This is a genomic window from Mesorhizobium sp. FG116 (assembly GCF_057809835.1).
Map to the genome: position 1 here is coordinate 1 of NZ_JBMDKS010000008.1, position 57,542 is coordinate 57,542.

The window sequence follows — 57,542 nt, forward strand, 5'->3', positions numbered from 1 at the left end:
CCCCGTAGCCCGTGTCCGCCACCGCCGTCGGCACATCGTCCACAATCTCGATGGTAATGGTGGCCGGCGCCGAACTGGTCGTGCCGTCGGACACCGTCAGCGTGAACGCATCCGTCTCCGCAACACTGGCAACGTCCGTCGTCGCAGACGTCAGCTCGTAGCTGTAGCTCGCAACGCCCGTCGTCGTATTGTAGGCCGTGATCGTCAGCGTGCCGTGCGCACCCACAACGGACTTAGCCACCGAGTTGTCAGCGAGTTCGCCAACGGTGAAAGTCTGACCATTTATGGTGATGCTGGCGATGTCGCTCAATCCGTCCGGATCAGAAAGTTGCAGGATTCCATGCACAACGGAGCTGCCGTTGCCTGCCGCCGATCCGGCCGGCAGACCGGCTTCGTTGACGATCCGATCGCTGACACCAATGCCGCCGGGATTGTTGGGGTCGTTCGGATTGCTGGGATCCGGATCGATCGACGGGCCACGATTGGTGCGGCCCGGGAAAAGTTCACGCCGTTCGAGTTCCGGAAATTGCAGCGCGGTCGGGGGGAGGAGGTCGATGATTGGGCCGGCATCGCCAATTCCGGGGAACGGCAGATCGAAGTTGCCACCGGCGCTTTCGGAACCAGATGCCGATGCGGTGAGCGTACCGTCGGGACCCGCTGCCACGTTGATGTCATTGGCCTGGAGCGCAGCGACGAGAGCTTCCTGGGGGATCTCGACATCATCGATGACGAAAGTAGGCACATGCAGCGCCGCATGCTCGATGACAATACGGGTTCCATCTGGCTGAACCAGTACAAGGTTGTCGCCATCGATCTCGATCCGCTCGATGGAGGTGCCGGCCGGCAGCTTGACAGTGTTGTTTTCCGCCACCGCAACGACCGTCTCTCCAGGCGCTCCACTCGGAGCCGCCGTTTCGACAGCGGCCGCTGGCGCGGTTTCAGCCTGTGCAACCTGGATTTGCTGTTCGCCCTGGAACGCCACCGGGCGCTCAACTTGCTCGTGTGCCGTATCGGAAGACAGATTCTCAGTGAAGCTTTCGGTAGCCATCGCCAAACCCCTTGTTACTTAACGCACGGAATCCACGAAATCCTCGGGCGATCAATGGGGAGGAGTGCTAGGCGATATAAGGGGTTATGCCGAAATGCGGAATATTTGGAGCTGGTTAATACTTAAGATAATACTAAAATTGTTACAATTGGAGCTGATCAATAGTGGTCGGCCAAGTCGATGGCAGCGGACACGCCCAGTGAATCGGTCCGTCGATGTGGCGATACCTTACAGCTTTTACGGGTAGTCGGCTCGCCGGAAAATCCAACGTTTTCCGGCCAAAGAAGCCTCGTCAGGCACCTGATTGGGGCATGAGCGCGTGGTTCACATATTTGGTGACCAGATACGAACCCAGACCCTCATAGCCACCTTCCGAGCCATAGCCGCTCGACTTGACGCCCCCGAACGGTGCTTCGGGTAACGACACGCCGAAACTGTTGATACCAATCGCGCCTGCTTCGATGTTACGAACAAGCCTGGCCAGAAGAGGGTCGGAGTTGCTGAAAACATAGGCCGCCAGACCATAGGGCAGCCCGTTTGCCTCTCTTATGACGCTGTCCAGATCGTCATAGGAGTTGATGATCGCGACTGGACCGAACGGCTCCTCGCTCATGATGCGCGCGTCACCCGGCACATCGACCAATACAGTCGGCTCGTAGAAATAACCTCGATTGCCGGCACGCTTGGCGCCGTGTGCGACCTTCGCACCTTTTTGCACCGCATCATCGACGAGTTCACTGATCGTTTCGACCCTTCGTGCGTTGGCAAGGGGGCCCATCGTGACGTCGTCCTCACGACCGTCGCCAAGCTTGATGGTCTTGACCTGCTCGACAAAGCCTTCGACGAACTTCGCTGCAATCGACTTGTGCGCGTAGAAGCGCGTTGGCGCGATGCAGGTCTGTCCCGCATTCCTGAACCGGGCCATTGCCGACAAACGTGCGGCCACGCCAGCATCGACATCCCCTGCTACTATGACAGGGGCATGGCCACCCAATTCCATCGTAGCAGGTTTTGGGCCTTCGGCCGCAAGGCGCGCTAGCTCCCGGCCAACCCTTGTCGAACCGGTCAAGCTTACCTTTCGAACCAGCGGGGAACGCACGAGCGTCGTCGAGACCTTTTCCGGCACGCCAAAAACGATGTTGAGCACGCCGGAAGGAAGACCAACCTCTTCGAGGATGGAAGCCACGGCCAGCACCGATGACGGCGTTTCCTCGGAAGGCTTGAGGATGCATGTGCACCCCGCCGCGAGACTGGCGGCAATCTTTCTTGCCGAGGTAATGACCGGGAAATTCCATGGCGAAAACGCCGCGACCGGACCAATAGGCTCCTGGAGCACAATCTGACGCAGGCCCACCGCGCGGCCTGGGATCACGCGACCATATGCACGCCGGCCTTCTTCCTCGTACCATTCGAATATTTCCGCCGCGCCGATATACTCGGCTGCTGCATCGCGCAGCGGCTTGCCCTGTTCCAGCGTCAGGCGCAAGGCAAGCTCACCGGCCCTTGCGCGCAGCAAGCCGGCGGCATTGCGCAAAATGCGGCAGCGTTCCGCCGCAGGTACAAGACGCCATGTTTTGAATGCACGGTCGGCCGCCTCCAGCGTCATTTGCAGGTCAGCTTCGCCGGCAAGCGGCAGCATGCCGATCGTCTCGCCGGTGGCCGGATTGATGACCGCTTCGTGCGCACGGCCTTCAACGCCGTGCCGGGCACCGTCGATGAAAAGGAAGAGTTCTGGATACATGCCTTTCGTCCTGAATATCTGCGGTTAAGTTGCCGGCGCTGGAACGCGCTTCTTCCGGAGAAACCAGTCGTGACCCGGAATGGCGTCCATCAGTTCGCGTGTATAGGCGTGCTGAGGATTGGCGAAAACGTCGGCGGCTGGCCCATGCTCGACGATCTTGCCGGACTTCATCACCGCGATTTCATCGCAAAGTTGCGCGGCAATGCGCAGGTCGTGCGTGATGAAGACCATGGTCAGGCCAAGCCGCTCGCGCAGGGAGACGAGCAGGTCGAGAACCTGTGCCTGGACCGACACGTCGAGCGCCGAGACCGGCTCGTCCGCAACAAGAAGTTCCGGCCCCAGCGTCAAGGCACGGGCAAGGCCGATACGCTGGCGCTGACCGCCCGAGAATTCATGCGGGTACCTGTCCATCGATGCGGGGTCCAGCCCCACCATCGTGAACATCTCTTCCGCGCGGCGGCGCGCTTCAGGTCTCGGCGTGCCGTGGACGAGCAGGCCCTGCATGACCAATTCGCCTGCCTTGCGGCGCGGGTTCAGGGAAGCGAAGGGATCCTGGAACACCATTTGCACGCGACGGGCATTTTCCCGCGCCTGCCGTCGGTTCATGCCGAGCAGCGACTGGCCGTCAAGCTGCATCTGGCCCAATTCGGGCTTGAGAAGACCGACAATGCATCGCGCAAGCGTGGATTTGCCCGAGCCGCTTTCGCCCACGATTCCGAGTGTCGAGTTCTTCGCCAGGGAAAAGCTTACATCCGACACGGCATAGGTCGTGCGCGTCGGACGTCCGAACCAACCCCTGCTGCTGTAGGTCTTCGATACCGCCTTGACCGACAGGACCTCTGCTTCATTTCGTTGTCTTTTCGGCGGTGGCTCGATTGAAGGGACCGCAGCCAGAAGGCGCTTCGTATAATCCTGGCTCGGATTGTCCAGCACGTCCTGGACCGTTCCCGTTTCAACCAGGGCGCCACCCTGCATCACGGCGACACGATGGGCGATATCGGCGACAACGCCGAGATCGTGCGTGATGAAGAGGATGGACATCCCCTTGCGACGCTGAATCTCCTGCATCAGGTTGATGATCTGCTTCTGCGTCGTCACGTCGAGAGCGGTAGTGGGTTCGTCTGCGATCAAAAGGTCAGGCTCAAGCGCAAGCGCCATGGCGATCATGGCTCTCTGCCGCTGGCCGCCGGACATCTGGTGCGGATAGGCGTTGATGACCCGCTGCGGATCGGGGATGCGCACCTCTTCCAGAAGCGCCAGGCATCTTTGCCGGATCTCTCGTCTCGAAAGCTTCACGTGGGAACGGAACATCTCGCCGATCTGATCGCCGATCGTCCGGACAGGATTGAGAGCCGTCATCGGCTCCTGGAAGACCATGGCGATGCGCGAACCGCGAAGCCGGCGGATGGTTTCCGGCGTCTGCTTCAGCAAGTCCATTCCGTCAAAGACGGCACGGCCGGATTCCACCTTGATGCTGGGCGGCAACAGGCCCATGACCGCGGTTCCAGTGAGGGACTTTCCGGAACCGCTTTCGCCAACAAGGCACACGATCTCGTTGCGGTTGATCGTCAGGGACAGGTCCTTGATCGCAAAGGCGCGATCGGCCCAGTCCGGCAAGCGGACATTCAGCCCATCAATTTCAAGCAGGGGCTGGGTCACTGGCGCTTCAACCTCGGATTGAGCATGTCGTTCAGGCCCTGGCCCACCAGGGACACGGCGAGAACGATCAGCAAGATTGCAATGCCGGGCAGCGCGGCCACGTACCATTCGCTGCGCAGGACCGCGCGACCGGCTCCGATCATGTTGCCCCACGACGCGATGTTCGGGTCGGACAGGTTCAGGAACGCGAGCGAACTTTCCAGGATCACCGCCGTCGCCATGATGACGCTGGCATAGACGATGATGGGGGGAAGCGCGTTCGGAAGTATTTCGCGAAAGATGATCTGCCGGTCGCGCAGGCCGATCAGCCGACACGATTCGACGAATTCACGCGTGCGCAAAGTGAGGAATTCCGCACGGGTCAGCCGGGCGGGAGAGGGCCATGAGACAAGGCCGATGGCAATGGTGACGGTCTTGAGGTCCGTGCCGAAGACGGCAACGACGACAAGCAGAAGTATAAAGCTGGGGAGCGTCTGAAACGCATCCGTGATGCGCATCAGCACATCATCCACCCACCCGCCGTAGTAACCGGACAAAGCGCCGATCACCACGCCGATGACTATCGATATCGACGTCGCCACGAGACCGATGAGGAGCGATACCCGCGCTCCGTAAAACAATTGCGCCGCGATGTCCCGGCCCAGATTGTCCGTGCCCAGCAAGTAATGCGGATTGGTGAACGGCCATTGAAGTGGCCGCCCCACGAGAGCAAGAGGATTTTTTGGGAAGACAATGCCCGCGACCAACGCCATGACAATAAAGCCGAGCAGCAGGATCAGCCCGAACATGGCGACAGGCGAGCGTCTGTAGAGCTTCAGGAATTCCATTGAGTCACCTCGCAACTATGCGCGGGTCGAGCCATGCGTAGAGAAGGTCCACGCACAGATTGATCACGATGACGAGGATGCTCGAAATCAGCGCCACGCCGAGCAATGTGTTCAAGTCGCGCTGAACGACGGACTCGTAGGCCAGTCGGCCCAACCCCGGCACCGAGAACACGCTTTCGACCACCACCGAACCACCAAGCATGGTTCCTGCCTGAAGGCCGAGCAATGTCACCATCGGCAGCAGGGCATTGCGCAGAACGTGGCGATAGATGACGGTGCTTTCGCGGACGCCTTTCGCGCGTGCCGTCCTGACAAAGTCGAGGGTCATGACCTCAAGCATGGAAGCGCGCATGATGCGCAGGTGCGTTGCGAGGAAGATCAGCGCGAGCGAGGAAACCGGCAAGATGAGGTGCCAGGCAATATCCAGCACGCGCCTTATTCCGGTGAAGCCGGAACCGATCTGCTCGATGCCGCCCGGCGGCAGCCACGCGAGTTTCACGGCAAAGACGACGATACCCATCAGGCCGAACCAGAAGGCAGGCGTCGCATAGAAAACGAGACCGACAGTAGACACCAGAGTATCAGGCCACCGATTGACATAGCGGGCGGCAAGGACACCCAGCGCGCCACCGATGGAGAAGGCGAAACAAAGGGCCGACCCCATCATCAGCAGCGACAAGGGCACGCGCTCGAATATGACATCCGCGACAGGCTTGCCGTAGATGGCGGAATAGCCGAGGTCGAATCGAACGAGGTTCCAGAGATAGTTCAGCGCGCGCGCCGTCGACGACACATCAAGGCCGTACATGCGCCTCAGTTCGGCAGCGAGTTCCTCGCTGCCTCCGCCACCCAGTTGGGCCAGCAACGCATCCACGGTATCGCCGGGAGCGAACTGCAACAGCACGAACAGTCCGATGAGAACGATAAGCAGCACGGGAATGCTGCTTATCAGCCGTCGAACGAGGACACGCAGGATCATTGCGCAACTTTCTGCTTCTTCATCCAGTCGTCGGCCAAACGCTGCGAGACCTTGCCGTCGGCGAGATCCCTGCTGATCAGGCCCGGCTGCCGTTCGGCGACGTTGCCGAAGCCGCCACCACCGGCGGTATTGAGGAAGAGCCGGTCACCCTTGTTGAGATGAGTAACAAGCTTGGACTTGATCTCCTCGCGGCGTCCGTCGGCCCGGATGATCCACGACGACGCGTTAAGGCCATATCCGCCGCCTGCGGTGCCGCGCGGGCCCTGGCGGTGGTGGTCGCCGCGGTGGGTCAGCGTTATGCCGTCGGCAAGTGCAAGATATTCGCGCGAATAGCCCTGCCCGCCCCTCCAGCGGCCTTCACCGCCTGAATCCGTGCGAAGCTCCGAACTGACCATGCGGATCGGATAGTCGAGTTCCATCGCCTCGATCGGCATGTTCATGCCGTTGGAGACGTCGCCTTCCATGACGCTGTTGCCGTCATTCCTCGACGTGGCGCCCATGCCTCCGGAGACGAGTTCGCCCACGACGAAATTGGAGCCGTCGGAACGCTGGCCGCCAAAGGTTATGAGATGGAGATTGGCGTTGAACCCCGGCACCAGGTGGGGCGCAGCAGGAGCCAAGGCACCCATCATGTTGTTGGCCAGTGCCTTGATCGAAATCGAACGGGCGTTGACCGGGGCAGGCTCGATCGGATTGACCAGCGAGCCTCGCGGCAAATGCAGCGTGACCGGCCTGAAGCAGCCGCCATTCGTGGGGATCGTGGGGTCAGTTAAGGCCCGCACGGTGTAGTAGGCTGCCGACTGCGGGCCGGAAGGCACGCAGTTGAACGGGCCACGCACCTGCGCGCTGGTGCCGGTGAAATCGAAGTGCATCGTGCCTTCACCAATGGTAACCGCGATCTCAATCTTGACGGGTTGATCGAGATCGACGCCGTCATTGTCGATGTAGTCGACCGACCGGTACGTGCCGCGCGGCAGCTTGAGCAAGGCTTCGCGGGTCAGCATTTCCGAGCGCTTGATGAGCGTGTCGGTTATCTGGACGAAGCTCTCGCTGCCGCCGACCTTGTCGGCAAGTTCGCGAATTCGGCGCGCACCGACGGTACAAGCGGCGATCTGCGCATTGAGGTCACCCATGAAGTAATCCGGCGTGCGGACGTTGAGCCGAATGAGCTGTATCAGCGTCTCATTGTAGCGCCCATCAGACATCAGCTTCAGCGCGGGGATGCGCAGGCCTTCTTGGTAAATCTCGGTGGCGTTTGTCGGCACTGACCCCGGCGCCATGCCGCCGATATCCTGATGGTGCGTCATCGTCACGCTGAGCGCGATGACTTGCCCATGGTGGAACACCGGCATGACAACCGCCACGTCCGGGATATGGGTGCCGCCTGCGTAGGGATCGTTCATGCAGTAGACGTCGCCATCGCGCATCGTCTCGATCGGGAACACACGGATGATGTTGCCGACACTGGGAATGAGCGAGCCGAGGTGGATCGGAATGGCGCAAGCCTGCGCAAGCGTGGTTCCATTCGGCAGGAAAAGGGCGGCCGACGCATCGAGGCCCTCCTTGACGATAGGTGAGAATGATGCGCTCAGCAGCGTCCATTCCATCTCGTCTGCGATGCTGTCCAGCTTGTTGCGCGTCACCTCGATGGTGACCGGGTCCATTGCTCTTATGGTGGTGTTGAGCATGTCAGTTCCGCTCCATCATGATGTTGCCGCCGGTGATGACCGTCGCGGTCCAGCCCGGGCTTACCAGCGTGGTGGTGTCGCTCTGTTCCAAAATAGCAGGCCCCACGACGACATCGCCAACGGCCAGCGAATGACGCTCGACCACCTTTGCCTTTACCGGCCCGGCTTCGAGATTGAAAATTGCTTCCCGGAGGGTTCCGCCACGCGTCGCCGGGATCGTCTCATAGGAGACCTTATCGAAAGACCAGGGTGGGGAAACCGATGCCACGGCGCCGAGATTGACGATCCTGGTCGGACCCGGCTCGCCATGACCGTAGATGCGGCGGTGTTCCTGCACGAATGCCTCGCTCAGCGAGCGCAAGCTACCGCCGTCGGCGCGCAGCGCCTTAAGGTCGAGCGGGATGGCAAGCGTATGAGATTGTCCCACGAAGCAGATATCTGCCGAATAGTTCAGCTCGAAATCGGATGCGGCATTTTCGAGTGCCATCAACTCGCGGCACTGTTCGACCAGACCAGCCAGCTTCTGCTCGATCTGTTCAAGCGTCGTGTCTTCGATCCGGCTCTGGAACGAGACGGAAGCTTCATGTTGGACCGGCGATACGAGCAAGCCGCAGGCGGCCAGAACGCCCGGATAAACGGGCACAAGAATGCGATCCATGCCAAGATCGTCCGCCAGCGCGGTCGCATGCATGCCACCGCCACCGCCGAGAGGCACAAGCGTGAAATCACGGGGATCGATGCCGCGTTTTACCGAAATCAGGCGAATGCCTTCTGACATCTGCGCGTTGACCACGCGATGAATGCCAAGTGCCGCCTCGACGACGGACATGCCGAGCGGATCCGCGATCTTTTCCTTCACCGCCTTGTGCGCAAGTTTCGGATCGAGCTTGAGTGAGCCCGCGGCAAAATAGTCCGGATTAATGTAACCCAGCACGACGGAGGCATCGGTCACCGTCGCTTCTTCGCCGCCCTTTGAGTAGCAGGCGGGACCGGGAACGGAGCCTGCCGAATGCGGTCCCACACGCAGACCGCCACCGACGTCCAGCCAGGCGATGCTGCCGCCGCCTGATCCAATCGCGTTCACATCGACCATGGGCACGCGGACCATGTATCCGTCGATGGAGCTGGTTGGCTTGACCAAGGGCTGGCCATCCTGGATCAGCGCGATATCGCAGGATGTGCCGCCGACATCGAAGGTGATGAGATCATGCTCGCCGGCAACGCCGCCACAACCGCGCGCGCCCATAACGCCGCCAGCCGGCCCGGAAAGGAAGAGACGTACCGGCCGTTGCACCGCAGTGCCGGCGTTGCTGAGACCGCCACGCGACTGCATCACCTGCAGGTTTGCCGGAACGCCGACGCTGGCCAGATCTTCCGACACGGTTTTCAGGTAATGGCTTAGCTTTGGTTTCACATAGGCATCGAACGCGGTGATGCAGGTCCGCTCGAATTCGCGGAATGCCGGATCGACCTGATGAGACAGCGACACATGCATGGACGGCGCGATCTCGGCGATCAGCTCCGCCACCCTCAATTCATGTTCCGGATTCACGAACGAGAACAGGAACGCGACGGCGATAGCCTCGACGCCGGCATCGACAAGCTGACGGATCGCTTCGCGAGCGCTGGCCTCGTCGAGAGCCTGGATGACCTCTCCCTTGGGGCCTATTCTTTCCTTGACGCCGAGACGACGCGAGCGCCCCGCGAGGAAGATCGGCGTTCCGCTGTCGACAAACACGTCGTACATATTCGGGCGGAAAGAGCGGCCAATCTCCAGCACATCCCGGAAACCCTCGGTTACCAGCAGCCCGGTAGGCGACCCCTTGCGCTCAAGAACCGCATTGGTGGCAACCGTCGTGCCATGAACAAAGCGATCGACCCGCTTGAGAAAGCCCTCATCGTTGCCGGCGATCTCCAACAGACCCTGCCGCATGCCCTCGGAAGGGTTCGGCCTGCTGGTCGGCACTTTCAGGACATTCAGCTTGTTGTCGCCGGACAGGTAGACGATATCGGTGAAAGTGCCGCCGACATCGACTGAGACCGCTATGGAAGATGGTTTCATTTTCACTTTCTCACTTGTTCGTCTGCCGCTCAATGATGAGCGGCTTGTCCGCTATGCGATGGAATGCCTTCCTGGTTCTGCCGCGGGCTAAGGTTTCGACATCAACGGCTCGCCCAGTGAATGCATCAGCCGGTTCGCCCAGCCGAACATCGCGGCCGACAGGATCAGATCGAAGATCTCAAGGTCCGAGTAACCCATCGCCCTGAGGTCGCCGATCGAACTTTCCGGAACTTCAGGCGGCGCCTTGGAAAGCTTTACGCTGAGGTCAAAAAGAGCAGACGCATTCTCGTCGAGTTCGGCATCGACGCCGCTTGCGAATATCTCGTCGACGACTTCCGGGCGTTTCGACAGCGAGATGTAGCGGCTCGAATGTACAGCCGTGCAATAGACGCAGCCATTGTAGATTGAAGCGCCAAGGGCCGCCAGTTCGCGCTCAGCCCGGCCAAGGCCATCCTTGCCATACATCACTTCGTTGAAAAGCGGGGACCGGACGGCAAGTGTCTCGGGATCATGCGCCAGCACCAGCACATATTCCGAAACCTTCATATTGGAAGGCGTGATCTTCAACGCTTCCTTCTGCTCTTGCGATGCGGTCTCAAGATCGACGGGCACGATGTAGGGATTCCAGTACGGAATCTTCGTGGTGAATTGCTCGACGACAGTGGTCATCACGCCCTCCCCGTCAGCAGCTTCACGCCGGCAACGACGCGCATGTAGTAACTCAGGACACCGACAAATTCTGACAGGCGGACGATATCAGCCTGTTCCACGCCGGCTTCGACAAGCTTGACGATGCACTGTTTCGTGGCTGCACGGGGCTCGTTGGCCAACATGTCGGCGTGAGCAACGATGGCGCGCGTACGCAGGTCGGCACCGGCAGCTTCGCGGCCCACGGCGATCGAGCCGAGAAATTCCGAAACCTCATGTTCCGGCTCGCTTGCTTCCAGAACATCGACCAATTCGTCGATGCTGTGCAATCTCGCCATCCGCAGCGCCAGCGCCCAACGAAGCCCATGACCAATACCGCCGGGGTCTGACGGGGCAATCGCTGCCTGCAAGCATGCATCGCTTAAGTCGATAATCTCGCGCCGCTTCTCGAACAGGTCAGAGGCGGCACTATCACAAGGCCCGATCAGGGCTTCCAACGATATGGTCTGCATTGATATATTTTTCCCAAATATCTCAAGATTTGAGCGTGCTATATTTCGGAGCCAATCCATTCATCTCCGAAAAGCTCCGGCTCTTCATAATTCTCGAGCAATCCCCAGTGATGCTCTATGTCTTCGACGTAGAATGCTTCGGATATCGACTTGGCGAGCAACTGCGCGCCCTCGCTGATAGCTGGAATATCGCTGCTCAGTTTGCCCATGCTCAGTGCCGCGGCGTGGTTGAAGCAGTAGATGTTTCCGACCCAAGGTGCTGAATTCGGCGTCTTCTCCCGGAAGGAAAAGTCGGAATTCAGATATGGATGGCGATAAAGATCCGCTGCTTCCATGCCTTTCGGAGCTTCAAAGCGATCGCGCCAACGCGCAACATTGCGAGCAATATTGTTCAGTTCGGGCCGCGTATCGAGGTTGACCTCGAATCCTGTACCGAGGATCAGAAAATCGGCTTGAATGGAGGCACCTGCCGTCGTGCGGATATCGAGTTCTTGACCTTGAAGCGTGATCTGCTCGATGCCTTGGCCGAAGTGGAAAGAGCTATTGCCATGCCGACTGACCCGCAAAACAGAACTGCGGGGCGCGGGCGTCTGCTGCCGCATCGCATATTCGGAGATTCGCCACTTCCAGTTGTCGTCGAGCGCAGAAAAACCGGCGCTCAATCCGTAGCTGCCAATTCCCATCAGCTTATTGATGCACGGCATGACCGGACGGCGCGCAAGCAGGCGAACCTCGCTGGCGCCGGATTCAAGTGCGGTCGCAGCGTTGTCCATTGCAGAGGCGCCGACACCAACCACGACGACGCGCTTTCCGGCAAGGGCGCTGAAGTCGATCATCTCCGTCGTGTGTGCCCATACGGCTTTCGGCAGCCCGTCCACGAAAGACGGGATTGCAGGCCCGCCAACGCCATCACGCCCCGTAGCCAGCACAATCTTGCGCGCCTGGATCGACGGCCGGCCGGCCGCGAAATCCACCGCGACCAGATTTCCCTCGCCGGGGCCAATCGAGGAAACCTCGAAGCCATTCTCGACAGGAAGGCCGAGAACATCGCGGAACCACACCAGGTAGTCCATCCAGACCGCCCGGGGAATCCGGTAGAGGTCATCCCAGGCTTGCAATCCAAAGGACGCCTCGTACCAGGCCCTGAAGGTCAGCGAGCCAATGCCGCAGGCAGGACCAACCAGATCCTTGGGCGAGCGAAGCGTCTCCATGCGGGCATAGGTCAGCCACGGTCCTTCAAGACCAGCCGGGTTGCGGTCGATGATCCGAAACCTGGAAATGCCGGCCATCTTGAGTGCAAAAGCGGCGACGAGGCCGCACATGCCAGCGCCGATGACAACGACATCCTGGACGTCCTTGTTGTCGACAGGCGCGCGGCTGGGAACCCAACTCCTTGCCGGATAATTGAGGTTTCTCAGGTCTTCTGCGACACGAAGTTCCAATGCCGCCAACCCATGCCCCGGGCTGGCAGTTGCAGCACTATTCAGCATTTTTGATTTCCTGGTCGTTCGTCATTGCGGTGCCCGCAAAGGGCACCGCAATGACCTTTGTTACTCAGCGACCCAAGTGTCGTACCAGCTACCGAAATCCCATCGGGCGCTGTTGTGGTGGTTCTGAACCTTGCGGTTCGTCGTCGAAACGGCGGTGCGCTGGGTCGCCATCCATACGGGCAGATCGGCGTTCACCAGATCGACCAACCGGCCGTAAAGTTCCTTGCGCTTGGCTGGATCGAGTTCGAATGCGGCTGAGTCAATGAGGTTGTCCACCTCATCTGACTGCCAACCGAACTGGTTGCTCCAAGGCACGCCCTTCTTGGCGCCTGACCGATAGTAGACCGTAGTCGAGACGGCCGGATCGCCACGGAACCGATGCCAACCGGTCGCCAAGTCGAAGTCCCAGTCATCGTAGATGCGCTTCAAGGCACCGGCGATGTCGAGCGAGACAACCTCGAGGTCGATACCGACTTCCGCCAGGGATTGCTGCATGAAGGTGGCAAACAGCGTCATGTCCTCGGCGCCGGGTATCGGCACGATGTTGATTGCAAAGCGCTTTCCATCTGCGCCGCGAGGATAGCCCGCCTCGTCCAGAAGCGCTTCCGCCTTGGCCCGGTCAAACGGGTAAGGGTTCTTCGTGCCGGTATAGAAATTCTTCGAGAAGGTCGGGATCGGGCCGACGCCAATCTCGCCCATGCCGTACAGGAAGTTGTCGATGAAGAACTGTACGTCGATGGCGTGGACAATGGCCCGGCGCACCCGAACGTCCGACAATTCCTTGCGGCGAAAATTGAACTCGACGTCGTTGTTGAACGACGCGCCTTCGTTGCCGCGGCTCGACACCTCGAAACGCTCGTCCTTCGACAGCCGGTTGATGTCAGCCAGCGACATGGTGATGTCGGGGCTGATGAGCACCTGCTCCGCCTCGACGGCAGCAGCGGCCGTGGACGGATTGGTGATGACCTGCCAGACGACCTTGTCGAGATACGGGAAGCCTTCACGCCAATATTCGGGATTGCGCTCGGCAATGATGTGCTGCCCGCGCTGATATTCGACGAACTTGAATGGACCCGTTCCGATCGGAGCCACATTTGCCGGATTCTCCAGAACATTTGTCCCCTCATAGATGTGGCGAGGAGCGACATAGCCGAGATCGCAAAGAGCCCTGAGCAGCAGACCTAGCGGCATCGGACGCGAATAGCGGAAGACCGCGGTCTGTGGATCAGGCGTGTCAACGGCGTCGAGATAGAGCTGCAACTGGACGCTGTAGTTGAGGACCTTCTTCCACAGTTCCATGGCACTGAACTGCACGTCGGCAGAGGTGAAAGGCTTGCCGTCATGCCATTTCACGCCTTCGCGAAGCTTGAAGGTAATGGACAGACCGTCGGCCGAGCTTTCCCATGAGGTTGCCAGAACCGGGACAATCTCGCCATCGGCCCCAAGATCGACCAGCGGCTCGACGATCTTGCTGCCGACGATGTAGACGCCGGTTCCGGCGCGGACGGCCGGGTTGAGGATGCGTTGTTCGGCATTGAGATGGACGGTCATCGTCCCGCCGCGGCGAGGCTCCTGCTGGGCGATAGCCAGAGAGGGCGCCAACAGGCCGACGCCGAGGATCGTCGTTCCAAGCAGAACGGTACGTCTGGAAAACTTCGAGTGTGTCATCATTCCCCTCTTTTGTTGTTTGCTGCGACAAGAGTTATGCGGGATATCAGCGACGCTTGCGGCTAGTCCCCGAGACCATCGAGTTCGAGAAGCAGCTTTTCGTGCTGATCAGGCTGAAGAAGCTTGAAGTCCGGCAGCAGCGATGAAGCTGCCGAGGCAATTGCGCGAATGAATGTCTGGCCGGCCTCGCTTGGGGCGGCCGACGCCAGAGTGATGACGCCGAAATAGAACGGGATGGCGGTTTCCAGCGGGCGGGTCACCACGCCCTCCATTTCCACGCCGGCAATCGTCACCGGCTCCATGATGCTGAGGCCCGCCCCTTGCCGGATAAACCCGAGCAGGTTCATGCTGGAACTGGTCTGGATGACCGTTTCGACCGGCACATCCTGTTGCCGAAGCACGTTCCTTATGCGCGCCGGCAACCCGCGAAAATCCTCCGCCATTCCAACAAACTTCCGCCCCGCAAGCTCGGAAAGGCGAACCGGGCCCTTGCCTGAACTCAACGGATCGCCAGCTGGCATGGCAAGAACACACGAAGCGCTGCCGATCCAGTGGATATCCATGTCGCGGTGATCGAGCGGCAAGCTGGTCGCGCCAATGTCGACCTGCCGATCTATGACCGAATGCCGGACTTCCCCCGGCAGTGTCGTGCGAACTTCCAGACCGCAGCCGAGATCGCCTGCGCAAAGCGCCCACGCCTTCGGCAGCAAACCGATACCCAGGGCCGATATAGCGCCCACGCTCAAAGGCCGCTGTTGCCCGCGCGCGATATGTTCGGCCCGGCGACGGATCTGCCTGATGCTGCCAAGCGCCCGCTCGGCGTCCTCAAGCAGCAACATTCCCTGCGAAGTCGGAAGCAGCCGGGGACCGGAACGTTCGAACAACGCGTAGCCGAGATCGCGCTCGAGTTCCTGGATCAGCCGGCTGACGCTGGACTGCGATCGATTCAAGCTCTTCGCGGCGGCGGTTACGCTGCCGAGATCGCTGACCGCAAGATAGGCTTCCAGCCCGTTCAGATCCACGTTTCCCTCGAAAACTGCATAATGAACTATCTATGTTGCGAATTTCGCATAATGAAAAATCGACGTCAAGTGCTTGATGTCTTCGGCCATTCGCAAAACCGCTGAATGCTTCGGTTCTTGAGCCGGATCGGCCTCACTGGGAGATCGGCACGTTTGCAGGATAGAAGCGATCACTTCGCCGAGCGATGCCGTAACAGTCTGAAAATTCGAGCTTATTGAGTAGGATTGTCCAGCGGCGAGGCGCAGGAAGATATGTCTTTGCCGTGTTTGTGATTGATCAGGCACTCACGGCGGTCGGCCTCAAGGCTGGCAGAAATCTGTAAATTTGCGCGCGAAAGCCTTCCTCGCAGGCTACAATTTCGCCTTGGTGCTTCGGGGCGTGGCAAGCAGCAGGCTGGTTTCGCTACCGGTAATTCCGGGGATAAGCCTGATCTTGCGCAAGACCCCGTCCAGGTCTGCCAGCGTCCCGGTGCCAAGTTCTATCACGAGATCCCAGCGACCGTTGGTGGTGTGGATCTGCGAAACTTCGGAAAATCCGCCCAAAGACTTGATGACACGATCGGCAGCATGCCCCTCAATCTCGATCAGCATGATGCCGCGAACAGGCTGGTCAACTGCATCAGCGCGCAGGATCACGGTGTAGCCGACGATATCGCCGGACTTCTCCAGTCGCGCCATCCGTGCGCGCACCGTGGCGCGCGACACGCCGAGATCCAGCGCCAGATCCGAGATGCTACGGCGACCGCGATGGCGCAACAGCGTGACAAGCCCTTTGTCCAGATCGTCCATCTTTGTTCCATTTCGATAATCAGTTCCACCGATTTGGACATACATTCTAACAAACTTGTCAATTGAATCACTTCATTTCGCCAAGCCATTCCGGTTCAATGCCGCTTTCCTTCGTCGAGGCAGCAAATGTATTGCAAGATTTTGGGAGCGCCGGTTCAGGATGGAACCGGTCGCATGGGTTGTGAAATGGGGCCGAGCGCGCTGCGCACCGCAGGCCTTGGGCAAGCGCTTGTCGAACTCGGCCACACGTTGACCGATCTCGGAACGGTGGTCTCCACGCCGGTCTCGGTAGCGCAGCACAGCAACAAGGCTCTCAAGGCCCTGCCGGAAATCTCGGCATGGACCGCGGCCATTGCCGAGGCAGCTTATGCGGCGTCTGCCGACGCCATGCCGATCTTTCTGGGCGGCGATCACAGTATTTCGGCGGGAACGGTCTCGGGCGTTGCCCGCCGTGCGGCCGAAACCGGAAGACCCTTGTTCGTTTTGTGGCTCGACGCGCATCCGGATTTTCATACGCTCGATACCACCGCAAGCGGCAATCTTCACGGCGTACCGCTTGCCTATGCATCCGGCCTGCCCGGCTTCGAAGGCTATTTCCCCGCCCGCCCTGCTACCGTTGACCCCAAGCGCGTTTGCACTCTCGGCGTCCGCAGCGTCGATCCGGCCGAGCGCGAGGCGCTTTCGCGCCTGGGCGTCACCGTTCACGATATGCGCACTATCGATGAGCACGGCATGGCTCCGCTCTTGCGCGCCTTTCTGGAGCGGGTAAGGCAAGAGAACGGATTGCTGCATGTCAGCCTCGACGTGGATTTCCTCGACCCATTCATCGCGCCGGCTGTCGGAACCACGGTTCCGGGTGGAGCGACCTTCCGTGAAGCACATCTGGTCATGGAAATGCTGCATGACAGCGGACTGGTCACCAGCCTCGACCTTGTCGAACTCAATCCGTTCCTCGACGAACGGGGAAGGACCGCCATCCTGCTTGTCGACCTTACCGCAAGCCTGATGGGCCGTCGCATCATGGACCGGCCGACGAGGAGCTTTTGATGACCATTGCCAATTTGAACATCGTGCCCTTCGTCAGCGTCGAGAACATGATGAAGCTTGTTCTCGATATCGGCGTCGATCGCTTTCTTACCGATCTTGCTGCCTATATCGAGGAAGACTTCCTGCGCTGGGAGTTGTTCGACAAGACACCCCGCGTCGCCTCGCATAGTCACGACGGCGTCATTGAACTGATGCCCACCAGCGACGGCCAGCTCTACGGATTCAAATATGTCAACGGCCACCCCAAGAACATGCGCGAGGGCCGCCAGACCGTTACGGCATTTGGCGTGCTTGCCGATGTCGGCTCGGGCTATCCGATGCTGCTTACCGAGATGACGATCCTCACCGCGCTTCGCACGGCCGCCACGTCGGCGGTAGCGGCCAAATACCTTGCGCCGAAGGGCGCCGACACGATGGCAATCATTGGCAATGGCGCCCAATCGGAATTCCAGGCGATGGCCTTCAAGGCCCTGCTTGGCATCGACAAGCTGCGGCTTTACGACATCGACATCTCGGCCAGCCGCAAATGCGTAAGCAACCTCAAAGGACAGGGCTTCGACATAACCATATGCACAACCGGGCAGGAAGCGGTCGAAGGCGCGCACATCATCACCACGGTGACAGCAGACAAGCAGTACGCGACGATATTGACCGACAACATGGTCGGCACCGGCGTTCACATCAATGCCGTGGGCGGCGATTGCCCCGGCAAGACCGAACTGCACCGTGATATTCTGCTGCGCTCCAATATCATTGTCGAATATCCGCCGCAGACGCGCATCGAAGGTGAGATCCAGCAGCTTGCAGCCGATCATCCAGTGATCGAGTTGTGGCAAGTGATGACCGGCAAGGCGTCGGGCCGCGACGACCCGCGCGATATTACCCTGTTCGATTCCGTCGGTTTCGCCATCGAGGATTTTTCAGCGCTGCGCTACGTCCGCGACCAGCTTGTCCATACCAAGCGGTTTGAAGAACTCGATTTGCTCGCGGATCCGGACGAGCCCCGCGACCTGTTCGGCATGCTGCTGCGTCAGGCAGCAAAGGACCAGGCCTAGTTCCGCTCCAATGCGGTGATCTTTCCACGCGCCGATCGGATGTTCGACTGCAGCGGACCCTCGGCAGCATGCCCGCGAGCCAATTGAACGCTCGCCCGGAATGCGCGTGCGGATGAGTGCGGCAAGAGATACGGAATCTGCCCCCCTTACCATGGAATGTGGCTTGACGTTCACCACATAAATGGAATAAATATTTCAATACATATTGGTTTTGGTTCTTACATTCCGTTCCGACTCTAGGGAATGGGTGTAACGAGGAAGTGGGAGCAATTCCTCGGCCAGCCGAGGATTCCGGAACAACCGGTGCCGCCGGACACCAACAGTGGGAGGAGATGTGACATGAGGAAACTGCTTTTGGGCGCCGCACTTTCGGCGCTGATGACAGGCTCTGCCTTTGCTGAAAACATCGGTGTGTCGATGGCGCTGTTTGACGACAACTTCCTGACCGTATTGCGCAACGGCATGATCGACTATGGCAAGACGCTCGACGGCGTGACCCTGCAGGTCGAGGACGCACAGAATGACGTCGCCAAGCAGCAAAGCCAGGTGCAGAACTTCATCGCGAGCGGCGTCGACGCCATTATCGTGAACCCGGTCGATACCGACGCGACGGTTGCGTTGTCGAAGATCGCGGCGGACGCCGGAATTCCGCTTGTCTATGTCAACCGCGAACCTGTGAACGTCGACAAGCTGCCTGAAAAGCAAGCCTTCGTCGCTTCCGATGAACGCGAATCCGGCACTTTGGAAACACAGGAAATCTGCCGCCTGCTCAAGGAGGCCGGCAAGACGGAAGCAAACATCGTCGTCATGATGGGCGAACTTTCCAACCAGGCGGCACGCCAGCGCACTCAGGATGTTCACGACGTGATCGCTACGCCGGAATGTTCGTTCATGAAGATCGTGGAAGAGCAGACCGCCAACTGGCAGCGTACCCAGGCTTCCGACCTGATGACCAACTGGTTGTCGGCCGGTGTGCAGTTCGACGCCGTCGTCTCCAACAACGATGAAATGGCGATCGGTGCGATCCAAGCGCTCAAGGCCGCCGGCAAGGACACGACAAAGGAGATCATCGGAGGCGTTGACGCCACGCAAGATGCACTTGCGGCGATGAAAGCCGGAGACCTGAAGGTCACCGTGTTCCAGGATGCTGCGGGTCAGGGCAAGGGTGCGGTCGACACCGCGCTCAAGATCGCCAAGGGCGAGAAGGTGGACACCAAGGTCTACATTCCGTTCAAGCTGGTGACCCCAGCCAACGTCGACGAGTATTTGTCGAAGAACTGAACATCGAGAGAGCTTCGCCTGGGCGTCGTCAAAACGCCCAGGCATCGAAACGCAAGCGCGGCGGATGCATTGGGGTGCCTGTCATCGATCGGGCAAAGCATCATCCCGATCTGACGCGCATCAACTTGCCATGACATGAGCGGACACGAGGGCACATCATGACCGAGGTGGCGAACCCAACGAAGACCTCCGAGGTCCTGCCCGTCCGGCGCAATCGCCCGGCCGAGATCAACGTCCTGATCGGACTGGTCGTTATTGCAATTGTCTTTGAAATCCTTGGCTGGCTGGTTCAGGGCCAGAGTTTCCTCGGCAATGTCGAGCGCCTGAGGATCATGATCCTGCAGGTGTCTGTCGTCGGCATCATCGCAATCGGCGTGACGCAAGTCATCATCACCGGAGGTATCGATTTGTCGTCGGGGTCGGTCGTTGGCGCGACCGCCATGATCGCGATGAGTTTCGCGCAGGTCAGCACCTATCCGCGTGCCGTTTTCCCGGGATTGACCGACCTGCCGGTGGTCGTACCTATCGCCATCGGTCTTGGCTGCGGCCTGCTTGCGGGCCTGATCAACGGATTGCTGATCGCCTACACCAGAATTCCGCCCTTCATTGCCACCCTGGGCATGATGGTCACCGCACGTGGCATCGCCAAGTGGTACACCAAGGGCCAGCCTGTCTCATTCCCCACGGATAGCTATGCCGCCATCGGCGCTGGCATGACGCCGGTACTGATTTTCATCGCCATGGCAATCCTGTTCCAGTTGATCCTGCGCTACACGATCTATGGGCGCCACACCTACGCCATCGGCTCGAACGAGCAGGCCGCGCGCGTATCAGGCATCAATGTCGAGCGGCATCTCATCCTGGTCTACGTCATCGCTGGCGTTCTGGCGGGTCTTGCGGGGGTCGTGCTTTCGGCACGCGGACTGACGGCGCAGTCCGGCATGGGCGTCATGTATGAACTCGATGCCATCGCCATGGCCGTCATCGGCGGCACTTCGCTGGCGGGCGGGCGCGGCTCCATCGTTGGCACGACGCTCGGCATGCTGATTTTCGGCGTCATCATTTCGGGTTTCACCTTCCTGCGCATCGATGCCTACTATCAGGAGATGCTCAAGGGCCTGATCATCGTCGGTGCTGTCGTGCTCGACGTCTATCGCCAACGCTATCGCGGCAGGAACTGACATGAGCGACACGCAGAACGATATAATTCTCAAGACGATTGGCTTGGCCAAGCGCTATGGCGGCGTCCATGCGCTTGAGGACGCCAACTTCGAATTGAGAGCCGGCGAACATGTCGCCATCGTCGGCGACAACGGCGCAGGAAAATCAACATTCGTACGCCAGATCACGGGCGTCGAACAGCCGAGCGCCGGCGACATCTACTTCAACGGCAAGAAGGTCGAGTTCAAAAGCCCGATCGAGGCGCGGGACTGCGGTATCGAGACAGTGTTTCAGAATCTCGCACTGGCGGATGACCTCGACGTGCCGTCCAACCTGTTTCTTGGCCGCGAGGAACGCTACTTCAACCTCGGACCGTTCAGCATCCTCAACGAACGAAAGATGCTTGCGCATGCGCAGGACGCGTTGCGAACGACCGGCGTCAAGATTCCGGACCTGAGAAACAAGATCCGCAACATGTCCGGCGGCCAGCGGCAGTGCGTGGCGATCAGCCGGGCAGCGAGTTTTGCTTCCAAGCTCATCATAATGGACGAGCCGACTGCGGCACTTGGCGTCCAGGAAACCGCGCAAGTGGAAAACATCATTCGAACACTGAAAAGTCGCGGCATTCCGCTTATCCTGATCAGCCACAATCTGAGGCAAGTGTTCGACCTCGTCGATCGAATCTGGGTCTTCCGGCGCGGCCGTATCGTCGGCGCCGTCGATCGCAGCAAGACCGATGGCAACGAGATCGTGTCTTTGATTACGGGTGTGAAGGCGGCTGTCGACGCGCCCGATTTTGCCTGAGGCCGGACACGCGACAGGATTTGGGAACACTGAAAATGAGGATATCATGACAATTCGATTTGGCCTGCTTGGCGCGGGCCGCATCGGCAAGGTGCATGCACGCGCCGTCGCCGCCAATCCACAAGCGCGGCTGGTGGCAGTCGCCGACGCAGCCGAAAATGCGGCCAAAGAAATCTCTGCAAACTACGGCGCGGAAGTCCGCACCATCGATGCCATCGAGAAAGCCAAAGACATAGACGCCGTCATCATCTGCACGCCGACTGATACGCATGCAGAGTTGATCGAACGCTTTGCCAAGGCCGGCAAGGCGATCTTCTGCGAAAAGCCAATCCACCTCGACGTCAAACGTGTCGAGAAGTGCCTGGCCGTGGTGCAGAAGGCCAAGGCAAAGCTGATGGTTGGGTTCAACCGCCGTTTCGATCCGCATTTTGCGGCAGTGCGCAAGGCAATCGACGACGGGGCTATCGGCACAGTCGAAATGGTGACGATAACGTCTCGCGATCCCGGCCCGCCGCCGCTCGACTATATCGCGCGCTCAGGCGGCATCTTCCGCGACATGACCATCCACGACTTCGATATGGCCCGCTTCCTGCTGGGCGAAGAGCCGGTGGCGGTCAGCGCGCATGCCTCCGTCCTCGTCGACAAGAAGATTGGTGCGGCCGGCGATTTCGACAGCGTCAGCGTCATCCTCGAGACGAAATCGGGAAAGCAGTGCCTGATCTCAAACTCGCGGCGCGCGACCTATGGCTATGACCAGCGCATCGAAGTGCATGGCTCGAAAGGCATGATCGCGGCGGAAAACCAGCGACCTGTCTCGATCGAACTCGCCAACGACAAAGGCTACACCCGGCCACCGCTGCATGACTTCTTCATGACCCGCTACATCGATGCCTATGCCAACGAAATTGCCGCGTTCATCGCATCGGCGACAGCGGGCAAGAAGGTGAGCCCTGACGGGCAGGACGGGCTCGCGGCACTCAAGCTCGCCGACGCCGCGCTGAAATCGGTGAAGCAAGGCAAGACCATACGCCTCGATGCGGCGCGTTGACCGGGACACATGAAGATGAACGGACCGGACAACCGCAACTGCCAGACGCGCACCATCGTGACCGGCGGCGCGCAAGGTATTGGCTTTGCCGTTGCCGAGGCGCTTGCAGATGAAGGCTGCAAGGCGCTGGCACTGGTAGGGCGCTCTCAAGATAAGGGGGACAGGGCGGCTGCGGCTTTGCGCGACAGGGGCGTGGATGCGATATTCATCAGTGCCGACGTGGCCAATGTTGCCGACTGCCAGCGCGTGGTCGAGACCGCGCTCGGGCATTTCGGCACCATCAATGCTCTCGTCAATGCAGCGGCGACCTCCGCGCGCGGATCGCTGATCGACACTACGCAAGATCTGTTCGACCAGATCTTCGCCACCAATGTGCGCGGCCCGTTCTTCCTCATGCAGGGTGTGGTGAGGCATCTGCTGGAAGCCAAGACTCCGGGATCGATCGTCAACGTTCTGTCGATGTCGGCCCATGCCGGACAGTCGTTCCTGACGCCTTATTCAACCAGCAAGGGCGCGTTGATGACGCTGACCAAGAACGTGGCGAGCGCCTATCGCACAAATCGCATTCGCTGCAACGCAGTGCTGCCCGGCTGGATGGACACCGAAGGCGAGGCCTTGGTGCAGGCAAAATTCCACAACGCACCTGCCGATTGGCTGGAGAAAGCCGAAGCCGCCCAGCCGATGGGGCAACTGGTAAAGCCGGCGCAACTTGCCCGGCTGATCACCTATATGCTGAGCCCTCAGTCCGGCGTCATGACCGGGTCGCTGGTAGACTACGACCAGAACATCGCCGGCGTGGTCGGGGAGTAAAAGCAACAGGTCGAGGTCACCGGACCTCGACCCACTTTCCCTCGTCGAACGACTGCGCCATGGCATGAACTGTCCGTTCGATTTCGAGCCCTTCAGCGAAATCAATGGTTCGCGACTGTCCGCCGGCAATGCGCTCCAACAACTCGCGGCACTCAACAATCTTGAGGTCGTTGAAGCCAAGTCCGTGGCCGGGCGCAGGAATGAATGCTCCGTAAGGACCATGCAGCGGACCGGCAAGGATAGTCCGGTAGCCCTGTTCCGAAGGACGGTCGGATGTCACATAAAGCTGCAGCTCATTAAAGCGTTCCTGATCGAACAGGATGGAGCCCTTCGAGCCGAATATCTGCAATGCGATCCGGCCTTTGCGGCCCCATGCCGAACGGTTGACCTGCAACGTGGCGGCAATCCCGTTTTCAAGCCGCATCAGCACGCTGGCGATATCGTAAGTTTCCACCACCCGCCTGCTGCCATCATCCGTCTCACGGTGCTTGTACGGCTTGGCCATGTCGCACATGACGCGAGCGACCCGGCCAAAAAGCACCGAAATCAGCGACAGCGGATGCACGGCGAAATCGTCGAGCGCGCCATATCCCGACGAAGCCTCATGCTTCCAGAAGAACAGCGCCTCGGGGTCGGCCATGAAGTCTTCGTCCATCTCGATGCGCAGATGATTGACATCACCAATGGCGCCCTCATCGAGCAGCTTGCCGATATGACGGATAGCCGGGCTCTGGATATAGTTGTAGCCAAGGATCGCAACCCGACCCGACTGGCTTGCGCTCGCGGCCATTGCTTCGGCATCGGCAAAGGCCGGCGCCATCGGCTTTTCGCACCACAAGTGCTTGCCTGCCTTAAGTGCCGCAATCGCCATCTCAGGATGGAATTGATTGGGTGTCGTCAGAGACACAACATCAACCTCCGGATCGTCAATCACCGCCCGCCAATCGCCCGACGACCTAGCAAACCCGAACTCCGCCGCTCGGCGGCGCGCAAGCTCTGCATTGGCCTCGCCCAAATGCACGAGTTTCACTCGGCCGACATCCGGGAAAACGGTGCCGACTGCGTTCCATGCCATCGCGTGGCACTTACCCATGAAGCCGGTGCCGATAAGGCCCACGCCAACCATTTTGCTCTCCGTTTCGGGAAACTGATATGGATCGAATAATCCATTTTATTTCACAATGGAATATATCACTCATTTTCTATGACATTCTTGCACAGGCCCGCTATGATGATGCACAGAGGGGTCAACCAACCGACTGGAACTGACATGGACGAACGGGTGCCCCGCGACTTCGAGACATTGCGAGCCACGATCCTGGAGCGGCGGCACAGCCTGCCGAAGCGCATTGCGCAGATTGCGGCCTATTCGCTCGACAATCCCGACGACATCGCTTTCGGCACCGCCGCCAGCATAGCGGCTACTGCCGGCGTCCAACCGTCAACTTTGGTGCGGTTTGCCCAGCAGTTCGGCTTCGACGGGTTTACCAGCCTGCAGTCGGTCTTTCGCGACCGCCTGCGCGAGCGCAATTCATCCTACGATGAAAGACTGCTGGCGCTACGGACACAGGCCGAACAGGAAGGCGGACACCGGGCCATTTTCGACGGCTTCATAGCGGCGGCCACCACATCGCTGGAAGACATTTCCCGCGCGCTCAATGAAGAGCATCTTGAGCAGGCTATTGCGACGCTGGCCAAGGCCGAGACGGTCTACGTCCTGGCCAGACGCCGCTCATACCCGGTCGCCTCGTATATCGCCTATGCGCTTGGCAAGCTTCGCATCAGGAACCAGTTGATCGAATCGGCCGCAGGTCTGAACAGCGAGATGATCGGCTTTGCTACGGCGAAGGATGCGGCCATTGCCATAAGCTTCTCGCCCTATGCACCGTCAACAGTTGAAGAGTCCCGCTTTCTCTCCGAGCAAGGCGTCCCTGTCATCGCCATCACCGACAGTTCGTTTTCGCCGCTGGCGCAGTTCGCAAAGGTTTGGTTTGAGGTGGCGGAAGCGGATTTTTCCGGTTTCCGGTCGCTCTCCGCAACCATGGCTCTTGCCATGGCGCTCGCCGTTGGCGTCGCCGAAAAAAGGCGCAGCAACACCGAGGGTTGAGGCGAAACGCAGCTCATATTTCACAAAAGAACATGTATTCCATATTGACTGTAATTTGGAATTAATATTTCATATTGAAAGGTGCAACCAACGGGTTGCCCGACATCCATCCGACGAGGTTGCCGGGAGTTGAGCATGAGCGAAGCCGTGGAAGCACAAGCTGCGCCGCTTGACGTCATCACCATTGGCCGCGCTTCGGTTGACTTGTACGGGCAGCAGATCGGCTCGCGACTGGAAGACATTGCCTCGTTCGCAAAGTCCGTTGGCGGTTGCCCTGCCAACATAGCCATTGGCACTGCACGTCTTGGCTTGCGTTCGGCTCTCCTCACCCGGGTGGGCAATGAGCAGATGGGACGTTTCATCCGCGCACAATTGGTGCGCGAAAACGTCTGCGTGGATGGCCTGACGACCGATCCGGAACGTCTGACTGCTCTTGTGTTGTTGTCGGTGGAGGACGAGGGCGTATCACCGATGATTTTCTATCGCAGTGATTGCGCTGATATGGCGCTGTCAGAAGAGGATATCGATGAAAGCTTCATCCAGTCGGCGAAGGCCATAGTGGTCACCGGAACCCACTTTTCCCGCGCGAACAGCGATGCCGCCCAACGCAAGGCAATCGGGGCGATCAAGAAAAACGGCGGCAAGGTTGTCTTCGACATCGACTACCGCCCGAATTTGTGGGGCTTGGCGGGTCATGCCGAAGGGTTCGGCCGCTATGTCAAATCGGAGCGCGTATCGGCGCGCCTGAAAAGCGTGCTACCGGATTGCGATCTTATCGTCGGCACGGAAGAAGAGGTACTGATCGCGTCCGGCGAAAGCGACCTTCTGGCGGCGCTGAAAATGATCCGTTCACTGTCGGCGGCAACCATCGTTCTCAAGCGTGGTGCGATGGGTTGCATCGTCTATGACGGAGCAATCAGCGACGACCTTGAGGATGGTATCGTCGGCGACGGCTTTCCAATCGAAGTCTACAACGTGCTGGGCGCAGGCGACGCTTTCATGTCCGGCTTCCTGCGCGGCTGGCTTGGTGGAGAGAGCCTGAAAGTCGCCGCAACTTGGGCCAATGCCTGCGGTGCGTTCGCCGTGTCGCGCCTATTGTGTTCGTCCGAATACCCGACATTTGCGGAGTTGCAGTTCTTCCTTGAAAGCGGCAGCCGGCATCTGGCGCTGCGCAAGGACGAGGCGATCAACCATATCCATTGGGCAACGACGCGACGGCGTGAAATCCCCTCGCTGATGGCTTTTGCCTGTGATCACCGCTCCCAACTCGAAGAGGTCGCCAGGAAAGCAGGTGCCGATCTGGCCCGCATCGAAGCCTTCAAGGTTCTGGCGGTCAAGGCAGCTGGAAGGGTTGCCAATGGCCGCCCCGGATATGGCATGCTGCTCGACGAGAAACATGGCCGCAAGGCGATGTTCGAGTTCGCCCGACACAAATTGGATTGGCTCGGCCGGCCGGTCGAGTTACCGGGTTCGCGACCGCTGAGATTCGACTTCTCGCAAGACATCGGTTCGCAGCTGATCGAGTGGCCGGTAGAACACTGCATCAAATGCCTGTGCTTCTATCATCCCGACGATTCACCCGAACTCAAGGCGGAACAGCAGCAGAAACTACGCGGCCTTTATGAAGCAGCACGCAAGGTTGGACGCGAGTTGCTGGTCGAAATCATCGCCAGCAAGCACGGTAAAGTAGAGGAAACGACTATCCCCCGCGCGCTGGCGGAACTTTATGCACTCGGCATCAAGCCGGATTGGTGGAAGCTTGAACCACAGGCGTCTTCGGCGGCGTGGGCGAAGATCGAAGCGACAATCACCGAGAATGATCCCTGGTGCCGGGGTGTCCTGCTGTTGGGTCTCGAGGCGCCTCCGGACGAGCTGGAGACGGCATTTGCGGCTACCGCCAACGCCTCCATCGTCAAGGGTTTCGCCGTCGGCCGCACCATTTTCATCCACGCCGCAGAAGAGTGGCTCGCGGGACGCATGACTGACGAGCAAGCTATCGCGGACATGGCTTCACGCTTCCGGCAACTCACCGAAGCGTGGCTTGCGGCGCGCAACCGCAAGGCGGCATAACAGAGCGGAGAGGAGCGATCATGGCAAAGACAATCCGCCTGACGATGGCGCAAGCTCTGGCCCATTTCCTGTGCGCACAGATGACCGAGATCGATGGCCGGAAGTTGCCGATCTTCGGCGGCGTATGGGCGATCTTTGGCCATGGCAATGTGGCCGGTTTTGGCGAAGCGCTCTACTCCGTTAAGGATCGGTTGCCGACCTTTCGCGGGCAGAACGAGCAATCGATGGCGCATGCCGCCATCGGCTTTGCCAAGGCCAATTTCCGCCGGCGATTCATGGCCGCCACCAGTTCGATTGGGCCCGGCGCGGTCAATATGGTGACGGCGGCTGCGCTTGCCCATGTCAATCGGCTGCCGGTGTTGTTTCTGCCAGGCGACGTGTTCGCCAGTCGTATTCCAGACCCCGTGCTGCAGCAGGCGGAAGACTTCGGCGACGGCACTGTGTCGGTCAATGACTGCTTCCGTCCGGTGTCGCGGCACTTCGACCGTATCACCCGCCCCGAGCAGATCATTCCGGCGCTTAACCGGGCGATGCAGGTTCTTACAGATCCTGCGGAATGCGGTCCGGTTACGCTGTCGCTGTGCCAGGACGTGCAGGCCGAGGCTTACGATTATCCCGAGAGCTTCTTTGCAGAGCAGCTCTGGATTCCGCGCCGGCCACGGCCCGACCGGTATGAATTTGCTGCGGCGGTGAGCACACTTAAGGCCGCGAAGAAGCCGTTGATCGTCGCCGGCGGCGGCGTGCTCTATTCGCAGGCCTCCGATGAACTGGCGAAATTCGTCGAGACAACGGGCATTCCTGTGTGCGAGACACAGGGCGGAAAATCCTCGCTGCCGGACGTCAATGCGCTCAACATGGCAGCCGTTGGTGTGACGGGGACGGAAGCCGCTAACCGTTTGGCGGCGGAAGCCGACGTGGTGCTGGCGATAGGCACCCGGCTTCAGGATTTCACCACCGGGTCTTGGGCCCTTTTTCAGGGCAAGGCAAAAAGCATCATAGGGCTCAACGTACAGCCGTTCGACGCCGGCAAACATCGTGCCCTGACCTTGGTCGCGGATGCGCGCGAGGGGCTTGAGGAATTGCGCGCGGCGCTGAATGGCTGGACGGCCCCTGCCAGTTGGTCCGATAGCGCACGAAAGGGCAAAACTGCATGGCAGGCTGAGGCTGCCAAGGTCACCGCCACCACCAATGTTGCCTATCCCTCGGACGCGCAGGTGATCGGGGCGGTCCAGCGCGTCATGGGGTCCGACGCGACTGTCCTGCACGCCGCCGGCGGATTGCCCGGTGAACTTCACAAGCTTTGGCAAGCGGGCAAGCCGGGCTCGTTTCATGCGGAATACGGCTTTTCCACAATGGGTTACGAGATCGCCGGCGGGTTGGGCGCCAAGATGGCGAAGCCGAGCGAGGAAGTCGTCGTCATGCTCGGCGACGGCTCCTACCTGATGCTGAATTCCGAGATCGCCACTTCGGTGATGCTTGGGTTGAAGCTCACCATCGTGCTGCTCGACAATCGTGGCTTCGGCTGCATCAACCGCCTGCAGATGGCGACAGGCGGAGCCAACTTCAACAACCTGCTCAAGGACACGCGCCACGAGACGTTGCCCGATATCGATTTCGCAGCGCATGCCGCGAGCATGGGCGCTATCGGCGTGAAAGTGCCGTCGATTGCAGAATTGGAAACCCAACTTGCAAAGGCGAAGGCCAACACCCGCACGACGGTAGTCGTGATCGAGACCGACCCGCTCGTTTCCACGCAAGCAGGTGGCCACTGGTGGGATGTCGCGGTGCCGCAGGTCAGTGTGCGCCCCGAGGTCGAAGCGGCTCGCAAGACCTATGACCAGAAGCGCCAGATGCAGAACATCGGCGACTAGCCCAAAACCGGAGTGACGACGTGAAGGCTAAACTCGGCATGTCCCCCATTGCATGGTGGAACGACGATCTGCCGGAACTCAGCGATGACGTATCCTTGGAGGAATGCCTGCGCCAGTCGCGCTCGGCAGGGTTCACCGGCATGGAGATGGGCCGTCGCTTCCCAAGCGACCCCTCGGTGATGCTGCCGATCTTGAAGAAGTCCGACGTGACGCTATGCGGCGGCTGGTTTTCCGGCACTCTGGTCAGCGAGGACCTATCGGCCAACAAGGGCCGCATCGCGCCAATGATCGAACTGTTCAAGGCAGTCGACGCGCCGTGCATCGTCTATGGCGAAGTCGGCCGCTCGATACAGGGTGACCGCTCCAAGCCGCTTGCCACAAAGGCCGTGCTTTCGGGCGATGAAATGAAGGCCTATGCCCATAAGGTGACGGAGCTTGGCGAATGGTGCGCCGATCAGGGCATGCCTCTTTCCTATCATCACCATATGGCAGCAGTGGTGCAGTTCGAGCACGAACTCGACGCATTCATGAACCATTCGGGCGAAGGCATTCCGCTGCTGCTCGATGCCGGCCATCTCGCCTTTGCCGGCGGCGATGTGCTGCGCGCCATCGACAATCACCATGGGCGCATCAGCCATGTGCACGTGAAGGATGTGCGCATGGAGATCATCAAGGCGCTCGACTGGACAAAAAGCTCATTCCTCGACGCGGTAGCGCTAGGGGCTTTTACCGTCCCGGGCGATGGGTCACTGGATTTCAAGGCAATCGTGCAGAGATTTGCCGACTACGGCTATGAAGGCTGGTTCGTGGTCGAAGCCGAACAGGACCCGAAGAAAAACTCACCGCTCAAGATGGCTGAGGTGGGCTACAAGGAATTGATGCGTGTGATGACGGCCGCAGGCTATACCATCGAGACGCAGGGATTCCCGGCGGACTGAGCGAGAGAGATTATATGGTCAAGGATTCCGAACACCCCTTTTTCCGACCGCTGTGGCGGCGCATCGCGGTTGTCGCATTGTGCCTTTTTTGGGCTGGCATCGAGTTTGCCACCGGCACGCCTTTCTGGGGCATGATCGCACTGGGCGCAGCAGCCTATGGGGTCTGGCAGTTCTTCTACGCCTACAAGCCGGTAAGTGAAGACGCCCCATCGACCCCCGCCGACCCCAAGAAATAGGTTTTCGCCATGTCGAAACTACTCGTCAGAGCGGAAAGGGGCAAATACGGACGTATTGTCGATGTGACACCGCAAAGCGCCGGGTGGACTTATGTCGGGTTCGAACTTCATCGCCTGATGTCCGGGGAAACAGTCTCTGCGGAAACGGCCGATCGCGAGGTTTGCCTTGTCTTCGTTTCGGGAAAGGGAGCAGTCGAAGCCAACGGCCGCAATCTTGGACAGCTTGGCGAGCGCATGTCGCCGTTCGAAGGCAAGCCCTGGTCAGTCTACGTGCCGCAAGGCGTGCGCTGGCAGGTGCGGGCCGATACCGACGTCGTGCTTGCCGTATGCTCGGCGCCCGGCCTCGGCGGCGGCTTGCCGGTCCGTGTCATCGGCCCCGACGAACTCGGCCAGGAGACACGCGGCAAGGGCACCAACACCCGCTACGTGACCAACATCCTCCCCGAAGCACAACCAGCCGATTCCCTTCTGGTCGTCGAAGTCATCACCCCCGGTGGGCACACATCGAGCTATCCGCCACACAAACACGACCAGGACAATCTGCCGACGGAATCTTATCTGGAAGAGACCTACTACCACAGGCTCAACCCGCCGCAGGGCTTTGCCTTCCAGCGCGTCTATACGGATGACCGGTCGCTGGACGAAGCGATCGCCGTCGAGGATGGCGACGTTGTGCTGGTGCCCAAGGGCTACCACCCTTGCGCAGCCTGCCACGGCTACGACCTCTATTACCTCAATGTCATGGCAGGGCCTAAGCGCACCTGGAAATTCAACAACGCCGCCGAACACGAGTGGCTGCTGAAAGCCTAAGCCCTGTTCTCAGGCCTCGATACGCAGCATGTGGTTGTCCCAGACATGGTCGGGATCGGTCGAGGTCTGGCCGTCCGGCCTCACAATCGCGCCACCGCCGGTGGTGGCAATGAAGCCGCCTCCGTCTGGTGCCAGCCCGCAAACTTCAATGAGGCTTCCGGTCGACTTGATGTTTCCGGTCGCAGCTTCGATCACGGCAAGCGAATTGCCCTGCGGCGAGGATACCGCAATCGTTCCGGCATCGGGGTTCGTCGCCACCGAGCCGATATAGTTGCGGAAGCCATTCAGCACGCCGTCCGGCATGTCGAGAAGCGACAGGTCCTTGCCGCGTGACGCGCGGCCTACCAATAGCGGCCTGTCGGTTACCGGGCCGCGATACTGGCATCCGAACCACACTGTGTTGTTGCCATCCGCCGCCATGTGCCGGATCGAAAGCTGGTGCAATTCGGCCGGCAGTTCGTGCTTTTCAATCAGGTCGCCGCTGACGCGGTCGATGAGCACATAAGAGGGCTTCATGGTGGCGAGATTCAACTCTGCACGACCATAATCCGGATGGGTCTCGATGCCGCCATTGGCTACGGCAATGGTTCGACCATCGTTGAGCAGAAGCAGTTCATGCGGACCGGTGCCGTAGGTGGGAAATTCGCCTACGCGCTCGAAATTCGATCGCGCATCGTAGACGCCGACAACACCGGCAGCATTGTCGAAATCGTTTTCGGTGGCGTACAGCAGCGCGCCGTCCGGCGAAAAGACGCCGTGGCCGAAAAAGTGCCTGCCCGTGATGCTGGAAATGGTGAGCGGCTTTTCGCGACCTGAATGGTCGAACACCATGGCGAAAGTGCCGGGCTGACGAGCAAACACCACCGAGCGGCGGTAAACCGGATCGAATGTAACGTCGTGGCCGCGGTCGGGCAAGTCTATGGAATGTAGCACCTTGCCTGCTTCGGACAGAATCGCAGCACCGTAGCTGCCGTCACGCCGCACGAAGGCAGTCGCGAAGACCGCATCCGCAGCCAGCGTGCTTGCCCATGCGGCGGGCGCCACGGCTGCTGCGAAACTTGCACCTGCAGCGCGCAGGAAATCACGGCGGTCGATCAGAACCCGCTTCACCGTTCAATCTCCGTCGAGCGACGAGAACCCAGCCGTTAGCCCGAACTCGCCGCTGAGCCGCGTGCCGAACAGATTTGAAAGGCTGCTCGTCACCAAAGCGAAATGCTCGAGTTGCTTGCGCTGCCCGGGGTCGGCCAAAACCTTGTCGATCGGCCCGGAAACTGACGTGGCCGCAGCCACTCCGTTCGTCAACTGGATGTGGATCGACTCGCCGATCCAGCGTGCGTCGGGTTCCAGAGCGTCGATGAGATGGGAGCTTTGGAACAGGCGATCGATCCCATCCAGATTGGCAGCGAGCGAAGCGCCGGTGCCTTGCGAACGCCAATAGATCGCCTGCTTCGGCTTGTCCGTATCGGGGCTGTTTCCGAGGAAACCTTTGAGCCGCACATCGCGGATCATTTCCAGCCCGTTGATGAACACACCCATGAGTTCGGTCACGGCCTCGGAACCGGTCCTATAGACGGGATTATCGCCAGCCGGATTGGACCACGTCTTGGCAAACCCGTCCGGATCATCCCATTCGGCCTTAACCTCACCACTCATCGTTTCGATGTTGCCGGCAATGGCTGCGCCAAACGAGCACCTGTAAGCCCCGTCCTGGCCGGCAAGCGTCTCGGCATCGGTCCCGAAAAGCACGTACTCCAAAGCGCCAAAACCCTGCATGGCAACGCTTTTGCCCGCCATCTGCGCCGGGTCGGCGGCCGCTGGATCCTTTGCAGCGAGCGCCGCCTGCACCTGCTTCAGCCCTATCGACTTGCGATCGGGCCAGAACAGCATGCGCTCGAAGCGATTGCCCACGCGGATCGGGCCGAAAGCAATTATTTCGACCGAGGACCACGCCTTTGCGGCTTCCGAAAACCCGGAGCGCGCCGCAGTGAGATTGGCATCACTCGGTACCGCACACAGCGTCTTGACGGACGTGGTCAATGCGGCTGCGCGTTCATGCAACTGCGCATATGCAGGTCGGACGAAGCCGTCGATTGACCGGCCAATGACATCGGACGCCTTTACGGCTGCCTGTACCGGCTGGGTCAGCAGCAAGGCCAACGGAAGGGCCAAGGCAATTGTCAAACGCTTCAGCATCACAAGGATTCCAGAAATTTGACCAGGGCATCACGTTCGGCAGCGCTCGCTGCCGCAAAACTGTCGCGCGCGCCTTGCGCCTCACCACCATGCCAAAGAATGGCTTCGGTGAGATTGCGGGCGCGGCCGTCATGCAGAAAGAAGGTGTGGCCGTTGACGCGCTGGGTCAGCCCGATACCCCACAAGGGCTGCGTGCGCCATTCGCTGCCGGACGCTTCGCCAACCTTTTGGCCATCGGCAAGGCCTTCGCCCATGTCATGCAACAGGAAATCGGAATATGGCCAGAGCAACTGGAATGACTGCGCCTTGTTGGGCGCATCACGCCGGGTAACGAACTTCGGGGTGTGACATGCAACGCACCCCATTTCGTAGAACGCCTGCTTGCCGGCCAGGACATCAGGCCTGTCGAGGTCGCGCCGCGCCGGCACTGCAAGGTTTTGCGAATAGAAGGTGACCAGATCCATCACCGGGACCGGAGCCTCGGTGTCGCCAAGACGCTGCTGGACGCCTGTCGGCATGGCGCGGCATTTTACCTGCGCTTCGGTGCAATCGCCCCAGTTCCGTGGCGCTTCGGGTGAAGACACGCCGATATCGCCGGCCAGTGCGTCCGCCGATTGCTGGCGTATGGTCGCCGCCTGTGCCTTCCAGCCGAAACGGCCGAGCGTCAGTTCGCCGGTAACCGGATCGCGCACGATGGCGGCCTTGCCGGAAATGCCGTCGCCGTTCTTGTCGTCGGGGTCGGCATGGGCAAGGATATCCGCCGGATGGATTTGCTCGACAAGGCCAAGCCCGATCATGGGATTGGCGATGCGCGGCGACAGCGTGATACGCGGATCGAGCGGACCGTAAGCGGGATCATCCACGGAATAAGTCGGCTTGCGCAGCGAAACGACGGTGCCGTCGCCAAGGGTAACCGGCTGTTCCTGATAGGTAATCTTCATACGACCTTCGCCGGCAAGGCCGGGTACGGCAAGGTCCTGCAACTGGCTGCCATAGGTCGGGTCCGGAAAGTTCAGAACCCTGTGCTCCGCAACTGCGGCCTTTTCTTCCGCAGTGCCCGCTTCACGCGCCAAGCGCAGGAACATCGACGTGGCATCAAGGCTGCCTTCCGGCGGATGACCGCGCCCGTCCTTCAGATGGCAGCTTTGGCACGCGCGGGCATTGAACAGCGGCCCCAAGCCATCCGACGCCTGCGTCGACGATGGAGAAGACACCCAGTTCTTCCGAAAGATGGCGTTGCCGAGCTTGAAGGTGCCCTCTTCCTCGAAGGTGATGTTGGCCGACGAGTGCGAGAAGGAATCTGCAGTTACGCGGCGCTTCGACGTGCCGGCGCCGCCTTGCATCAGTTCGAATTGCTCGGGCTTGGAAAAGTCCGTGGTCGGCTTGGTGACGGATTCGACCCGGCGTTGATCCTTCGGCGTCAGGTCTTTGCGGACAGACGAAAGCCCAGCGGACTCCTGCGAACCGGCCGGGCCGGCCAGCAAAACAAGAACTGCGGCGCTCAGGCAAGCGAACTTGGGACCGGGTTCCCGGAGGGACGGCAGGCCCGCAAGGGCCCGCCGCGCGCGGCGCACAAGCTTCAGTATGCGCCGCATTCCCGCATGTCCTATTCGGCCTCGTTGGCCGACGCAGCGTTGAGCAGTCCGTATTTTTCCTCGCCAATCGAGGCAAGGAGGTCGAGTTGCGTCTCGAGGAAGTCGATATGACCCTCCTCATCAGACAACAACTCTTCGAACAGCTTCATGGTGACGTAGTCGCCCAACTCATTGCAGATTTCGCGCGACCTCTTGTAGGAGGTTCGTGCGTCATATTCGCCGGCCAGGTCCGATTCCAGCACTTCCTTCACGTTCTGCCCGATGCGCAGAGGTGCTACGGACTGCAGGTTCGGATGGCCTTCGAGGAAAATTATGCGCGCGACCAGCTTGTCGGCATGCTGCATTTCCTCGATCGATTCCTCACGTTCCTTCTTGGCAAGCTTTATGTATCCCCAGTCTTCGAGAAGGCGGTAGTGCACCCAGTACTGGTTGACGGCGCCCAACTCTAAAAAGAGAGCTTCATTAAGCCGCTCGATGATCTGACTTTCGCCTTTCATGGGTCATGCTCCCGTATTGGACGCGCAATCCTCGTACGCGATCCAAGTGTGAAACGATGTCCACGGCGCCCGCCTCCGAGCGCGCGTGGTATTGCTCGGTTACCCGAATTATCGTTTCGACCACATTTGGGAAGCAGCCGCAACAGCGACCGCGCTTCTTCATCGAATGATAGACCTTAGCAGGCACGATCAACTGCCACGGATCCTGGTCGAGCAGGTCGATGATCGCCTGCTCGATTTCCTTTTCCGTGATGATGTTGCAATGGCAGATAAGCATTTTCTATCGGTCTGGCTTGGCGGCGCGCCTGGCGCCCCGCGTAGCTGGAAATGACGACTTCCCGTTACTGGAAAACCTTGTCCGGCGCGTCGAGGCTGTCCGACCCTTCGAAGGCGATGGCGTCCAGCTTCAAAGCAGCCACCGCGCGCTCGATCGACTTGGTCTGGTCGACCAGTCCGTCGATTGCCGCCTGAACGGTCGCGTTGCCTTCCGTATTGCCCTCGGCGATCTGCTGGTCGTAGGCCTCGCCGCCAACAGCGCGCGCCTCTATTGCCTCCATCTTGGAGACAGTGGTGTCCAGCTTACCGGAAAGCTCGGTATCAAGCGCCGGATCGGCTTCCTTGACCAGATTGGCGAGCGAAGGACCTTCGACGACCGATCCATCAAGGCGCTTGTAGCTGCCGCGATAGGCGTCGCGGATGCCGACCGCGTCATAGAGATGCGAGATGTAGGTATTGTCCGAGAAGCAATCATGCTCCTCTTCCGGATCGTGCAGCAGAAGACCGAGCTTCATGCGCTCACCGGCCAGCTCGCCGTATGAGAGCGAACCCATGCCGGTCAGGATGGTGGCAAGGCCGGCCTTGGCGTCCTCGCCCTCGAGCACCTTGCGCGCCTCGCCGCCTTCCTTCCAGTTGCCGACCATTTCTTGAAGATCTGAAACCAGAAGCGTGCTGGCCGACTTGAGATATTCGGCGCGGCGGTCGCAATTGCCGCCGGTGCAGTTGGCGGTGTCATAGTCCGTATAAGGGCGGTTGCCGGCACCGGGACCGGTGCCGTTCAGGTCCTGACCCCACAGGAGAAATTCGATGGCGTGATAGCCGGTGGCGACGTTGGCTTCGATGTCGCCTGCCTCCTGCAGCGTACCCGACAAGAATTCGGGCGTCAGCTTGGAAGCGTCGATCTCCTTGCCGTCGATCTCGATCTTCTTGTTGGCGATGACGTTGGCGGTATAGAGTGAGTTCTCGTCCGATTCCGTGCCGTAGCTGCCGTCGACATAGTCGATCAGGCCTTCGTCCAGCGGCCATGCGTTCACGCGACCTTCCCAATCGTCGACGATGGCGTTGCCGAAGCGATAGACTTCCGTCTGCTGGTAGGGAATGCGCGAAGCCTTCCAGGCGTCGCGCGCCGCTTTGAGCGTTTCCTCCGAGGGCTTGGCGATCAGCGCATCAACCGCCGCTTCGAGCGCCTGGGCCGTCGTCAGCGAATCCTCATACTTGGCAAGCGCGATGTCGGCATATGTCTTGACGACCACCTTGGCGTCCGTTTCGGCCCTCGCGGGCAGCACAAATGCCGCTGCAGTCAACAACGCCGTCGCGCCGATTGCGGCCAGCCTGCCTCTGTTGCGGACCATAACCCTGGATTTGACCATCGTTCTCATCTCCTCGAAGACACCAAAAACCATTCAACCGCGCCAACGTGGTCTCCTGGCCTGCCTGACCGATTTCTTCGACAAGGTGGACCGACGTCGTCGCGAAAACCGCACCATGTGCGGACAAGACCAGATTGGCGCGATACCGCCCAGCCGGCCAAGCAAGACACCGATTACCTCCAATCGAAAGGGTTAAAGGCCCAGACATCAAAGGACGAGCGCCAGAGCGCCTCTCTCCATAAAACGACGACGATTGCCAAAGTCAACCGGAATCATCAGGAAAAGATAATTGAAACAATAGTTTAGAACTATTCTAAACTGATAAGGTCAAGTTTTGAGGCGACCGCGCAGCACTGCCTTCGATAGCCATCAGTTGACACGAGGCCGTTCCGGGTGCGACCCGAATGTGGATACTTGTGGCGGAACCAGGAAATCGCCACTTGGCTGGAAATTCTACCTTCTTACTTCGGGAAGCTGATTGCTATGAAGAACGGTGTCGTCATTGTCGGAGCCAGCCATGCCGGAGTGCAGGCTGCAGCCAGCTTGCGTGAAGAGGGTTTCGACGGGCCGGTCGTGCTGATTGGCGACGAGAACGAACTGCCCTATCACAAGCCGCCTCTGTCCAAGACGTTCATCAAGGATAGTGACGCAAAGCCGCAACCGCTGCGCGGCGAGGCTTTCTACAGCGGCAATACAATCGACTATCGGCCCGGTCAGTGGATCGACCGCATCGATCTGGCCGGACGGAAGCTCGAGCTTGCCGGGGCAGCACCGCTTCCCTTCGATCATTTGATCCTTGCGACCGGATCGAGACCACGCAAATTGCCGATAGCCGGGGTCGACCTGGAAGGCGTCGTCTCGTTGCGCTCCATTGCGGACGCGCGATTGATCCGCGAACTAAGTGCAAACTGTACAGACGTCGTCATTCTCGGAGGCGGCTTCATCGGACTGGAAATCGCAGCCACCTTGAGGGCCGGTGGGCGCAACGTTACGGTCGTCGAAGCCGCCGACCGCCTGCTTGGCCGGGTGGTTGCCCCGGCAATCGGCAGTCATGTCAGGCAACGGCTGGAAGCAACGGGGGTACGGATCCTGACCGGCACCACCGTATCGCGGCTGGACGGCAATGACGGTAGGGTAACGGCCGCGGTAACTCAGGATGGAGAGCGTCTGCCGGCGCAACTCGTCATCGTGGGTATCGGCGTGATCCCCAATGTGGAATTGGCCGAGGCTGCCGGCATTACCACCAGCAACGGCATCTGCGTTGACGCGCAGATGCGCACCTCTCAACCGCAAATACTGTCAATCGGTGACGTTGCGTCCTATCGGCACTGGTTCACCGGCAACGATGTAAGGCTGGAGTCGGTGCAGAACTCCACCGACCAGGCTCGCCTTGCCGCCCGTACCATTGTCGGTCACGGGGACGCTTACTCTGCCGTACCCTGGTTCTGGTCGGACATAGGCGACATGAAGCTGCAGATGGTCGGCCTGACAACCGGCGCGGATAATCATATTGCGGTTGGTGAGACCAACGAGAACAAATTCTCGATCTACCATTTCATCGGCGACCGGCTGGTGGCAATCGAATCCGTCAACCGACCGACCGACCACATGATGGGCCGCAAAATGATGGCAGCCGGATTCTCGCCGACCAAGGCAGCGGTTGCTGCGGGCGCCGATGCGCTCAAGGCCGATCTCGCCACATTCCAGGCCGCCGCTGCCCTTCCAGCGACGACCTGATAGTAGTCAAAATTACGCAATTCCGGACGAAAAACCGGCTTCCACTTGTGCTGGAATTGCTTTCTACGCCCTTGCTTCCCTGATCGAGGCCTCCAGCTTGTCGAGGGCTTCGGTCATGACATTGTCCTGGATGGTGATCGGGGCAAGGAAGCGCACGACATTGCCGTAGACGCCACAGGTCAGCAGGATCAGACCCTTGTCGAGCGCCTTCAGGCGCACGGCATTGGCAAAGTCCGCGGACGGCAGCTTCTTTTTGACGTCATTGAACTCGATGGCGTTCATGAAGCCGGGGCCGCGAATGTCCACGATCTCGGGAACATCGCCGCGCAGGGATTCCAGCCGCTGCTTCAGCCGGTTGCCAAGCATATTGGCACGATCACAAAGCTTTTCCTCCTCGATCACGTCGAGCACGGCGTGGGCAGCTGCGATTCCCATAGGGCTGCCGCCATAAGTGCCGCCCAGACCGCCCGGTCCCGGTGCATCCATGACTTCGGCTCGACCCGTCACGGCGGAAAGCGGGAAACCGCCAGCAAGGCTCTTGGCCATTGTGGTGAGATCTGGCGCAACCTCATGGTGGTCCATCGCAAACATCTTGCCGGTACGCGCAAAGCCGGTCTGCACCTCGTCGGCGATGAGGAGAATGCCGTGCTGGTCGCACACCTTGCGCAGCGCACTCATCAATTCGCGCGGCGCCTCATAGAAACCGCCCTCGCCCTGCACGGGCTCGACTATGATGGCCGCAACGCGAGCCGGATCGACATCGGCCTTGAACAGGCGGTCGAGTGCTGCAAGTGAATCCGCGACGGACACGCCATGCAGTTCAACCGGGAACGGCAGGTGGAATACGTCGCCCGGCATTGCGCCGAAGCCAATCTTGTAGGGCACGACCTTGCCGGTCAGCGCCATGCCCATGAAGGTGCGGCCATGAAAACCGCCGGCAAAGGCGATGACCGCCTGTCGCCCGGTGGCATTGCGCGCGATCTTGACCGCGTTCTCCACGGCCTCTGCGCCGGTGGTGACGAAAATCGTCTTCTTGTCGAATTTGCCGGGCAACATGCCGTTCAGCCGCTCGGCAAGATGGACATAGCTCTCGTAGGGAACGACCTGGTGGCAGGTATGCGTGAAGCGGTCGAGCTGCGCCTTCACCGCCGCCATCACCTTGGGGTGACGGTGACCAGTATTCAGCACCGCGATGCCCGATGAAAAATCAATGTAGCGATTGCCTTCGACGTCCCAGATCTCCGAGTTCTCGGCGCGATCGGCATAAATCTGCGTCGTCATGCCGACACCGCGCGAAATGGATGCATTCTTGCGGGCAGAGATAGTCGAATTGGTCATGGATGCCTCCGGGCGAATGGCTATTGTGGTTGGACGATGTCGATATGTGTTCTGATCTTATCTCACAATTTCCACAATCCGGCACCGCTTGCCGGCTGTTGGGCCTGCCTTGACGGGAGCATCGCGCCGGATGCGTGACTATTGCGGATCAATCCTTATACGCACATCATCCCGGCAAGAGGTGAGCGCGTGATAAGCGAGGAACAATTTCTGGCGTCGACGTTTTGGGCGCAGGAACTGCCTCACGAAGAGCAGGACCGTGCGCGCCGCGGCATTTCATGGCGCACACTTGACGCCGGAACCTATCTGATCCACCGCGGCGACCGCGTCGACAACTGGATCGGCATAGTCAGCGGACTACTGAAGCTGGGGTCAATCACCATTTCGGGCAAAGCGGTTACCTATGCCGGCCTGCCGCCCGGCTGCTGGTTCGGCGAAGGCTCCCTGCTCAAGGACGAGCCGCGCCAATACGACGTGATTGCATTGCGCCGCACGCAAGTCGCGCTCTTGAACCGGTCAACCTTTCTATGGCTCTACGACAACAGCGTGGCCTTCAACCGGCTGCTGGTTCGCCTGTTCAATGAACGGCTCGGCCAGTTCATCGCGCTGGTCGAATATGATCGCACGCTGGATTCGACGGCCAAGGTGGCGCGCAATCTCGCCTCCTTGTTCAATCCGATCATCAGCCCTTCCGTTGGCAAGCATCTCGATATCAGCCAGGAGGAAATCGGCTTGCTGGCAGGGGTTTCCAGACAGGTCGCCAACCGCACCTTGCGGGAACTGGAAAAGGCCGGACTGCTGCGCAATGAAGGCAGCGGCGTCACCATTCTCAATCTCGAAAAGCTGCGCCACTACGGTGAATAGCCTGCCTCGCAACGGCGGCAACGAAAGTCGGATTGTCGAGGGGAAACGGACTCCGGTAGCCTATATCGAACGAGGCCCTGGAGTCTGTCAAGCAGGAGGTTGAAAAACAGAGTCCAGCTTGCGAGCTTCAACCAACAGCCGGGGTGACACCGGCGTTACGGGAGCAAACGGGAGGCGTGCCTTGGCACAAGGGAGTGATACCCTGCAACTCGACACGTTCGCCAAGCTGTTGTGCGAGCACGCTCGTGTCAGGCCCGCCCGGCCCGCCATGCGCCACAAGGATCTCGGCATCTGGCGGACGTGGACCTGGAGCGAAATGGCCGAGACCATCCGCGCCTATGCGGCGGGGTTGCGCCAACTCGGGCTGGAGCGCGGCGCGACAATTGCCGTCATCGGCGAGAACCGGCCGGCGATGTACTGGACGATCCTTGCCGCGCAATGGCTGGGTGCAATCCCGGTGCCTGTTTATGCGGACGCCGTTGCGGACGAGATGGCCTATGTTCTCTCCCATGCGGATGTCGGCTTTGCCGTCGTGCAGGATCAGGAGCAGGTCGACAAGCTCATCGCCATCCAGGACAAGATACCCAATCTGAAAGTTGTGCTCTACGATGAGCCACGTGGTCTGCGCGACTACGACCACAGCCAGTTGCACGCGCTTGGCGCGATCATCGAGAGGGGCCGCACGCAGCTTGCCGCCGATCCTGTGGCGGCTGCCGCGATCGACGCCGAACGGGATCGTGGGACGGCCGACGACATTTCGATCATCCTCTACACGTCCGGGACAACCGGACGCTCGAAGGGCGTTCTCTTTTCCGCCGGGCGTTCGATAGCTGCGGCTCGGGATACGGTCGAATTCGACAAACTGACCGACCGTGACGAGGTGCTCGCCTATCTGCCGCTGGCATGGGTCGGTGACCACTACCTCAACTATGCCCACGCCATGGTCGCCGGCTTTTGCGTCGCCTGTCCGGAAAGCCGGGAAACGGCGGAAGCCGACCTGCAGGAAATCGGACCCACATTCTATTTCGCCCCGCCCCGCATCTTCGAGGCACTGCTCACGCGCATCACCATCCGCATGGAAGATGCCGGCTCGCTGAAGCGGCGAATGTTCAACCACTTCATCGGCGTGGCGCGACGCTGGGGCGAAAAAATCCTCAATGGAGAACAGGTGCCTTTCGGAGCGCGGATCAACTACGCGCTCGGCAACCTGCTCGTCTACGCCCCGCTGAAAAATGTTCTCGGCTTCTCGCGCATTCGCGTCGCCTACACCGCCGGCGAAGCGATCGGACCGGACCTGTTCTCGTTCTACCGGTCGCTCGGCCTGAACCTAAAGCAACTCTACGGCCAGACCGAAGCGTTTCTTTACGTCACCTCGCAGCCCGACGGGCATATCCGCGCCGGAACAGTTGGGCCCGCCACGCCCAACGTCGAAATCCGCATCGCCGACGATGGCGAGGTTCTCTATCGCTCGCCCGGCCAATTCGTCGGCTATTACAAGGATGACGAGAAGACCGTCGAAACGGTAACGCCGGATGGCTACGTCAAGACCGGTGACGCCGGCTTCTTCGACAATGAAGGCCACCTCAACATCATCGACCGGGCCAAGGATGTCGGCAAGCTGCGCTCAGGTGCGCTGTTCGCGCCGAAATACATCGAAAACAAGCTGAAATTCTATCCCAACATCAAGGAAGCGGTGGCCTTCGGGCAGGGCCATGAATTCGTCACCTGCATGCTCAACATCGATCTTACTGCCGTCGGCAACTGGGCCGAACGCAACAACATCGCCTATGCATCCTATCAGGAACTGGCACAGCGCCCCGAAGTCTACGCCATGTTCGCCGACCATGTGGCCGAGGTGAACAGGGCGCTCGCCGCCGAACCTCGCATGGCTGAGGCGCAGGTTCACCGTTTTCTCATCCTGCACAAGGAACTCGACGCCGACGACGGCGAGATGACCCGCACGCAGAAGGTCCGGCGCGGCTTCATCGCCGAGCGCTACCAGCCGCTGGTCGATGCACTCTACAACGGGTCCGATGCCGCCGACATCTCGACCGAGGTCACCTTCGAGGATGGACGCAAGGGCGTGATCTCGGCTCGCGTGCGCATTGCCGACGCCGAGGTCAAGGGCACGCAAAAGCTGGATGCCGCCGCATGAACGCGTCGAGCGAAATCCTGCTTGCGGTTGATCGCGTTTCCCTCGGCTTTGGCGGCGTCAAGGCAATCACCGACGTCTCCTTCGACATTCGAAAGGGCGAAATCCGCGCCATCATCGGCCCCAACGGCGCCGGCAAGACCTCGATGCTGAACGTGGTCAACGGCTTCTACCATCCCCAGCAAGGCCGCATCACCTATAAGGGCCAAACCCGCTCGCGCATGCGGCCCTACCAGGCGGCGAGCCAGGGCATTGCCCGCACCTTCCAGAACGTCGCGCTCTTTCGCGGCATGACCACGCTGGACAACATCATGGTCGGCCGCACGCTCAAGATGCATCGCGGCTTCTTCTGGCAGATGCTGCGCCACGGGCCGGCGATGCGCGAGGAGATCGAGCATCGGCGCGTGGTCGAGGACATCATCGATTTCCTGCAGATCGAGGCGATCCGCAAGACGCCGGTCGGCAAGCTCCCCTACGGCCTGCAAAAGCGCGTCGAACTTGGCCGGGCGCTCGCCATGGAACCGGAACTCTTGCTGCTCGACGAGCCGATGGCCGGCATGAACATGGAGGAGAAGGAGGACATGTGCCGCTACATCCTCGACCTCAACCGGCACTTCGGCACAACGATCGCGCTGATCGAACACGACATGGGCGTTGTCATGGATCTCTCCGACCGCGTCGTCGTGCTCGAATACGGGCACAAGATCGCTGACGGCATCCCGGAAAACATCAAGTCTGACCCCAAGGTCATCGAGGCCTATCTGGGCGTGGGGCACTGAGCATGCTGTACAACATCTTCATCGACCCCTTCGTCCAGATGGTGCAGATGCCGGACCTTCTGGTGCAGACCTTGTGGGAAGGGTTGGTTTCCGGCGTGCTTTACGCGCTGATCGCGCTCGGCTTCGTGCTGATCTTCAAGGCGTCGGGTGTGTTCAACTTCGCCCAAGGCATCATGGTGGTGTTTTCCGCCCTGACGCTGGTCGGCTCCTACGAGAAATTCGCCGCACTTGGCTTCTCGGGCCCGGTCGCGGCATTCGTCGCGCTTGTTCTGGCCGGCGCCGTTATGTTCGTCTTCGCCATTTTGGTCGAACGGATGGTACTGCGACCGTTGGTCAACCAGCCGGACATCATCCTGTTCATGGCCACCTTCGGCATCACCTATATTCTTATCGGCTTCGGCGAGATGGTCTTCGGCGGCGACCCCAAGCAGATGATCGCCAACGAACTGTTCCTGCCAAGCGGCTCCATCGACATTGAGATGCTGGGCGGGCGGGTCAGCTTCCAGAAGCTCGACATCGCGGCAGCCGTCATCGCCTCGGTAATGATAGCCGGGCTTGCCATCTTCTTCCAGAAGACCCGCATTGGCCGTGCGCTGCGAGCCGTTGCGGACAGCCACAAGGCCGCACTTTCGGTCGGCATCTCGCTCAATCAGATCTGGGTCATCGTCTGGTTCGCCGCCGGGCTCGTCGCGCTGGTGACCGGCATCATGTGGGGAGCGCGCTCCGACGTGTCGTTCGCACTGGAGGTGGTTGCGCTCAAGGCGCTGCCGGTGCTCGTGCTGGGTGGTTTCACCTCGGTACCCGGCGCGATCGTTGGCGGCCTCATCATCGGTGTCGGCGAAAAGCTCGGCGAGTTCTACTGGGGGCCGTTGCTCGGCGGCGGCATCGAAAGCTGGCTCGCCTACGTCATTGCCCTGGTATTCCTGCTTTATCGGCCCCAGGGCCTGTTCGGCGACAAGATAATCGAGCGGATCTGACAAGATGTTCTATCGCGAGACAGGCCAGTTCAAGCAGGATTACGCCGCCGATTCAGCGGTTTTTCCCATCCTGCAGGATCGCTACGGGCTGGCGATCATACTGGCCATAGCCTTTGTCGGCATCCCGCTCTTCGGCAATGAATTCCTGCTTGCCTCGGTGATGATCCCGTTCCTGATCCTGTCGCTGGGTGCGATCGGGCTGAACCTTCTCGTCGGCTACACCGGTCTCCTGTCGCTCGGCACCGCCGCCTTCATGGGTGTGGGCGCCTACGCCACCTACAAGCTTTCGACCATCTTCCCACAGGTAAACGTTTTGGTCTGGATCCTGTGTTCCGGCTTCTTTGCCGCCGGCATCGGTGCGCTGTTCGGCCTGCCGTCGCTGCGCATCAAGGGATTTTACCTGGCCGTGGCGACGCTTGCGGCACAATTCTTCCTGCAGTGGTGCTTCGTGCGGATCAGCTGGCTCTACAACGACAATCCTTCCGGTGCGATCGAGGTGCCTGCAAGGACACTGTTCGGCATCGCCATCACCGGACCCTCGGCCACGCCGGTCACTCGCTATCTGGTCGTTCTGGTGATCGTGACGGTGATGACGCTCATTGCCTCCAACATCGTCCATGGCCGGATCGGCCGCACCTGGATGGCGGTGCGCGACATGGATATCGCGGCGCAGCTGATGGGCATCCGGCTCTTGCCGGCCAAGCTGCTGGCCTTTGCCGTGTCATCGTTTTACTGCGGCGTCGCGGGCGCGCTGATGGTATTCCTGTGGCTTGGTGCAGCCGAACCCTCGGCCTTCGATATCCGGCTGTCATTCGTTCTTCTGTTCATGGTCATCATCGGCGGGCTCGGCTCGTTGATCGGTTCTTTCATGGGCGCAGCCCTTATCCACATCATGCCGATCGCCATCCGCACCTTGCCGGAATCGCTCGGGCTGCCGATCGCCGCCGCCACGGTCGAGCACCTGACTTATCTGATCGTCGGCGGCCTGATCATATTTTTCCTTATCGTCGAGCCGCACGGACTGGCCCGGCTTTGGCAGATCGCGAAACAGAAACTTCGCGTATGGCCCTTCCCCTATTAGGGCGGGGCACGGTGGAAATAGACATGGGAGGAGAACAAAATGTCTCTTAGAAACTGGATACTTGCACTGTCGGCAGCGTCGATGCTGGTCCTGCCGGCGGTCGATGCCGCGCAGGCGGACGATTCAATCTTCGTGCCGCTGTTCACGTATCGCACCGGTCCTTTTGCCGGATCGGGCACGCCCATCGCCAACGGCATGCACGACTACCTCACCATGCTCAATGAACGTGACGGCGGCATCGGCGGCGTGAAGCTCGTGGTCGAGGAATGCGAGACCGGCTACGACACCAAGAAGGGCCTTGAATGTTACGAATCGGTGAAACCGAAGAAGCCGGTCCTGGTCAACCCATGGTCGACCGGCATCACCTTGCCGCTGATCCCGAAGGCTGCCGTCGACAAGATCCCGGTTCTGTCCATGGCCTATGGCCTCTCCGCCTCGGCCAAGGGTGACGTGTTCCCCTGGATCTTCAACCCGCCGGCAACCTATTGGGACGGTTTCACGCAAATCCTGAAGTACATTGCCGAGCAGGAAGGTGGCGGCATCGAAAAGCTGCAAGGCAAGAAGATCGGCTACATCTACCTCGATGCCAGCTTTGGCCGCGAGCCGCTGCCGCTGATCGAGTCCCTGTCGAAGGAACTGGGCTTCGAAGCCAAGCTCTATCCGGTGGCCGCCGCCGATATGCAGAACCAGTCGTCGCAGTGGCTGAGCGTCCGGCGCGACCGACCCGACTACATGATCCTCTATGGCTGGGGCGCTCTGAACTCCACCGCTGTCAAGGAAGCCGTCAAGACCAACTTCCCGATGGACAAGTTCATCTCGATCTGGTGGCCGAGCGAGGATGACGCCAAGGGTGGCGGCGATGGCGCCAAGGGCTTCAAGACCCTCAATTGGCATGCCGTGGGGGCCGATTTCCCACTCCTCGCCGACATCCAGAAATACGTCGTCGATGCCGGCAAGAGCCAGGTTACCGACAAGAGCAAGGTTGGCCAGGTCCTCTATAACCGCGGCGTCTACAATTCGATGTTAATTGCCGAGGCCATCCGCACCGCGCAGAAAGTCACCGGCAACAAGGTGGTTACCGGCGAAGACGTCCGGCGCGGCCTTGAAAGCCTCAACATCGATGAGGCGAGGCTGAAGGAGATGGGCCTCGAAGGCTTCACCGGACCGGTCAAGCTTAGCTGCGCCGACCACAACGGCCATTTCTCGACGTTCGTCCAGAGCTGGAATGGCACGGCCTATGAAAAGGTATCGGACTACATCACTCCAATGAGCGACAAGGTGGGTCCGCTGCTCGACGCCGATGCCAAGACCTATGCCGAAAAGAACGCGCCTTGGCCGACGCGCTCGGAAGCCTGCGACGCCTCCTGAGGCAAGCAGCCTTTTCCATCGAACTCTCCCTTCCCCGGTTCCGGGGAAGGGATTTCAGCCCGGAGCATACCGATGCCTGACCTTGCCTCATCCGCTGCGGTCGATCCCGCTCGACCCATACTGTCGGTCAACAATATCGAAGTGATCTACGATCACGTGATCCTTGTGCTCAAGGGTGTATCTCTGACGGTTCCGCTAGGCGGTATCGTTGCCATCCTAGGCGGCAATGGCGCAGGCAAGACGACGACGCTCAAGGCCATTTCCAACCTGCTTCACTCCGAACGCGGAGAGGTTACCAAGGGGTCCATAGAATTCGACGGTGACCGCGTTGACCGCCTCAGCCCAAATGAACTGGTGCGGCGCGGCTGCATCCAGGTGATGGAAGGGCGGCATTGCTTCGGCCACCTTACCATCGAGGAAAATCTTCTCACCGGGGCATTCACCCGTCGCGACGGCAACCGTGCGATCCGCGACGATCTTGAGATGATCTACACCTACTTTCCCCGATTGAAACAACGGCGCTCTTCCATGGCCGGCTACACGTCGGGCGGCGAGCAGCAGATGTGCGCCGTCGGGCGTGCGATGATGAGCCGCCCCAAAATGATCCTGCTGGATGAGCCTTCGATGGGGCTCGCGCCGCAAGTGGTCGACGAGATCTTCGAGATCGTGAAGGACCTGAACAGCAAGCAAGGCGTGTCATTCCTGGTGGCCGAGCAAAACACCAATATGGCGCTGAAATACGCAACCTATGGCTACATTCTGGAAACCGGCCGCATCGTCATGGACGGGGCGGCGGACGCCTTGCGCGACAACGAAGATGTCAAGGAATTCTACCTCGGCATCGGCGGCGAAGGCCGCAAATCCTTCCGCGACGTCAAAAGCTATAAGCGCCGCAAGCGCTGGCTGAGTTGAGCAAGGCCGCGAAACGCCTTTCTGAAAAGCCTCTGAAGGTTATGGGACCGATGTCCGTACACTACACCGCCGACGAAACCCAAGACCCGATTGCCCGGGAGACGGCGCTTTTCACCAGGCTGCGCTTGTTGCTTGAGAGCGGCCGCAGTACCGCACCAGCACTAAATCGACAGTTGCAGGACGTTAAAGTCGAAACACTTCTTGATCGCTCTTCCTTGCAGACAATACCCGTCATTCGCAAAGGCGATCTTCTCTCGCTGCAAGCCGAAAAACCACCCTTTGCCGGCATGACGGCTGTCGATACCGGCACCCTGAAGCGGCTTCTCGTATCGCCCGGTCCGATCTTCGATCCCGAGGGTCATGGCATTGACTGGTGGGGCTCGGCCCGTGCGTTCTTCGCCGCCGGTATCCGGGCGAATGACATAGTGCACAACGCCTTCAGCTATCACCTAACCCCTGGCGGACACATCATGGAATCGGGCGCCCATGCGCTCGGCTGCGCGGTCATACCGGCCGGCGTCGGCAACACCGACCAGCAGGTCGAAGCGATCGCGGTGTTCAAGCCCTCCGGCTATGTCGGGACACCGGATTTTCTCAAGATTCTGCTTGACCGCATGGCGGCGGGAAACATCCCAAACCCCTTCAGGCAGGCCGTTGTCTCCGGCGCAGCCTTCCCCGCTTCCCTGCAGCAGGAAGTCGCCAATCACGGTGTCGATGCCTATCAAGCCTACGCAAGCGCTGAACTTGGCGTCATTGCCTATGAAACCTCCGCGCGTTCGGGCCTCGTCGTGAATGAAAACCTGATCGTCGAGATCGTAAGGCCGGGAACCAACGAGGCCGTTGCGGATGGAGACGTCGGCGAAGTCGTGGTCACCAGACTGAACAGCGAATACCCGTTGCTGCGCTTTGGCACCGGCGACTTGTCCCGCGCCCTGCCGGGTTCCAGCGCCTGCGGCCGTACCAACATGCGCCTTGCCGGCTGGCTGGGACGCGCCGACCAGCGCACAAAGGTCAAGGGCATGTTCGTGGACCCCGCGCAGATCGCTGCAATCGCCAAGCGGTTTCCGGAGCTTGGCCGCCTTCGACTGATCGTCACACGTGCGGACGAACAGGACGCGATGATCCTCAAAGCGGAAGCGGCTGCAGGCGGGGCTGACCTGCCGCCGGCAATCGAAGCCGCACTCCTTGCCTCCACCAAGATGAAGGGCGCTGTTGAGATCGTCCCGCTTGGCAGCTTGCCAAATGACGGCAAGGTGATCGCCGACGAGCGGCCCCTTTCCTGAGAGGCGACGCAGCGTCTAAAGCGACACTTCCTTGACGAGCCGGACGAACTCCCGCTCGGCTGCGGTCACATGGTGCTGGTTGTGATGCAGCATGTAGAACTGGCGGCGCGGTACCGCGCAATCCACCGCCACGAGGCTGCCGGTCTGCAACGCGCTCGTGACAACGAGCTTGGACAGGACCGTCGCGCCTGCGCCTGATTCAACTGCCGCACGCACAGCTTCATTGGAGGGCAGCACGATGTCGATCTCGATATCGGACAGGCCATAGCCTCGCTCGCGAAGCATTCCATCGACGATGGAACGCGTGCCCGACCCATGCTCGCGCAGCACCCAGCGGCTCGACCTCAAATCAATCGCAGCGCCCTTCCCCGCCTTGGCCCAAGGATGCCCTACCGGCACCACAAGCATCATCTCGTCATCGGCAACTGCGGTGGCTTGCAGCACCGTGTCTTCGACCAGCCCCTCGACAAAGCCGAGATTGGCCACTCCTTCGCGAACCAGCGCGGCGACGGTTTCGGTGTTGCCCATCGTGAGTTCCACTGACAGGCCCGGATACGCAGTACGAAAAGTATGGATAACCTTTGGCAACCAATAGTTGCCAACGGTCTGGCTGGCAGCGAGGCTAAGCGATCCCACCTTCAGTCCGGCAAGGTCTGCCAGCACAAGTTCTGCCGTGGCGGCTCGCGCAAGGACGGCCCTTGCTTCGATCAGGAATATCCTGCCGGCATCAGTCAGGGCGATGCGCCGGCCGACGCGATCGAACAGTTTCGTTGCGTAGCGGGCTTCAAGTGCAGCCACGGCGGCGCTGGTTGCGGACTGCGTCAGATTTAGGTCCGCCGCCGCGCGCGTCACATGTTCGCGTTCGGCAACAGCGACGAAAATCCGCAACTGCTCGAGCGTCATCGCGCTTCCTTCAACCCGCCAGCTTCACCAGCATGAGACTGAAAACAGCGATAAACACAAATGCGGAAAGCGCAAGAAAGAGCGGCCTTAGTCCCCGGGACCTGATTTCGGAAACATTGGTGTGAAGCCCCATCGCAGCCAGTCCCATCGACAGCATCAGCGTCGTGACGAACGACACGCTAGGGCGAACGGTATCTGGAATGCCAACGAAACTGTTGAACACAACCACGGCGACAAAGCCGACGACGAACAATGGCAAAGGCGGCCGGGACGCAGCGTCTTGACCACCACCGCGGCGAACGACCAGGCCGAGCGCGATGACCATCGGCGCGAGCAACGCCACCCTCGTCAACTTCGCCACCGTTCCGATTTCGCCTGCTTCCGGACCATTCTGGAATGCTGCGCCAATGACCTGCGCGACCTCATGGATCGACGCGCCTGCCCAAAGCCCGAAGTGGTGCTGGTCGAGGCCAAGCGTTGGCGCCAGCAGCGGATAACCCAGCATCGCGATAGTCCCGAACAGGGTTATGCAGGCAACCGCGTAGGCCACGTCCTCGTCGCGCGCAGAGGTCACCGCGTTGGTGGCGACAATCGCCGAAGCGCCGCATATCGACGTGCCGGCGGCGATCAATTCGGCCAAGCGCCGTTCCACGCCGAGGAAGCGAGCCAAGGTAATCGTGAACAGGAAGGTGGCTGCAAGGGTAAGCGCAACAATGCCGAACCCGCTCGCTCCAATCGAAAGCACCTGGCCAACTGTGAGCTGGAACCCCAACAGGACAATGGCGAAGCGAAGCAAGCCCTTCTGGGAAAAGCCGATGCCGGCCTTGGTGTTCGGCGCAACGCCGACGACATTGGCAAAAACCATTCCGATAATCACCGCCAGGATCATCGGGCTGAAGATGGCCAGTCCCGGAAACTCACGCAGCGAGTAGGCGGCTCCCACAACGACACCAACCAGAACGATGCCCGGCCACAGCAGCACGGAGCGGTCGAACATCGACGGGAGCGTCGCTCTGCCAGCGGATTCGGGCTGCAATGGGTCGGCCACCCGATCGGTCGAGGAAACGGAAGACAATTCATTCTCCATACTTCGCAGTCTGGGGAATGACATTCTTCATATGACTATTCCAACGCATTGTTTTTGTCGAAATGTTCGCTTTTCTCGATCGATTTGACCCTCGAGCTGGCGAATGCCTCCAGATCCTGACTGGACATGGTTGGGTCCGCGCGTGATAGGAGTGCCGGTAAACTTGGTGTGGCTATGGATCCCTTGGCATATGGCTTCGTCGGCAGTTGGCAGGTGAGACGCACGGTCGTCGATCACCTCAACGGCGTGAAGCATCACTTTGCCGGCACGGCAACCATCTCCAGAACATCGATCGCCGAGCGCGGAGAACTGCAGATCGGAACTGCCACCGTCGAGGCAAATCGAAGCTATCAACTTGCGATGGACGACGATGGCATCAGCGTGCGCTTTCCCACCGGACTGGACTTCGTGAGGCTTGGACTGGCACCGAACCAGATCGCTCATCATCACTGCGGTAGCGATATGTATCGCGGCAAGTTCCTGTTTCGAAACACGAACTTCTGGATCGAATTCTGGCGTGTAAGCGGCCCGCGCAAGCGCTATTCGAGCCTGACGAATTATCGGCGCATGGGTTAGCGGCTCCCGGCCTGGGTTCCTCTCCACGCCGCATCTGGCGGGAGCGCCGTTCTGGCATTTAAAACCCTGCAACGCGTCTAGACAGGCGGGATTCTCATGCTATAACCCACGCGCTTTCGCAGGTGCTCAGGCACATCGCGGAAGCCGGAAGCGCAACCAATGCGACCTTTCCGTGAAATGCCCAGGTAGCTCAGTTGGTAGAGCAGCGGACTGAAAATCCGCGTGTCGGTGGTTCGATTCCGCCCCTGGGCACCATCTGGCCCCACAGACCGAATTTTCTCACATCGCCCTGTTGCGCGTGGGTGATGCGACTTGCGTCTTTGCGCGGCAATGCACGCAACAATGATGCTCGAATGTGAAGCTTTTCACAGAACAGGCTGTGTCGTTGTCGGAATCTTTCCGCGCAGGGGCTGACGCATAGAACCCGACTGTTGCACATTCAGTCGCGTTGGCCCTTGCAACCGATTGGGAAAAGGGCCGGCGCACCATCCCTGACACCCGCCAAACGCCAGTTGGTGGTTGGTCCTGTTTTCTAGTGCGACCCATGCTTTGTCGCGACCAACGGAACAAAGTCCGGCCAAGACCATTGTCCTCTTGCAAAAACAGGAGGGTTACATGCTTCGAGGTTTCATTCTCTGGCTACTTGGTGTCCCGTTGATAGGCATCATCATTTTGTACCTGCTCGGATATCTGTGATCCTTCCCCAAGGCGCATGCTCTGGAGCAGAAAACCTAGATGCGCCGGTCCCGTGCAAGATTTGTGTCTTGCACCCATCCAAACTGCACTGACCGGTTCGACCCGGGATTTCGTTTGACGCCGCGGCACGATGAGCGGCTGTGCTTCTCGCGCATCCATCGACGCATCGCCTCGCACCTGCCGAGGTGCTGTGTCGTTCGTTTTTGTCGATTTCGACTCATTTTCAGAAATCACTTGACTATGCTCATCGATTCCATCTGAATTGAACCAATTGCAAATTGGTACGAACCATTGCGCCATGTCGATGGATGAGCCCCGCGGAAATTCCAACTACGCGCTCGAGAAGCTCAGAGAGCTTCTGCGGTCGAGCGAGATTGGCGCGGATGGCAAACTACCGACAGAACGCGCGCTCTCGGATCGCCTTGGCCTTGGACGCCGTGCCATTCGACGCGCACTAGAGGTGCTTGAGGCGGAGGGTCGAATCTGGCGTCGCCAGGGATCCGGTACCTATGTCGGTTTGCGGCCGGACGGCTGGAGCGAGCATCTCGGCGCAATCGTCGCAGGCACCGACTTCATGGAAATCATGGAGGTGCGGCTACGCATCGAGCCTCAGCTCGCCCAGCTGGCAGCACTTCGCGCCAAGGCACCCGACGTCGAACGGATGTACGACCTGATCGACAAGACGCATCAAAGCACCGATGCGGACGGGCATGAGCTTTGGGATGGCGCTCTGCATCGCCAAGTGGCCCAGTGCGCCGGAAACACGTTCTTTCTCGCAATCTTCGATGTGGTCAATCGGGTCAGGCAGGATGCAGCCTGGCAAACCATCCGTGAGCGCGCGCGCAACGCGACAAGAAGCATGCCGCTAAGCCATCGCCAACACCTCGCGATCGTCGATGCGATCGCCGCGCATGATCCGGCCAAGGCTGGCGAAGCGATGCGTCTGCATCTGCTGACATTGCAGGAAAGCTTGATCCGCCTGACATCGCTGGATCGCCAGGAAACGGAGGAGGAGAAGGAACTTAGCTAAGCACGGCACTTCGGCACGACAGATTGGCCGAAGTGAAAAATGGGAGGAACACAAAAATGAGAATTATCAAATTTCTGCCAGCGCTGCTGGCGGGGGCGCTGCTCGCACTGCCAGCAGCGGCGACTGAACTGAAAATCGGTTTGCAGGACGATGCGGACATGCTCGATCCGGCGCAATCCCAGACCTTCGTCGGCCGTATCGTCTATACGGCACTGTGCGACAAGCTGGTCGACGTCTCGCCGGATTTGCAGATCGTGCCGCAACTCGCAACCGAATGGCATTGGTCCGATGACGGCAAGGAACTGTCGATGAAGCTTCGCGAAGGCGTGAAGTTCCACGACGGCACACCGTTCAACGCCGAGGCCGTGGTGTACGACATCACGCGATCGATGACGTTGCCGGAATCCAAGCGCAAGAGCGAACTGAAGTCGGTCGAGAAAGTCGAGGCAACCGGCGAGTACGAGGTCAAGTTTACCTTGAAAGGGCCCGACGTAACGCTTCTCGCGTCGCTGTCGGACCGTGCCGGCATGATGATCTCGCCGACTGCGGCCAAGGAAATGGGGCTGGATTTTGGCAACAAGCCGGTCTGCTCCGGGCCTTTCAAGTTCGTCGAACGGGTGCAGCAAAGCCGCATCGTGCTTGAGAAATTTCAGGACTACTGGAACAAGGACAATATCTTCATCGACAAACTGACCTACATGCCGATCCCGGACACGACAGTGCGCCTTGCCAACCTGCGTGCTGGCGACCTCGACATGATCGAGCGCTTGGCGGCAAGCGATGCGGCTGCCGTAAAGTCGGACGCCAACCTTTCCTATGAAAGTGTCGTCGGCACCGGCTGGCTGGGCATCTATTTCAATGTCGGTGACAGCGCGCAGGCCGACAATCCACTCGGCAAGGACAAGCGCCTGCGTCAGGCCTTCTCGCTGGCAATCGACCGCGAGGCAGCCAATCAGATCGTCTACGAGGGCACCTCGGTTGCCGGAAACCAGCCGTTCAGCCCGCAAAGCCCGTGGTATGACAAGGATATTCCGGTCCCGGCCCGCGACATCGAAAAAGCGAAGGCGCTGGTCAAGGAAGCCGGCTTCGACCGCGTGCCGGTCGAGCTGATCGTCACCAACAATCCGGTCAGCATGCAGATGATGCAGGTCGTCCAGTCGATGGTGGCGGAAGCAGGCTTCGACGTTTCCCTGAAGGCGACGGAGTTCACCACGCTGCTCGACGAAATGGAGGCCGGCAACTATCAGGTTGGTCGATCCGATTGGTCGGGGCGTGCCGATCCTGATGGCAACATCCATCAATTCCTGACCTGCAAGGCGGCGCTCAACCAGTCGAAATACTGCAATCCCGAGGTCGACAAGCTCCTCAACGAAGCGCGCCAGGCACCGGACACTGCCGTTCGCAAGCAGAAATACGATGCGGCGGCGGCAATCCTGCAGGATGACCTGCCGATGACCTATATCGGCCATCAATCATGGATCTGGGCGCTGAACAAGAAAGTCACCGGGTTCGTCGCTTCTCCTGACGGCATGATCCGGCTTGCCGGCGTGAAGAAGGCCGACTGAGCAAAAGCAGGTGCCGGGCATGGTGCATTCCTCGCCCGGCACCGCGTTGCGTGAAACCACGGCTGCAGGAAGCGCCCATGTACAGCTACATCGCAAAGCGGCTGCTCGTCGCCATTCCGACGCTTCTGATCATTTCCGTGTTCGTATTTTCGCTGCAAAAGCTTTTGCCGGGCGATCCGGTCCTTGCCATGGCAGGCGAGGAACGGGACCCGCAAGTGATCGAGTACCTGCGCGAAAAGTACCGGCTCAACGATCCAGTTCCGGTTCAATATGTGCATTGGCTCGGCTCCGCGCTCCAGGGTGATCTCGGCATATCGCTACGCACCAATCTGCCGGTCTTGACGCTTGTGGGTCAAAAGCTGCCCGTCACGATCCAGCTTGCGATCATGTCGATGATCTTCGCTTTCGCGATAGGCATACCCATGGGCATCCTGGCTGCGGTGAAAAAGAACACGGCGCTCGACTACATCGCCAACGTGGTCGCGCTGTCAGGGCTTTCGATTCCGAATTTCTGGCTGGGGATCATGCTGATCCTGCTCATTTCGGTGAACCTCGGCTGGCTTCCGGCTTCGGGCTACCGGCCTTTTTTCGAAGACCCGCTCAATTCCATCAAGACCATGCTTATGCCGGCTTTCGTTTTAGGTAACGCGCTGGCGGCTACGCTGATGCGTCACACACGCTCTGCCATGCTAAGTGTGCTCAGCGCCGACTACATACGCACCGCTCGCGCCAAAGGGCTTTCGGAGCGATCTGTGGTTCTGGAACACAGTTTCCGCAACGCAGTCCTGCCCATCGTTACGTTAAGCGCGCTCTTGTTCGGCGAACTGCTCGCGGGCGCGGTCCTGACCGAGCAGATCTTCACCATTCCGGGTTTCGGCAAACTGATCGTCGATGCTGTTTTCACCCGCGACTACGCGGTCGTGCAAGGCGTGGTGCTCTGCACGGCTATCGGCTTCATCCTGATGAACCTCCTCGCAGACATTCTCTATGTCGTCCTCAATCCACGCATGAGGGCCAACCTATGACTACTGTAGATCAGGTGACGCCTTCGGTGCCTGCAGACCAGCGCCCGCAAAGCCGTGCGTGGCGAAAGCTGAAGGCCAACAAAGGTGCGTTGGTCGGGCTCGGAATCATTACCTTCTTCACCCTGCTTGCGGTCACCGCACCGCTGCTTCCCATCGACGATCCCAACGGCACAAACTGGTCGGCAATTCGCAAGGCTCCTTCGGTTGCCCACTGGCTCGGTACCGATGACATCGGCCGTGATATCCTGGCTCGCATGATCTGGGGTGCGCAGGCCTCTTTGCTGGCGGGCGTGCTGTCGGTCGCTATCGCCGTTGTCATCGGCGTGCCATTTGGACTCATCTCCGGCTATTTCGGCGGCTGGATCGATCAGATCATCTCGCGCATAACCGAAGCCTTCCTGGCCATGCCATTCCTGATCACGGCCATCGCGCTCGCAGCTTTTCTCGGCCCGAGCCTGATGAATGCCATGATCGCCATCGGGCTGTCGGCAATGCCCGTTTTCATCAGGCTGACACGCGGCCAGGTGCTTTCGGTCAAGAACGAGGACTACGTCGAAGGCGCGCGCTCGATCGGCCTCAGGCACTACACCATCATCAAGCGCTACATCCTGCCCAACGTCTTCGCCCCGATCCTCGTACAGGCGACACTGACAATCGCTACTGCAATCATCGCCGAGGCCAGCCTTTCCTTTCTCGGCCTCGGCCAGCAGCCACCGGCGCCAAGCTGGGGTTCGATGCTGAACGTCGCCAAGAACTACCTTTCACAAGCGCCTTGGATGGCGATGTGGCCGGGTGCCGCGATCTTTCTCGTGGTCATCGGCTTCAACCTTCTGGGCGACGGACTGCGCGACGCGCTTGATCCGCGCG

General features: G+C 60.0%; 52 protein-coding genes and 1 tRNA gene (1 of these 53 running past the window's edge). 29 read left to right on the top strand and 24 right to left on the bottom strand.

Annotated features, from left to right (window positions below; translation table 11 throughout):
- The 13 genes from ACODTY_RS08535 to ACODTY_RS08595 form a co-directional block, all read right to left on the bottom strand.
- A partial coding sequence (locus tag ACODTY_RS08535; protein ID WP_488993862.1) for a hypothetical protein occupies positions 1-1,048 on the bottom strand: 1,048 nt, incomplete at its 3' end.
- Positions 1,049-1,340: 292 nt separating this feature from the next.
- A complete protein-coding gene (locus ACODTY_RS08540) occupies positions 1,341-2,789 on the bottom strand; it encodes an NAD-dependent succinate-semialdehyde dehydrogenase (protein ID WP_488993863.1) in 1,449 nt (482 codons plus the stop codon).
- Between the two features lie 24 nt (positions 2,790-2,813).
- Positions 2,814-4,448 carry an ABC transporter ATP-binding protein gene (locus ACODTY_RS08545; RefSeq protein WP_488993864.1) on the bottom strand — a complete coding sequence of 545 codons (1,635 nt, stop codon included), beginning with the start codon at positions 4,446-4,448 and terminating at the stop codon, positions 2,814-2,816.
- Complete coding sequence (locus tag ACODTY_RS08550; protein ID WP_488993865.1) at positions 4,445-5,275, bottom strand: ABC transporter permease; 831 nt, start codon at positions 5,273-5,275, stop codon at positions 4,445-4,447. Before ACODTY_RS08550 ends, ACODTY_RS08545 begins: the two co-directional genes overlap by 4 nt.
- Positions 5,276-5,279: 4 nt before the next feature.
- Positions 5,280-6,254, bottom strand: coding sequence for an ABC transporter permease (locus tag ACODTY_RS08555; RefSeq protein WP_488993866.1), 975 nt, complete (start codon positions 6,252-6,254; stop codon positions 5,280-5,282).
- Complete coding sequence (locus ACODTY_RS08560; protein WP_488993867.1) at positions 6,251-7,942, bottom strand: hydantoinase B/oxoprolinase family protein; 1,692 nt, start codon at positions 7,940-7,942, stop codon at positions 6,251-6,253. The genes ACODTY_RS08555 and ACODTY_RS08560 overlap by 4 nt, the downstream gene beginning before the upstream one ends.
- Position 7,943: 1 nt before the next feature.
- Positions 7,944-10,004 carry a hydantoinase/oxoprolinase family protein gene (locus ACODTY_RS08565; protein ID WP_488993868.1) on the bottom strand — a complete coding sequence of 687 codons (2,061 nt, stop codon included), beginning with the start codon at positions 10,002-10,004 and terminating at the stop codon, positions 7,944-7,946.
- An 87-nt stretch (positions 10,005-10,091) separates the two neighbouring features.
- Entirely contained in the window at positions 10,092-10,673 is a 582-nt protein-coding gene (locus ACODTY_RS08570) for a peroxidase-related enzyme (RefSeq protein WP_488993869.1), read from the bottom strand.
- Positions 10,673-11,164, bottom strand: a complete 492-nt coding sequence (locus ACODTY_RS08575) for a CMD domain-containing protein (RefSeq protein WP_488993870.1) — start codon at positions 11,162-11,164, stop codon at positions 10,673-10,675. Before ACODTY_RS08575 ends, ACODTY_RS08570 begins: the two co-directional genes overlap by 1 nt.
- A 38-nt stretch (positions 11,165-11,202) precedes the next feature.
- Positions 11,203-12,654, bottom strand: a complete 1,452-nt coding sequence (locus ACODTY_RS08580) for an NAD(P)-binding domain-containing protein (RefSeq protein ID WP_488993871.1) — start codon at positions 12,652-12,654, stop codon at positions 11,203-11,205.
- A gap of 60 nt (positions 12,655-12,714) precedes the next feature.
- Complete coding sequence (locus tag ACODTY_RS08585; RefSeq protein ID WP_488993872.1) at positions 12,715-14,322, bottom strand: ABC transporter substrate-binding protein; 1,608 nt, start codon at positions 14,320-14,322, stop codon at positions 12,715-12,717.
- Between the two features lie 62 nt (positions 14,323-14,384).
- Complete coding sequence (locus ACODTY_RS08590; RefSeq protein ID WP_488993873.1) at positions 14,385-15,344, bottom strand: LysR family transcriptional regulator; 960 nt, start codon at positions 15,342-15,344, stop codon at positions 14,385-14,387.
- A 351-nt stretch (positions 15,345-15,695) separates the two neighbouring features.
- Complete coding sequence (locus tag ACODTY_RS08595) at positions 15,696-16,133, bottom strand: Lrp/AsnC family transcriptional regulator (protein ID WP_488993874.1); 438 nt, start codon at positions 16,131-16,133, stop codon at positions 15,696-15,698.
- 126 nt (positions 16,134-16,259) lie between these two features.
- On the opposite strand from ACODTY_RS08595, the gene rocF reads away from it, so the two are divergent.
- The 7 genes from rocF (at position 16,260) to ACODTY_RS08630 (ending at position 23,339) form a co-directional block, all read left to right on the top strand.
- A complete protein-coding gene (gene rocF, locus ACODTY_RS08600; protein ID WP_488993875.1) occupies positions 16,260-17,180 on the top strand; it encodes an arginase in 921 nt (306 codons plus the stop codon).
- The gene (ocd, locus tag ACODTY_RS08605; RefSeq protein ID WP_488993876.1) at positions 17,180-18,235 is read left to right on the top strand and encodes an ornithine cyclodeaminase; all 1,056 of its coding nucleotides are present in this window, start codon (positions 17,180-17,182) and stop codon (positions 18,233-18,235) included. The genes rocF and ocd overlap by 1 nt, the downstream gene beginning before the upstream one ends.
- A 339-nt stretch (positions 18,236-18,574) precedes the next feature.
- Positions 18,575-19,516 (top strand): sugar ABC transporter substrate-binding protein, encoded by a 942-nt coding sequence (locus ACODTY_RS08610; protein ID WP_488993877.1) that lies wholly within the window; start codon positions 18,575-18,577, stop codon positions 19,514-19,516.
- Between the two features lie 158 nt (positions 19,517-19,674).
- Positions 19,675-20,697: an ABC transporter permease gene (locus ACODTY_RS08615; RefSeq protein ID WP_488993878.1), complete on the top strand. Its 1,023-nt coding sequence runs from the start codon at positions 19,675-19,677 to the stop codon at positions 20,695-20,697.
- A gap of 1 nt (position 20,698) precedes the next feature.
- Entirely contained in the window at positions 20,699-21,481 is a 783-nt protein-coding gene (locus tag ACODTY_RS08620; RefSeq protein WP_488993879.1) for an ATP-binding cassette domain-containing protein, read from the top strand.
- A 46-nt stretch (positions 21,482-21,527) separates the two neighbouring features.
- Positions 21,528-22,529, top strand: a complete 1,002-nt coding sequence (gene iolG / locus ACODTY_RS08625; protein WP_488993880.1) for an inositol 2-dehydrogenase — start codon at positions 21,528-21,530, stop codon at positions 22,527-22,529.
- A gap of 15 nt (positions 22,530-22,544) precedes the next feature.
- Positions 22,545-23,339: an SDR family oxidoreductase gene (locus ACODTY_RS08630; protein WP_488993881.1), complete on the top strand. Its 795-nt coding sequence runs from the start codon at positions 22,545-22,547 to the stop codon at positions 23,337-23,339.
- Positions 23,340-23,355: 16 nt separating this feature from the next.
- Here the strand turns inward: ACODTY_RS08630 and ACODTY_RS08635 are convergent, their stop codons facing one another.
- Positions 23,356-24,465, bottom strand: a complete 1,110-nt coding sequence (locus tag ACODTY_RS08635; protein ID WP_488993882.1) for a Gfo/Idh/MocA family protein — start codon at positions 24,463-24,465, stop codon at positions 23,356-23,358.
- Between the two features lie 144 nt (positions 24,466-24,609).
- Here ACODTY_RS08635 and ACODTY_RS08640 point away from each other — a divergent pair, with 144 nt between their 5' ends.
- The 6 genes from ACODTY_RS08640 (at position 24,610) to iolB (ending at position 31,371) form a co-directional block, all read left to right on the top strand.
- A complete protein-coding gene (locus ACODTY_RS08640) occupies positions 24,610-25,446 on the top strand; it encodes a MurR/RpiR family transcriptional regulator (RefSeq protein ID WP_488993883.1) in 837 nt (278 codons plus the stop codon).
- 135 nt (positions 25,447-25,581) lie between these two features.
- Positions 25,582-27,516, top strand: coding sequence for a bifunctional 5-dehydro-2-deoxygluconokinase/5-dehydro-2-deoxyphosphogluconate aldolase (locus ACODTY_RS08645; RefSeq protein ID WP_488993884.1), 1,935 nt, complete (start codon positions 25,582-25,584; stop codon positions 27,514-27,516).
- Between the two features lie 20 nt (positions 27,517-27,536).
- The gene (iolD, locus tag ACODTY_RS08650; protein WP_488993885.1) at positions 27,537-29,387 is read left to right on the top strand and encodes a 3D-(3,5/4)-trihydroxycyclohexane-1,2-dione acylhydrolase (decyclizing); all 1,851 of its coding nucleotides are present in this window, start codon (positions 27,537-27,539) and stop codon (positions 29,385-29,387) included.
- A gap of 20 nt (positions 29,388-29,407) precedes the next feature.
- On the top strand, positions 29,408-30,325 hold the full coding sequence (iolE, locus tag ACODTY_RS08655; RefSeq protein WP_488993886.1) for a myo-inosose-2 dehydratase: 918 nt from the start codon (positions 29,408-29,410) through the stop codon (positions 30,323-30,325).
- Positions 30,326-30,339: 14 nt separating this feature from the next.
- On the top strand, positions 30,340-30,561 hold the full coding sequence (locus ACODTY_RS08660; RefSeq protein ID WP_488993887.1) for a DUF3329 domain-containing protein: 222 nt from the start codon (positions 30,340-30,342) through the stop codon (positions 30,559-30,561).
- A 9-nt stretch (positions 30,562-30,570) separates the two neighbouring features.
- The gene (iolB, locus tag ACODTY_RS08665; protein WP_488993888.1) at positions 30,571-31,371 is read left to right on the top strand and encodes a 5-deoxy-glucuronate isomerase; all 801 of its coding nucleotides are present in this window, start codon (positions 30,571-30,573) and stop codon (positions 31,369-31,371) included.
- 9 nt (positions 31,372-31,380) lie between these two features.
- Here iolB and ACODTY_RS08670 read toward each other — a convergent pair whose 3' ends face one another.
- From ACODTY_RS08670 to ACODTY_RS08690, 5 genes are read right to left on the bottom strand one after another with little or no spacing between them, the layout of a single operon-like run.
- Entirely contained in the window at positions 31,381-32,481 is a 1,101-nt protein-coding gene (locus ACODTY_RS08670; protein WP_488993889.1) for a DUF1513 domain-containing protein, read from the bottom strand.
- 3 nt (positions 32,482-32,484) lie between these two features.
- Positions 32,485-33,564, bottom strand: a complete 1,080-nt coding sequence (locus ACODTY_RS08675; protein WP_488993890.1) for an imelysin family protein — start codon at positions 33,562-33,564, stop codon at positions 32,485-32,487.
- Positions 33,564-35,159 (bottom strand): di-heme oxidoreductase family protein, encoded by a 1,596-nt coding sequence (locus ACODTY_RS08680; RefSeq protein WP_488993891.1) that lies wholly within the window; start codon positions 35,157-35,159, stop codon positions 33,564-33,566. The genes ACODTY_RS08675 and ACODTY_RS08680 overlap by 1 nt, the downstream gene beginning before the upstream one ends.
- A gap of 11 nt (positions 35,160-35,170) precedes the next feature.
- Positions 35,171-35,656, bottom strand: a complete 486-nt coding sequence (gene bfr / locus ACODTY_RS08685; protein WP_056103540.1) for a bacterioferritin — start codon at positions 35,654-35,656, stop codon at positions 35,171-35,173.
- Positions 35,622-35,879, bottom strand: coding sequence for a (2Fe-2S)-binding protein (locus ACODTY_RS08690; RefSeq protein ID WP_488993994.1), 258 nt, complete (start codon positions 35,877-35,879; stop codon positions 35,622-35,624). The genes bfr and ACODTY_RS08690 overlap by 35 nt, the downstream gene beginning before the upstream one ends.
- Between ACODTY_RS08690 and ACODTY_RS08695 the strand changes: the two genes are divergently transcribed.
- On the top strand, positions 35,781-35,987 hold the full coding sequence (locus ACODTY_RS08695) for a hypothetical protein (protein WP_488993995.1): 207 nt from the start codon (positions 35,781-35,783) through the stop codon (positions 35,985-35,987). The genes ACODTY_RS08690 and ACODTY_RS08695 overlap by 99 nt on opposite strands.
- Positions 35,988-35,997: 10 nt before the next feature.
- On the opposite strand, the gene ACODTY_RS08700 is transcribed toward ACODTY_RS08695, so the two are convergent.
- Positions 35,998-37,284: an imelysin family protein gene (locus tag ACODTY_RS08700; RefSeq protein WP_488993996.1), complete on the bottom strand. Its 1,287-nt coding sequence runs from the start codon at positions 37,282-37,284 to the stop codon at positions 35,998-36,000.
- 501 nt (positions 37,285-37,785) lie between these two features.
- On the opposite strand from ACODTY_RS08700, the gene ACODTY_RS08705 reads away from it, so the two are divergent.
- The gene (locus ACODTY_RS08705) at positions 37,786-39,039 is read left to right on the top strand and encodes an NAD(P)/FAD-dependent oxidoreductase (RefSeq protein ID WP_488993892.1); all 1,254 of its coding nucleotides are present in this window, start codon (positions 37,786-37,788) and stop codon (positions 39,037-39,039) included.
- A 63-nt stretch (positions 39,040-39,102) separates the two neighbouring features.
- On the opposite strand, the gene ACODTY_RS08710 is transcribed toward ACODTY_RS08705, so the two are convergent.
- The gene (locus tag ACODTY_RS08710; protein ID WP_488993893.1) at positions 39,103-40,377 is read right to left on the bottom strand and encodes a 4-aminobutyrate--2-oxoglutarate transaminase; all 1,275 of its coding nucleotides are present in this window, start codon (positions 40,375-40,377) and stop codon (positions 39,103-39,105) included.
- A gap of 189 nt (positions 40,378-40,566) precedes the next feature.
- Between ACODTY_RS08710 and ACODTY_RS08715 the strand changes: the two genes are divergently transcribed.
- The 8 genes from ACODTY_RS08715 to ACODTY_RS08750 all read left to right on the top strand — a co-directional run bounded on the left by ACODTY_RS08715 (position 40,567) and on the right by ACODTY_RS08750 (position 49,793).
- Positions 40,567-41,241 (top strand): Crp/Fnr family transcriptional regulator, encoded by a 675-nt coding sequence (locus ACODTY_RS08715; protein WP_488993997.1) that lies wholly within the window; start codon positions 40,567-40,569, stop codon positions 41,239-41,241.
- 181 nt (positions 41,242-41,422) lie between these two features.
- Positions 41,423-43,396 carry an AMP-dependent synthetase/ligase gene (locus ACODTY_RS08720; protein WP_488993894.1) on the top strand — a complete coding sequence of 658 codons (1,974 nt, stop codon included), beginning with the start codon at positions 41,423-41,425 and terminating at the stop codon, positions 43,394-43,396.
- On the top strand, positions 43,393-44,172 hold the full coding sequence (locus ACODTY_RS08725) for an ABC transporter ATP-binding protein (RefSeq protein ID WP_488993895.1): 780 nt from the start codon (positions 43,393-43,395) through the stop codon (positions 44,170-44,172). The genes ACODTY_RS08720 and ACODTY_RS08725 overlap by 4 nt, the downstream gene beginning before the upstream one ends.
- A gap of 2 nt (positions 44,173-44,174) precedes the next feature.
- Positions 44,175-45,149 carry a branched-chain amino acid ABC transporter permease gene (locus tag ACODTY_RS08730; protein ID WP_488993896.1) on the top strand — a complete coding sequence of 325 codons (975 nt, stop codon included), beginning with the start codon at positions 44,175-44,177 and terminating at the stop codon, positions 45,147-45,149.
- 4 nt (positions 45,150-45,153) lie between these two features.
- The gene (locus tag ACODTY_RS08735; protein ID WP_488993897.1) at positions 45,154-46,230 is read left to right on the top strand and encodes a branched-chain amino acid ABC transporter permease; all 1,077 of its coding nucleotides are present in this window, start codon (positions 45,154-45,156) and stop codon (positions 46,228-46,230) included.
- A gap of 39 nt (positions 46,231-46,269) precedes the next feature.
- The gene (locus ACODTY_RS08740; protein WP_488993898.1) at positions 46,270-47,598 is read left to right on the top strand and encodes an ABC transporter substrate-binding protein; all 1,329 of its coding nucleotides are present in this window, start codon (positions 46,270-46,272) and stop codon (positions 47,596-47,598) included.
- Positions 47,599-47,670: 72 nt separating this feature from the next.
- Positions 47,671-48,510 carry an ABC transporter ATP-binding protein gene (locus ACODTY_RS08745; protein ID WP_488993899.1) on the top strand — a complete coding sequence of 280 codons (840 nt, stop codon included), beginning with the start codon at positions 47,671-47,673 and terminating at the stop codon, positions 48,508-48,510.
- 50 nt (positions 48,511-48,560) lie between these two features.
- Positions 48,561-49,793, top strand: coding sequence for a phenylacetate--CoA ligase family protein (locus ACODTY_RS08750; RefSeq protein WP_488993900.1), 1,233 nt, complete (start codon positions 48,561-48,563; stop codon positions 49,791-49,793).
- A gap of 15 nt (positions 49,794-49,808) precedes the next feature.
- On the opposite strand, the gene ACODTY_RS08755 is transcribed toward ACODTY_RS08750, so the two are convergent.
- Together ACODTY_RS08755 and ACODTY_RS08760 are read right to left on the bottom strand one after the other, a co-directional pair.
- The gene (locus ACODTY_RS08755; protein ID WP_488993901.1) at positions 49,809-50,696 is read right to left on the bottom strand and encodes a LysR family transcriptional regulator; all 888 of its coding nucleotides are present in this window, start codon (positions 50,694-50,696) and stop codon (positions 49,809-49,811) included.
- A gap of 10 nt (positions 50,697-50,706) precedes the next feature.
- Positions 50,707-51,693 (bottom strand): YeiH family protein, encoded by a 987-nt coding sequence (locus ACODTY_RS08760; protein ID WP_488993998.1) that lies wholly within the window; start codon positions 51,691-51,693, stop codon positions 50,707-50,709.
- Between the two features lie 264 nt (positions 51,694-51,957).
- On the opposite strand from ACODTY_RS08760, the gene ACODTY_RS08765 reads away from it, so the two are divergent.
- Together ACODTY_RS08765 and ACODTY_RS08770 are read left to right on the top strand one after the other, a co-directional pair.
- On the top strand, positions 51,958-52,359 hold the full coding sequence (locus tag ACODTY_RS08765; RefSeq protein ID WP_488993902.1) for a DUF6314 family protein: 402 nt from the start codon (positions 51,958-51,960) through the stop codon (positions 52,357-52,359).
- 179 nt (positions 52,360-52,538) lie between these two features.
- Positions 52,539-52,614: transfer RNA gene (locus tag ACODTY_RS08770), tRNA-Phe, on the top strand.
- Between the two features lie 384 nt (positions 52,615-52,998).
- Here ACODTY_RS08770 and ACODTY_RS08775 read toward each other — a convergent pair.
- Positions 52,999-53,385: a hypothetical protein gene (locus tag ACODTY_RS08775; RefSeq protein ID WP_488994004.1), complete on the bottom strand. Its 387-nt coding sequence runs from the start codon at positions 53,383-53,385 to the stop codon at positions 52,999-53,001.
- Here ACODTY_RS08775 and ACODTY_RS08780 point away from each other — a divergent pair.
- The 4 genes from ACODTY_RS08780 to ACODTY_RS08795 all read left to right on the top strand — a co-directional run.
- Positions 53,354-54,085, top strand: coding sequence for a FadR/GntR family transcriptional regulator (locus ACODTY_RS08780; RefSeq protein ID WP_488993903.1), 732 nt, complete (start codon positions 53,354-53,356; stop codon positions 54,083-54,085). The two genes, ACODTY_RS08775 and ACODTY_RS08780, sit on opposite strands and share 32 nt — an antisense overlap.
- Positions 54,086-54,141: 56 nt before the next feature.
- Positions 54,142-55,650, top strand: coding sequence for an ABC transporter substrate-binding protein (locus ACODTY_RS08785; protein ID WP_488993904.1), 1,509 nt, complete (start codon positions 54,142-54,144; stop codon positions 55,648-55,650).
- Positions 55,651-55,727: 77 nt separating this feature from the next.
- A complete protein-coding gene (locus ACODTY_RS08790; RefSeq protein WP_488993905.1) occupies positions 55,728-56,675 on the top strand; it encodes an ABC transporter permease in 948 nt (315 codons plus the stop codon).
- Positions 56,672-57,542: the 5' portion of an ABC transporter permease gene (locus tag ACODTY_RS08795; protein ID WP_488993906.1), read on the top strand. The gene runs 8 nt beyond the window's last position; only the first 871 of its 879 coding nucleotides appear in the window; the start codon lies at positions 56,672-56,674; its stop codon lies off the right edge, out of view. Before ACODTY_RS08790 ends, ACODTY_RS08795 begins: the two co-directional genes overlap by 4 nt.

Excerpts from the sequence above, each read along its gene's own strand:
- ACODTY_RS08540 (WP_488993863.1), bottom strand. The coding sequence starts at position 2,789 with ATGTATCCAGAACTCTTCCTTTTCATCGACGGTGCCCGGCACGGCGTT.
- ACODTY_RS08550 (WP_488993865.1), bottom strand. The coding sequence starts at position 5,275 with ATGGAATTCCTGAAGCTCTACAGACGCTCGCCTGTCGCCATGTTCGGG.
- ACODTY_RS08555 (WP_488993866.1), bottom strand. The coding sequence starts at position 6,254 with ATGATCCTGCGTGTCCTCGTTCGACGGCTGATAAGCAGCATTCCCGTG.
- ACODTY_RS08560 (WP_488993867.1), bottom strand. The coding sequence starts at position 7,942 with ATGCTCAACACCACCATAAGAGCAATGGACCCGGTCACCATCGAGGTG.
- ACODTY_RS08565 (WP_488993868.1), bottom strand. The coding sequence starts at position 10,004 with ATGAAACCATCTTCCATAGCGGTCTCAGTCGATGTCGGCGGCACTTTC.
- ACODTY_RS08570 (WP_488993869.1), bottom strand. The coding sequence starts at position 10,673 with ATGACCACTGTCGTCGAGCAATTCACCACGAAGATTCCGTACTGGAAT.
- ACODTY_RS08575 (WP_488993870.1), bottom strand. The coding sequence starts at position 11,164 with ATGCAGACCATATCGTTGGAAGCCCTGATCGGGCCTTGTGATAGTGCC.
- ACODTY_RS08580 (WP_488993871.1), bottom strand. The coding sequence starts at position 12,654 with ATGCTGAATAGTGCTGCAACTGCCAGCCCGGGGCATGGGTTGGCGGCA.
- ACODTY_RS08585 (WP_488993872.1), bottom strand. The coding sequence starts at position 14,322 with ATGACACACTCGAAGTTTTCCAGACGTACCGTTCTGCTTGGAACGACG.
- ACODTY_RS08595 (WP_488993874.1), bottom strand. The coding sequence starts at position 16,133 with ATGGACGATCTGGACAAAGGGCTTGTCACGCTGTTGCGCCATCGCGGT.
- rocF (WP_488993875.1), top strand. The coding sequence starts at position 16,260 with ATGTATTGCAAGATTTTGGGAGCGCCGGTTCAGGATGGAACCGGTCGC.
- ocd (WP_488993876.1), top strand. The coding sequence starts at position 17,180 with ATGACCATTGCCAATTTGAACATCGTGCCCTTCGTCAGCGTCGAGAAC.
- ACODTY_RS08610 (WP_488993877.1), top strand. The coding sequence starts at position 18,575 with ATGAGGAAACTGCTTTTGGGCGCCGCACTTTCGGCGCTGATGACAGGC.
- ACODTY_RS08615 (WP_488993878.1), top strand. The coding sequence starts at position 19,675 with ATGACCGAGGTGGCGAACCCAACGAAGACCTCCGAGGTCCTGCCCGTC.
- ACODTY_RS08620 (WP_488993879.1), top strand. The coding sequence starts at position 20,699 with ATGAGCGACACGCAGAACGATATAATTCTCAAGACGATTGGCTTGGCC.
- iolG (WP_488993880.1), top strand. The coding sequence starts at position 21,528 with ATGACAATTCGATTTGGCCTGCTTGGCGCGGGCCGCATCGGCAAGGTG.
- ACODTY_RS08630 (WP_488993881.1), top strand. The coding sequence starts at position 22,545 with ATGAACGGACCGGACAACCGCAACTGCCAGACGCGCACCATCGTGACC.
- ACODTY_RS08635 (WP_488993882.1), bottom strand. The coding sequence starts at position 24,465 with ATGGTTGGCGTGGGCCTTATCGGCACCGGCTTCATGGGTAAGTGCCAC.
- ACODTY_RS08640 (WP_488993883.1), top strand. The coding sequence starts at position 24,610 with ATGGACGAACGGGTGCCCCGCGACTTCGAGACATTGCGAGCCACGATC.
- ACODTY_RS08645 (WP_488993884.1), top strand. The coding sequence starts at position 25,582 with ATGAGCGAAGCCGTGGAAGCACAAGCTGCGCCGCTTGACGTCATCACC.
- iolD (WP_488993885.1), top strand. The coding sequence starts at position 27,537 with ATGGCAAAGACAATCCGCCTGACGATGGCGCAAGCTCTGGCCCATTTC.
- ACODTY_RS08660 (WP_488993887.1), top strand. The coding sequence starts at position 30,340 with ATGGTCAAGGATTCCGAACACCCCTTTTTCCGACCGCTGTGGCGGCGC.
- iolB (WP_488993888.1), top strand. The coding sequence starts at position 30,571 with ATGTCGAAACTACTCGTCAGAGCGGAAAGGGGCAAATACGGACGTATT.
- ACODTY_RS08675 (WP_488993890.1), bottom strand. The coding sequence starts at position 33,564 with ATGCTGAAGCGTTTGACAATTGCCTTGGCCCTTCCGTTGGCCTTGCTG.
- ACODTY_RS08680 (WP_488993891.1), bottom strand. The coding sequence starts at position 35,159 with ATGCGGCGCATACTGAAGCTTGTGCGCCGCGCGCGGCGGGCCCTTGCG.
- bfr (WP_056103540.1), bottom strand. The coding sequence starts at position 35,656 with ATGAAAGGCGAAAGTCAGATCATCGAGCGGCTTAATGAAGCTCTCTTT.
- ACODTY_RS08700 (WP_488993996.1), bottom strand. The coding sequence starts at position 37,284 with ATGGTCCGCAACAGAGGCAGGCTGGCCGCAATCGGCGCGACGGCGTTG.
- ACODTY_RS08705 (WP_488993892.1), top strand. The coding sequence starts at position 37,786 with ATGAAGAACGGTGTCGTCATTGTCGGAGCCAGCCATGCCGGAGTGCAG.
- ACODTY_RS08710 (WP_488993893.1), bottom strand. The coding sequence starts at position 40,377 with ATGACCAATTCGACTATCTCTGCCCGCAAGAATGCATCCATTTCGCGC.
- ACODTY_RS08725 (WP_488993895.1), top strand. The coding sequence starts at position 43,393 with ATGAACGCGTCGAGCGAAATCCTGCTTGCGGTTGATCGCGTTTCCCTC.
- ACODTY_RS08730 (WP_488993896.1), top strand. The coding sequence starts at position 44,175 with ATGCTGTACAACATCTTCATCGACCCCTTCGTCCAGATGGTGCAGATG.
- ACODTY_RS08735 (WP_488993897.1), top strand. The coding sequence starts at position 45,154 with ATGTTCTATCGCGAGACAGGCCAGTTCAAGCAGGATTACGCCGCCGAT.
- ACODTY_RS08740 (WP_488993898.1), top strand. The coding sequence starts at position 46,270 with ATGTCTCTTAGAAACTGGATACTTGCACTGTCGGCAGCGTCGATGCTG.
- ACODTY_RS08745 (WP_488993899.1), top strand. The coding sequence starts at position 47,671 with ATGCCTGACCTTGCCTCATCCGCTGCGGTCGATCCCGCTCGACCCATA.
- ACODTY_RS08750 (WP_488993900.1), top strand. The coding sequence starts at position 48,561 with ATGTCCGTACACTACACCGCCGACGAAACCCAAGACCCGATTGCCCGG.
- ACODTY_RS08755 (WP_488993901.1), bottom strand. The coding sequence starts at position 50,696 with ATGACGCTCGAGCAGTTGCGGATTTTCGTCGCTGTTGCCGAACGCGAA.
- ACODTY_RS08760 (WP_488993998.1), bottom strand. The coding sequence starts at position 51,693 with ATGTTCGACCGCTCCGTGCTGCTGTGGCCGGGCATCGTTCTGGTTGGT.
- ACODTY_RS08765 (WP_488993902.1), top strand. The coding sequence starts at position 51,958 with ATGGATCCCTTGGCATATGGCTTCGTCGGCAGTTGGCAGGTGAGACGC.
- ACODTY_RS08780 (WP_488993903.1), top strand. The coding sequence starts at position 53,354 with ATGTCGATGGATGAGCCCCGCGGAAATTCCAACTACGCGCTCGAGAAG.
- ACODTY_RS08785 (WP_488993904.1), top strand. The coding sequence starts at position 54,142 with ATGAGAATTATCAAATTTCTGCCAGCGCTGCTGGCGGGGGCGCTGCTC.
- ACODTY_RS08790 (WP_488993905.1), top strand. The coding sequence starts at position 55,728 with ATGTACAGCTACATCGCAAAGCGGCTGCTCGTCGCCATTCCGACGCTT.